Origin of the sequence: Mesorhizobium sp. M7A.F.Ca.CA.001.04.2.1, assembly GCF_003998485.1 — a bacterium.
Classification (GTDB): Bacteria; Pseudomonadota; Alphaproteobacteria; order Rhizobiales; family Rhizobiaceae; genus Mesorhizobium; species Mesorhizobium ciceri.
Window position 1 is genome coordinate 1 of record NZ_RZQT01000027.1, and the last position, 53,958, is coordinate 53,958.

64 protein-coding genes (1 of these 64 only partly in view) are annotated in these 53,958 nt (G+C 61.1%); 27 read left to right on the forward strand and 37 right to left on the reverse strand.

The features are described from left to right. Both EN955_RS11175 and EN955_RS11180 read left to right on the forward strand, forming a co-directional pair. Window positions 1–212, forward strand: a 212-nt coding sequence (locus EN955_RS11175) for a plasmid stabilization protein (RefSeq protein ID WP_127223417.1), incomplete at its 5' end; no start/stop codon positions are given. A 44-nt stretch (window positions 213–256) separates the two neighbouring features. Further along, complete coding sequence (locus tag EN955_RS11180) at window positions 257–700, forward strand: PPC domain-containing DNA-binding protein (protein ID WP_024505528.1); 444 nt, start codon at window positions 257–259, stop codon at window positions 698–700. Between the two features lie 23 nt (window positions 701–723). On the opposite strand, the gene EN955_RS11185 is transcribed toward EN955_RS11180, so the two are convergent. Further along, entirely contained in the window at window positions 724–1,998 is a 1,275-nt protein-coding gene (locus EN955_RS11185; RefSeq protein ID WP_024505529.1) for a DUF763 domain-containing protein, read from the reverse strand. Between the two features lie 100 nt (window positions 1,999–2,098). Next, window positions 2,099–2,707: a cysteine hydrolase gene (locus EN955_RS11190; protein WP_024505530.1), complete on the reverse strand. Its 609-nt coding sequence runs from the start codon at window positions 2,705–2,707 to the stop codon at window positions 2,099–2,101. A gap of 201 nt (window positions 2,708–2,908) precedes the next feature. On the opposite strand from EN955_RS11190, the gene EN955_RS11195 reads away from it, so the two are divergent. Next, the gene (locus tag EN955_RS11195) at window positions 2,909–3,304 is read left to right on the forward strand and encodes a GFA family protein (RefSeq protein WP_032899744.1); all 396 of its coding nucleotides are present in this window, start codon (window positions 2,909–2,911) and stop codon (window positions 3,302–3,304) included. A gap of 24 nt (window positions 3,305–3,328) precedes the next feature. After that, a complete protein-coding gene (locus EN955_RS11200) occupies window positions 3,329–3,748 on the forward strand; it encodes an HD domain-containing protein (protein ID WP_024505532.1) in 420 nt (139 codons plus the stop codon). A 43-nt stretch (window positions 3,749–3,791) separates the two neighbouring features. Here the strand turns inward: EN955_RS11200 and EN955_RS11205 are convergent, their stop codons facing one another. The 3 genes from EN955_RS11205 to EN955_RS11220 all read right to left on the reverse strand — a co-directional run bounded on the left by EN955_RS11205 (window position 3,792) and on the right by EN955_RS11220 (window position 5,679). Next, entirely contained in the window at window positions 3,792–4,202 is a 411-nt protein-coding gene (locus EN955_RS11205) for a DUF427 domain-containing protein (protein WP_013531554.1), read from the reverse strand. Window positions 4,203–4,325: 123 nt separating this feature from the next. Beyond that, window positions 4,326–5,222: an alpha/beta hydrolase gene (locus EN955_RS11210; protein ID WP_024505533.1), complete on the reverse strand. Its 897-nt coding sequence runs from the start codon at window positions 5,220–5,222 to the stop codon at window positions 4,326–4,328. Between the two features lie 262 nt (window positions 5,223–5,484). Beyond that, a complete protein-coding gene (locus tag EN955_RS11220; protein ID WP_013531551.1) occupies window positions 5,485–5,679 on the reverse strand; it encodes a DUF2934 domain-containing protein in 195 nt (64 codons plus the stop codon). Between the two features lie 294 nt (window positions 5,680–5,973). Between EN955_RS11220 and EN955_RS11225 the strand changes: the two genes are divergently transcribed. Continuing rightward, complete coding sequence (locus EN955_RS11225; protein WP_013531550.1) at window positions 5,974–6,231, forward strand: hypothetical protein; 258 nt, start codon at window positions 5,974–5,976, stop codon at window positions 6,229–6,231. Window positions 6,232–6,241: 10 nt separating this feature from the next. On the opposite strand, the gene EN955_RS11230 is transcribed toward EN955_RS11225, so the two are convergent. Continuing rightward, window positions 6,242–6,478 (reverse strand): hypothetical protein, encoded by a 237-nt coding sequence (locus tag EN955_RS11230; RefSeq protein WP_024505534.1) that lies wholly within the window; start codon window positions 6,476–6,478, stop codon window positions 6,242–6,244. Between the two features lie 91 nt (window positions 6,479–6,569). Next, the gene (locus tag EN955_RS11235; protein ID WP_024505535.1) at window positions 6,570–7,022 is read right to left on the reverse strand and encodes a hypothetical protein; all 453 of its coding nucleotides are present in this window, start codon (window positions 7,020–7,022) and stop codon (window positions 6,570–6,572) included. A gap of 193 nt (window positions 7,023–7,215) precedes the next feature. Here EN955_RS11235 and EN955_RS11240 point away from each other — a divergent pair, with 193 nt between their 5' ends. Then, window positions 7,216–7,962 (forward strand): DUF1236 domain-containing protein, encoded by a 747-nt coding sequence (locus EN955_RS11240; RefSeq protein WP_127223418.1) that lies wholly within the window; start codon window positions 7,216–7,218, stop codon window positions 7,960–7,962. Between the two features lie 129 nt (window positions 7,963–8,091). Here EN955_RS11240 and EN955_RS11245 read toward each other — a convergent pair whose 3' ends face one another. Then, window positions 8,092–8,256 (reverse strand): DUF3309 family protein, encoded by a 165-nt coding sequence (locus tag EN955_RS11245; RefSeq protein WP_013531546.1) that lies wholly within the window; start codon window positions 8,254–8,256, stop codon window positions 8,092–8,094. 156 nt (window positions 8,257–8,412) lie between these two features. After that, window positions 8,413–9,030, reverse strand: a complete 618-nt coding sequence (locus tag EN955_RS11250; protein ID WP_024505224.1) for an NAD(P)H-dependent oxidoreductase — start codon at window positions 9,028–9,030, stop codon at window positions 8,413–8,415. 307 nt (window positions 9,031–9,337) lie between these two features. Between EN955_RS11250 and EN955_RS11255 the strand changes: the two genes are divergently transcribed. Further along, window positions 9,338–10,174: an alpha/beta hydrolase gene (locus tag EN955_RS11255; protein WP_024505223.1), complete on the forward strand. Its 837-nt coding sequence runs from the start codon at window positions 9,338–9,340 to the stop codon at window positions 10,172–10,174. Window positions 10,175–10,200: 26 nt separating this feature from the next. Here EN955_RS11255 and EN955_RS11260 read toward each other — a convergent pair whose 3' ends face one another. The 4 genes from EN955_RS11260 to EN955_RS11275 form a co-directional block, all read right to left on the reverse strand. Further along, complete coding sequence (locus EN955_RS11260) at window positions 10,201–11,541, reverse strand: sorbosone dehydrogenase family protein (RefSeq protein ID WP_024505222.1); 1,341 nt, start codon at window positions 11,539–11,541, stop codon at window positions 10,201–10,203. After that, window positions 11,538–11,978: a DUF2231 domain-containing protein gene (locus EN955_RS11265; protein ID WP_050580528.1), complete on the reverse strand. Its 441-nt coding sequence runs from the start codon at window positions 11,976–11,978 to the stop codon at window positions 11,538–11,540. The genes EN955_RS11260 and EN955_RS11265 overlap by 4 nt, the downstream gene beginning before the upstream one ends. Window positions 11,979–12,110: 132 nt before the next feature. Next, window positions 12,111–12,728: an alpha-ketoglutarate-dependent dioxygenase AlkB gene (locus EN955_RS11270; RefSeq protein ID WP_024505220.1), complete on the reverse strand. Its 618-nt coding sequence runs from the start codon at window positions 12,726–12,728 to the stop codon at window positions 12,111–12,113. Window positions 12,729–13,118: 390 nt separating this feature from the next. Continuing rightward, window positions 13,119–13,868, reverse strand: coding sequence for a Crp/Fnr family transcriptional regulator (locus EN955_RS11275; protein ID WP_013531540.1), 750 nt, complete (start codon window positions 13,866–13,868; stop codon window positions 13,119–13,121). Window positions 13,869–14,439: 571 nt separating this feature from the next. Between EN955_RS11275 and EN955_RS11285 the strand changes: the two genes are divergently transcribed. The 4 genes from EN955_RS11285 to EN955_RS11300 all read left to right on the forward strand — a co-directional run bounded on the left by EN955_RS11285 (window position 14,440) and on the right by EN955_RS11300 (window position 15,857). Then, complete coding sequence (locus EN955_RS11285; protein WP_013531539.1) at window positions 14,440–14,739, forward strand: PRC-barrel domain-containing protein; 300 nt, start codon at window positions 14,440–14,442, stop codon at window positions 14,737–14,739. A 73-nt stretch (window positions 14,740–14,812) separates the two neighbouring features. Beyond that, complete coding sequence (locus EN955_RS11290; RefSeq protein WP_024505218.1) at window positions 14,813–15,247, forward strand: GFA family protein; 435 nt, start codon at window positions 14,813–14,815, stop codon at window positions 15,245–15,247. An 80-nt stretch (window positions 15,248–15,327) separates the two neighbouring features. Further along, complete coding sequence (locus EN955_RS11295) at window positions 15,328–15,528, forward strand: KTSC domain-containing protein (RefSeq protein WP_013531537.1); 201 nt, start codon at window positions 15,328–15,330, stop codon at window positions 15,526–15,528. A 164-nt stretch (window positions 15,529–15,692) separates the two neighbouring features. Further along, window positions 15,693–15,857 (forward strand): hypothetical protein, encoded by a 165-nt coding sequence (locus EN955_RS11300; protein WP_081714416.1) that lies wholly within the window; start codon window positions 15,693–15,695, stop codon window positions 15,855–15,857. 57 nt (window positions 15,858–15,914) lie between these two features. Here EN955_RS11300 and EN955_RS11305 read toward each other — a convergent pair whose 3' ends face one another. The 4 genes from EN955_RS11305 to EN955_RS11320 form a co-directional block, all read right to left on the reverse strand. Continuing rightward, complete coding sequence (locus EN955_RS11305; protein WP_063168031.1) at window positions 15,915–16,127, reverse strand: hypothetical protein; 213 nt, start codon at window positions 16,125–16,127, stop codon at window positions 15,915–15,917. 91 nt (window positions 16,128–16,218) lie between these two features. Then, window positions 16,219–16,458: a hypothetical protein gene (locus tag EN955_RS11310; protein ID WP_013531534.1), complete on the reverse strand. Its 240-nt coding sequence runs from the start codon at window positions 16,456–16,458 to the stop codon at window positions 16,219–16,221. 209 nt (window positions 16,459–16,667) lie between these two features. After that, window positions 16,668–17,843 (reverse strand): acetate/propionate family kinase, encoded by a 1,176-nt coding sequence (locus tag EN955_RS11315; RefSeq protein ID WP_024505217.1) that lies wholly within the window; start codon window positions 17,841–17,843, stop codon window positions 16,668–16,670. Continuing rightward, window positions 17,843–20,254, reverse strand: a complete 2,412-nt coding sequence (locus EN955_RS11320; RefSeq protein ID WP_024505216.1) for a phosphoketolase family protein — start codon at window positions 20,252–20,254, stop codon at window positions 17,843–17,845. The genes EN955_RS11315 and EN955_RS11320 overlap by 1 nt, the downstream gene beginning before the upstream one ends. Before the next feature lie 264 nt (window positions 20,255–20,518). Here EN955_RS11320 and EN955_RS11325 point away from each other — a divergent pair, with 264 nt between their 5' ends. The 4 genes from EN955_RS11325 to EN955_RS11340 all read left to right on the forward strand — a co-directional run bounded on the left by EN955_RS11325 (window position 20,519) and on the right by EN955_RS11340 (window position 23,575). Continuing rightward, window positions 20,519–22,510 carry a protein-L-isoaspartate(D-aspartate) O-methyltransferase gene (locus EN955_RS11325; RefSeq protein WP_024505215.1) on the forward strand — a complete coding sequence of 664 codons (1,992 nt, stop codon included), beginning with the start codon at window positions 20,519–20,521 and terminating at the stop codon, window positions 22,508–22,510. A 98-nt stretch (window positions 22,511–22,608) separates the two neighbouring features. After that, complete coding sequence (locus tag EN955_RS11330; protein WP_013531530.1) at window positions 22,609–22,815, forward strand: hypothetical protein; 207 nt, start codon at window positions 22,609–22,611, stop codon at window positions 22,813–22,815. Window positions 22,816–22,862: 47 nt separating this feature from the next. Continuing rightward, complete coding sequence (locus EN955_RS11335; protein WP_013531529.1) at window positions 22,863–23,333, forward strand: YbhB/YbcL family Raf kinase inhibitor-like protein; 471 nt, start codon at window positions 22,863–22,865, stop codon at window positions 23,331–23,333. Window positions 23,334–23,416: 83 nt separating this feature from the next. Then, on the forward strand, window positions 23,417–23,575 hold the full coding sequence (locus tag EN955_RS11340) for a hypothetical protein (protein ID WP_013531528.1): 159 nt from the start codon (window positions 23,417–23,419) through the stop codon (window positions 23,573–23,575). A gap of 122 nt (window positions 23,576–23,697) precedes the next feature. Here EN955_RS11340 and EN955_RS11345 read toward each other — a convergent pair whose 3' ends face one another. Next, window positions 23,698–24,126, reverse strand: a complete 429-nt coding sequence (locus tag EN955_RS11345) for a hypothetical protein (protein ID WP_013531527.1) — start codon at window positions 24,124–24,126, stop codon at window positions 23,698–23,700. Between the two features lie 192 nt (window positions 24,127–24,318). Between EN955_RS11345 and EN955_RS11350 the strand changes: the two genes are divergently transcribed. After that, window positions 24,319–26,226 carry a DUF4396 domain-containing protein gene (locus tag EN955_RS11350; protein ID WP_024505214.1) on the forward strand — a complete coding sequence of 636 codons (1,908 nt, stop codon included), beginning with the start codon at window positions 24,319–24,321 and terminating at the stop codon, window positions 26,224–26,226. 55 nt (window positions 26,227–26,281) lie between these two features. On the opposite strand, the gene EN955_RS34755 is transcribed toward EN955_RS11350, so the two are convergent. Together EN955_RS34755 and EN955_RS11360 are read right to left on the reverse strand one after the other, a co-directional pair. Continuing rightward, window positions 26,282–26,575, reverse strand: a complete 294-nt coding sequence (locus tag EN955_RS34755) for a hypothetical protein (protein WP_164745831.1) — start codon at window positions 26,573–26,575, stop codon at window positions 26,282–26,284. After that, complete coding sequence (locus EN955_RS11360; protein WP_013531524.1) at window positions 26,572–26,799, reverse strand: hypothetical protein; 228 nt, start codon at window positions 26,797–26,799, stop codon at window positions 26,572–26,574. The genes EN955_RS34755 and EN955_RS11360 overlap by 4 nt, the downstream gene beginning before the upstream one ends. Before the next feature lie 185 nt (window positions 26,800–26,984). On the opposite strand from EN955_RS11360, the gene EN955_RS11365 reads away from it, so the two are divergent. The 3 genes from EN955_RS11365 to EN955_RS11380 all read left to right on the forward strand — a co-directional run bounded on the left by EN955_RS11365 (window position 26,985) and on the right by EN955_RS11380 (window position 29,280). Then, a complete protein-coding gene (locus EN955_RS11365) occupies window positions 26,985–27,446 on the forward strand; it encodes a hypothetical protein (RefSeq protein WP_244514301.1) in 462 nt (153 codons plus the stop codon). Window positions 27,447–27,501: 55 nt separating this feature from the next. Next, window positions 27,502–28,692, forward strand: coding sequence for an NADH-quinone oxidoreductase subunit D (locus EN955_RS11370; RefSeq protein ID WP_024505213.1), 1,191 nt, complete (start codon window positions 27,502–27,504; stop codon window positions 28,690–28,692). Between the two features lie 402 nt (window positions 28,693–29,094). Then, complete coding sequence (locus EN955_RS11380; protein WP_013531520.1) at window positions 29,095–29,280, forward strand: hypothetical protein; 186 nt, start codon at window positions 29,095–29,097, stop codon at window positions 29,278–29,280. A 39-nt stretch (window positions 29,281–29,319) separates the two neighbouring features. Here EN955_RS11380 and EN955_RS11385 read toward each other — a convergent pair whose 3' ends face one another. Continuing rightward, the gene (locus tag EN955_RS11385) at window positions 29,320–30,069 is read right to left on the reverse strand and encodes a metallophosphoesterase (RefSeq protein ID WP_013531519.1); all 750 of its coding nucleotides are present in this window, start codon (window positions 30,067–30,069) and stop codon (window positions 29,320–29,322) included. Then, window positions 30,062–30,826: a nucleotidyltransferase family protein gene (locus EN955_RS11390; RefSeq protein WP_024505211.1), complete on the reverse strand. Its 765-nt coding sequence runs from the start codon at window positions 30,824–30,826 to the stop codon at window positions 30,062–30,064. Before EN955_RS11390 ends, EN955_RS11385 begins: the two co-directional genes overlap by 8 nt. A 254-nt stretch (window positions 30,827–31,080) precedes the next feature. On the opposite strand from EN955_RS11390, the gene EN955_RS11395 reads away from it, so the two are divergent. Then, entirely contained in the window at window positions 31,081–31,992 is a 912-nt protein-coding gene (locus EN955_RS11395) for an agmatinase (RefSeq protein WP_024505210.1), read from the forward strand. Window positions 31,993–31,994: 2 nt separating this feature from the next. Here the strand turns inward: EN955_RS11395 and EN955_RS11400 are convergent, their stop codons facing one another. The 10 genes from EN955_RS11400 to EN955_RS11445 form a co-directional block, all read right to left on the reverse strand. Next, window positions 31,995–32,651 (reverse strand): DUF1629 domain-containing protein, encoded by a 657-nt coding sequence (locus tag EN955_RS11400; protein ID WP_024505209.1) that lies wholly within the window; start codon window positions 32,649–32,651, stop codon window positions 31,995–31,997. A 64-nt stretch (window positions 32,652–32,715) separates the two neighbouring features. Then, window positions 32,716–33,378 (reverse strand): glutathione S-transferase family protein, encoded by a 663-nt coding sequence (locus EN955_RS11405; RefSeq protein ID WP_024505208.1) that lies wholly within the window; start codon window positions 33,376–33,378, stop codon window positions 32,716–32,718. A gap of 148 nt (window positions 33,379–33,526) precedes the next feature. Beyond that, a complete protein-coding gene (locus EN955_RS11410) occupies window positions 33,527–33,898 on the reverse strand; it encodes a hypothetical protein (protein ID WP_245265402.1) in 372 nt (123 codons plus the stop codon). Then, the gene (locus tag EN955_RS11415; protein WP_024505207.1) at window positions 33,888–34,793 is read right to left on the reverse strand and encodes an aldose 1-epimerase family protein; all 906 of its coding nucleotides are present in this window, start codon (window positions 34,791–34,793) and stop codon (window positions 33,888–33,890) included. The genes EN955_RS11410 and EN955_RS11415 overlap by 11 nt, the downstream gene beginning before the upstream one ends. A 175-nt stretch (window positions 34,794–34,968) precedes the next feature. After that, window positions 34,969–35,685: a Bax inhibitor-1/YccA family protein gene (locus EN955_RS11420; protein WP_023812012.1), complete on the reverse strand. Its 717-nt coding sequence runs from the start codon at window positions 35,683–35,685 to the stop codon at window positions 34,969–34,971. A 23-nt stretch (window positions 35,686–35,708) separates the two neighbouring features. Beyond that, window positions 35,709–36,482, reverse strand: a complete 774-nt coding sequence (locus EN955_RS11425) for an anti-sigma factor (RefSeq protein WP_013531511.1) — start codon at window positions 36,480–36,482, stop codon at window positions 35,709–35,711. Continuing rightward, window positions 36,479–36,994: a sigma-70 family RNA polymerase sigma factor gene (locus EN955_RS11430; RefSeq protein ID WP_224674198.1), complete on the reverse strand. Its 516-nt coding sequence runs from the start codon at window positions 36,992–36,994 to the stop codon at window positions 36,479–36,481. Before EN955_RS11430 ends, EN955_RS11425 begins: the two co-directional genes overlap by 4 nt. Before the next feature lie 157 nt (window positions 36,995–37,151). Then, entirely contained in the window at window positions 37,152–37,685 is a 534-nt protein-coding gene (locus tag EN955_RS11435; RefSeq protein ID WP_024505205.1) for a response regulator transcription factor, read from the reverse strand. Further along, window positions 37,675–38,997, reverse strand: a complete 1,323-nt coding sequence (locus tag EN955_RS11440; RefSeq protein WP_024505204.1) for an ATP-binding protein — start codon at window positions 38,995–38,997, stop codon at window positions 37,675–37,677. The genes EN955_RS11435 and EN955_RS11440 overlap by 11 nt, the downstream gene beginning before the upstream one ends. Beyond that, window positions 38,994–40,307: an MFS transporter gene (locus EN955_RS11445; RefSeq protein ID WP_024505203.1), complete on the reverse strand. Its 1,314-nt coding sequence runs from the start codon at window positions 40,305–40,307 to the stop codon at window positions 38,994–38,996. Before EN955_RS11445 ends, EN955_RS11440 begins: the two co-directional genes overlap by 4 nt. Window positions 40,308–40,473: 166 nt before the next feature. Between EN955_RS11445 and cyoA the strand changes: the two genes are divergently transcribed. The 7 genes from cyoA to mazG all read left to right on the forward strand — a co-directional run bounded on the left by cyoA (window position 40,474) and on the right by mazG (window position 47,826). Further along, a complete protein-coding gene (gene cyoA / locus EN955_RS11450) occupies window positions 40,474–41,643 on the forward strand; it encodes a ubiquinol oxidase subunit II (protein ID WP_024505202.1) in 1,170 nt (389 codons plus the stop codon). Between the two features lie 15 nt (window positions 41,644–41,658). Next, window positions 41,659–43,671, forward strand: a complete 2,013-nt coding sequence (gene cyoB, locus EN955_RS11455; protein WP_024505201.1) for a cytochrome o ubiquinol oxidase subunit I — start codon at window positions 41,659–41,661, stop codon at window positions 43,669–43,671. A 5-nt stretch (window positions 43,672–43,676) separates the two neighbouring features. Further along, entirely contained in the window at window positions 43,677–44,303 is a 627-nt protein-coding gene (gene cyoC, locus EN955_RS11460; RefSeq protein WP_013531504.1) for a cytochrome o ubiquinol oxidase subunit III, read from the forward strand. Next, a complete protein-coding gene (cyoD, locus tag EN955_RS11465; protein WP_013531503.1) occupies window positions 44,300–44,680 on the forward strand; it encodes a cytochrome o ubiquinol oxidase subunit IV in 381 nt (126 codons plus the stop codon). Before cyoC ends, cyoD begins: the two co-directional genes overlap by 4 nt. Before the next feature lie 96 nt (window positions 44,681–44,776). Beyond that, complete coding sequence (locus EN955_RS11470) at window positions 44,777–45,484, forward strand: SURF1 family protein (protein WP_032899651.1); 708 nt, start codon at window positions 44,777–44,779, stop codon at window positions 45,482–45,484. Between the two features lie 252 nt (window positions 45,485–45,736). Further along, window positions 45,737–46,921 carry an amino acid aminotransferase gene (locus EN955_RS11475; RefSeq protein WP_024505198.1) on the forward strand — a complete coding sequence of 395 codons (1,185 nt, stop codon included), beginning with the start codon at window positions 45,737–45,739 and terminating at the stop codon, window positions 46,919–46,921. 80 nt (window positions 46,922–47,001) lie between these two features. Continuing rightward, window positions 47,002–47,826, forward strand: coding sequence for a nucleoside triphosphate pyrophosphohydrolase (gene mazG / locus EN955_RS11480; protein WP_013531500.1), 825 nt, complete (start codon window positions 47,002–47,004; stop codon window positions 47,824–47,826). Window positions 47,827–47,888: 62 nt separating this feature from the next. On the opposite strand, the gene hflX is transcribed toward mazG, so the two are convergent. The 5 genes from hflX to EN955_RS11505 all read right to left on the reverse strand — a co-directional run. Next, entirely contained in the window at window positions 47,889–49,280 is a 1,392-nt protein-coding gene (gene hflX / locus EN955_RS11485; protein WP_024505197.1) for a GTPase HflX, read from the reverse strand. Beyond that, window positions 49,281–49,526, reverse strand: a complete 246-nt coding sequence (gene hfq, locus EN955_RS11490) for an RNA chaperone Hfq (protein WP_006202172.1) — start codon at window positions 49,524–49,526, stop codon at window positions 49,281–49,283. A 145-nt stretch (window positions 49,527–49,671) separates the two neighbouring features. After that, complete coding sequence (locus EN955_RS11495; protein ID WP_013531497.1) at window positions 49,672–50,535, reverse strand: D-amino-acid transaminase; 864 nt, start codon at window positions 50,533–50,535, stop codon at window positions 49,672–49,674. Window positions 50,536–50,629: 94 nt separating this feature from the next. Next, entirely contained in the window at window positions 50,630–51,991 is a 1,362-nt protein-coding gene (locus EN955_RS11500; protein WP_013531496.1) for a sigma-54 dependent transcriptional regulator, read from the reverse strand. Further along, window positions 51,981–53,958, reverse strand: partial view of a PAS domain-containing sensor histidine kinase gene (locus EN955_RS11505; RefSeq protein WP_024505196.1) — the 3' portion only. 308 nt of this gene lie beyond the right edge of the window; 1,978 of the gene's 2,286 nt are visible here — the last part of the coding sequence; the start codon falls outside the window, past its right edge; its stop codon occupies window positions 51,981–51,983. The genes EN955_RS11500 and EN955_RS11505 overlap by 11 nt, the downstream gene beginning before the upstream one ends.

Genomic DNA, 53,958 nt, shown 5'->3' on the forward strand with positions numbered 1-53,958 from the left:
GGCGCGCATGGGCAACCGTCAACAAGGACGATGGCGGCGGCAAGAAGGAAGGCGGTTCGGGCCGCGGCAAACACACGGGCCATCCGGCGGCGCACAAAGGCGGCAAAAGCGGCGGCAAGGCATCGGCATCACGATCTGCCGCAAGCCGATCGGAATCGGCAAAGAAAGCTGCAGCGACCCGCAAGCGCAATGCGGAACACCGTGCCCACTGATCTGACGGCGGCGCTCAATGGGGCCGAACGATGGAAGGACAGGGATGAAATCGCAGCTCGTCAATGAGATCGGCGGACAAAGGACATTTGTCCTGGTGCTCGACCCGCGCGAAGAAGCGTTCGCGGCACTGACCGCCTTCGCGGTCGACCAGAAGATCGGCAGCGCGTCCCTGACCGCCATAGGGGCTTTCGAAAAAGCCACCGTGGGCTGGTTTGATCCGGACGCGAAGACCTACCGCAAAATCCCTATCGACGAACAGTGCGAGGTTCTGAGCGCGATCGGCGATGTCGCACTGGGTGATGACGATAAGCCCAGCCTGCACGTCCATGCGGTGCTGGGATTGAGCGATGGCACCACCCGGGGTGGACATCTGCTTGACGGCATCGTTCGACCAACGCTCGAAATCACCCTGGTGGAAGCGCCCGGCCATCTGCGCCGCAGCAAGCGCCCGGATCTCGGTGTCGCGCTCATCGATCTGGACGATTGATCTCCAGCCGCTCTGGCTCGTTCTCAGGCCTTCTTGCTCCGCTCAGCAGGTGCTGTGTCCGGCGCCGCTTCCCACCCGAACACGCTGCGCCCGCCAAGCAGATGCGACTGGTCGAATTCTCCCGCGACAATTTCCTTCAGGCTGGGGCCGGTTGCGTATCGTTCGACTTGCCGCGACTGATCGTCGAGCCGCCTCAAGGCACCGATTTCCTCATCGCGACCGAGCTTTGCCTTTTGCACGGCCGACTTCAGAACCCCGATCGTCTCATCATAGACCTTCAGCGGCACTGGAAATGGATGCCTGTCCTTGCCGCCATGCGCCAGCGAGAAGCGGCCGGGATCGGAAAAGCGGCAAGGCGCGCCATGCACCACCTCGGCAACGAGGGCCAGCGCGCGCACCGTGCGCGCGCCGACGCCGGGGACCAGAAGGAGCTCGGCGAAATCGGTGGGACCGCGGTCCGCGGCGGCGGCGATATTGCCGTGAAGACGATGCATGACGACATCGCTTTCGCGAACGTCATGATGGGCCGGCATGACCAAATGCGGCAGCAGCGGCTGCTCCGGTTCCTGCCGGCGCCTCGGCTCCGCGCAACGCTCCAATGCCGCAAGCTCGCCCAGGATGCGATCGGGTCCGAGCTCCTGCAAAAGGTTCAGTTGCCCTTGGCGCGACGCGTCGGCGCGCCTGTCGGTCAGGTTGACGATCTCGCCTTGATTGATGCCCTCGATGGCGGCATGCGGCTGGTCGACAAAACTCTTGAGCCCCTCGGAGAGCCAATGGTAGCGGCGCGCCACCTTGCTGTCACCGTTCATGCCTTGCTGCACCACGACCCAGCGACCGTCATCGGTGACGATGAAACCATGCAGGTAAAGATCGAAACCGTCCTGGACTGCGGCGCTGTCGACCTTGGCGACAAGGCGGCTGACGGTGGCCAGGCCCGCTCCATCAAAGCCGACGCGTTGGCCGATGGCTTCGAGTTCATGCGGGGTTTTTCGCGAATGCGCGCCGCGACCACCGCAGACATGAATGCCGAGCTCGCCGGAAAGCGGCGTGAGGCCACGCTTCAAAGCGCCCACGACGCTGGTCGTGATCCCCGACGAATGCCAATCCATGCCCATGACAGCACCAAAGGACTGGAACCAGAACGGATGCGCCAGCCGTCGCAGCAGTTCGTCTCGACCATAGTGATGAATGATCGCTTCGCACGTCACGGCGCCAAGACGCGTCATGCGGTCGCCGAGCCATTTTGGCACGCGCCCGCCATGGAGTGGAAGATCAGCACTTCCCGATCGTTGCGTCACGTCTGCTATCCGTTCTGGTGTCCGTTATTCTCTTAACAGATAGGCAGCCAAACCGCGCAAGGAAGCATGGACACTTTCCGCCGAGCCGAGTTAGCGAACGTCAAGTCCAGTTCGAGAGAACCGTTTCCATCTCAACCGTCTCGACCTGCTGCGCGAAACGTTGGTGGTAAACGGTCAGCAGTGCGTCGTGGGTTGCATCGGAAGAACTGCATAGCGCGTCCGTCACGAGAACCACGCGATAGCCGAAATCGATGGCTCCGAGCACCGTGGCCAGAACGCAAACATCCGTTTCGCCACCGGTGATGACGAGCGTATCGATGCCGCGCTCCACCAGGAAGGCTCTGAGGCGCCCTTCGAACCAGGGCGAGTAGATGTGCTTGTCGATGATCGCCGCTGGCGGGCAGTAGCCGGCTAAAGACGGCAACAGTTCGGTCATTTCAGGCCCGATCGTCTCGATCGTCTGTGAAGCCCAGCGCTCATAATAGCGCTTCCATGTGCCGACGCCCTGCCCCGGCTTCTTGGCTGGCATGAAGCGTGTAAAGACCGTCTGCGGCGCGCGTCTTTCGACCAGCGTCTCGATCTGCGGGAGAACCCGGGTGATCCAGGGTGTTGCCCATTGAGACGGCTCGGCAAACAGCCGCTGCATATCCACGCAGACATGCATGCATCGATCGCCCAAGGGACCGTATGCCAGCCCCGGCATCGACATCAGTGCGTCTCCGACCGGCCAAGCATTCCCTGACTCCTCATTTTGCCAGCAAAGACACGCAACGCCGCGCGCAAGCACTGGTTCCTGAGATAGCCAACAGGAACCGACGCAAATGACCGGCGTTTTCGCTGTGATGAATGGAGGTGCTCGCATGAGACCGCGCGAGAGGCGTTGGAGCCGCAAGTCAACCGGGGCGCCAAAATGGAACTGAGCGGAGGATGTCTCTGCGGCACGATCCGCTTCCGCGTTGGAAGCGAACCGAGAGTGCATTACTGCCATTGTGATATGTGCCGGCGAGCGACCGGCAGTGCGTTCGCGGTTCTGGCCTGGGTACCTTCCCAAAGCGTGACCTGGGTCGATGCGACGCCGACCTATCGCAGGTCTTCGCCGATTGCCTGCAGGGGGTTTTGCTCCGCCTGCGGATCGCCGCTCAGCCTCGCCTATGACGCATCGCCGGGAGAGATCGCGCTTCATGTCGGAACGTTCGACGATCCGGCTCGCCTGGAGCCGCGCTACAATTATGGATCGAGGCAGCGACTTGGCTGGGTTTGCTGCGGAATGGACCTGCCGCACCACGACACCGAGGAGCGATGGTGAAACCATGTCTGAAGGGGAAGCCTGATGAGCATGTTTTACCGGGCGGCCAAGATTGCCGAAGAGGTCCACCAGGCACAGCGCGACAAGACCGGGCGACCTTATATCGAGCACTGTCGCCGTGTCGTTGACGCGGTCGAAACCAAGGATCAGAAGGTCGTCGCCTATCTCCATGACGTCCTGGAAAAGGGCGAAGGCTGGGACCGGACCAGGTTGGAAGAGGCCGGTTTTGGCCCGACGATCACGTCGGCCGTCGACGCCATGTCGCGCAGGGACGGCGAGGATTACTTCGCGTTCGTGCGACGAGCGGCATCGAATCCATTGGCGCTGCCGGTGAAGCGCGCGGATCTGGCGGACAATATCTGGCAGGCACGACAGGCTGGGGCATCAACCGTCAGATACGAGGAGGCACTACGCATCCTTGATGAAGAGTTTCCACGCGGTTAGCAGCTGCCTTGAATTTCAGCTCGCGCCGATGAGAACGGGCAATCTACTCCGTGACGTGGGGCGTATGCCTTCTGTCCTCCGCGGGCTCGACATCGATGCGCGCCTTTTCCGGATCGAATGCACCATGACGTGCAATGGCCCGCGCCGCGGTTTCAGGCGTCTCGTACGCCCACATGAAATCGTCAGCCGAGCTGCCCACGGCATGGACGCGCCAGTAGCTCGCGGTACCTTTCAAAGGGGAGCGGCTGGTGGTGTTCGTTTTTTCGAAAAGGTCAAAATAGATGTCTTCGAAAGGGATATAGAACACGGGCTCATGTCCTTCTTCCTGAAGCACTTTCGCCCGTTCCGTGGCAGCGACTATGGCGTCGGAAAATCGTACCGTCACCGTGCCCGCAAACGGTTCTATGGCCAACTGGCCAGCATGGTGTCTTGAGATTGCGCCTGAAGCTTGCATCCAAATTCTCCCTGGCTGCCGATTGATTGCGAGACCGCATTTCGGCTCGTCATGCATGGAGACGAAATGCGCGGCGATGCGTCAGGTTCCGGTCTTTACTATGGGGTCGATGGCGCCCCTCCTTCAGCGCGTGCCATGGCTATCGAGAAACGCAGCCAACATTCGCGAAACCTGATCAGAAGCCTCACGCGTCGGGAAGTGTCCGATGCCATCCAGCACCACCCGCCTGTAGAACGCGGTGAAATGCCCTTCGAGCCCCTCTGAAGACTGGGCAAACACAACGCGGTCGTCACCACCGTGAAGCGTCAAGATCGGCACCGTGATGATCTTGACCGTTGCTTGCCGGCGGGCGAGTTCGGCATAACGCGGATCGGGCTCGGCCTCTTCCCACCGGGCCCGATAGGAATGCAACGTCACATCCGCCCAGTCAGGATTTTCGAACGAGCTCGCAACGCCATCGAAAATGGCGTCGTCGAACCAGCCTGATGGACCCCAGCTGTCCCACTGATACCTGGCGAATTCCTTGCCGTTCTTTCGTACGAACTCGGCGCCCCGTGCGGTCGCCATGAACCATTGATACCAAAATGCTTTCGCCTGTTCGGGCGTCGGCGTTGCTGGTTTGCCTGGTTGCCAGCCGAGGGACAGCGCAGCGCAGCACTTGATGCGGTCCGGAAAAACCGACGCGAGCAGATAGGATATCCGAGCGCCCCAATCATGTCCGACAACTGCAAAGCGGCTGATGCCAAGCGCATCTGCAAAATCCAGCACATCCTGCGCCATCGCGGCAATCTCGCCCGAGCGCATGGTTTCTTTCGACAGGAACGATGTCGGCCCAAAGCCTCGCAACCAAGGGGAAAACGTCCGGAAGCCAGCTTCATGAAGGACCGGCGAAATACGAGCGTATGTCGTCGCGTCGTCGGGCCAGCCATGCAGCAGGACAACCGGGGCGCCGTCCTGCGGTCCACCATCGAGATAGGCGACGCGCAGCAGAGGTGTGTCGCAATGTGAGACGGAGTTCATTTGCTCTGAGGCCCCGTAGCTGGCTGGTCGCCGCCAGTCGTGGGGCCTGGTCTGGCGGCCTGATCAACCTGTGGGTTCTTGTTGCTGGTGGCTTTCATCGGCTCGGTGTTGTTGTCGCAGGCGCCGAGCGCAAGGGCAGCGGCCAAGACCAGGAATGAAAAGAACCTCTTCATCGAAACCTCCTCTGGTTGATGCCCGGCAAACGAGGTTCCGCCAATTTGGTTGCCCGACCGGGGTCCTCAAGACGCCATGGGATTGCCGATCAACGCTTCGAGCTATTGGAATCGGCCGCAACTGTCGGGTCAGGCAGAACCGGGCCACGTTCAGTCTCCGAACCCTCAGCTTCGATCTCCTGCACGGCCCGATCCCAGTGCTCCTGCTCGCGGCCTACCGGCCGGCCCTCTTGTTCCCAGATTTCATAGGCCCGTCGTTTGATCTTTTCTTCCCTGCTGTCCATGGCTAGATCCTCCAATTCGTCAGTCTCAATTCCGGGCCATATTTTTTGTTCCTCCTCTGTCGGCAACAGCCGCTGCCGGATTTCGGGAAGGCCCTTGTGGATTGCATGGGATGACCGGCTTGGTAAATTTCGTACCGATATTTTTTCGTGACACACCTATGCTCGCAGTTTTATGAATCAGGATATCGGCCAGCGCCGAGCACGTCCCTCTCCGATCCCACTGCCCGGCGCTCAAAGCCGGATCGCCCGTCGCATCGACATGGCGGGCTGTTGCTTCGATTGGAGGTGACGCTCATGCGGGAATTGCCGAAAGACATCGACGCCGATGTGGTCATCGAAATCAGCAAGCTGCTGGACGACAGCCCGCTTTTCGTCCCGGTGCGGGTTCATGAACTTGCGGCCAGGGTGAGGCAGAGGGTGAAGACCGGCCTGCCAGACCTTTCGATTGAAGAACTGATCGTGGAGATGGCCTCCGTACGTCAGCTGGCCATGGCCTTTGATCTGCCTGGATCGGAGAATGTCGTGCAAATCCCGGTGCGGTATCGCCGCTAGCACTGCGACGTCAAACGCTCCATCCGGAGGTCAGAACAAGCGACGCCTCAAACATCTGCCCACCGATCTCATCGCGTACCTTGACGGTTATCTTGACGAAATCGCAGTCGGGCATTTCGTCTTGGGCGACATCCTGCAAAATACGAATTGCTTCCGCTCTGGCTTGTTCCCGGGATTCGAACAGCTGCCCGTCATCGTCGGGTACCGCGCCGTCACCGTTTTGAAGATCAAAGTAGTACCGTTTCATTTTTCCTGCCGCGCTGGAACATCTGGCGTTTCAATGATTCCGCTTCATGGCGGTTCCTGCCCGCTGGCCGTGCTGGTGACGACGTGGTCGTTCAACGCACCGCAGGGCGAAGCGCCGATATGAAAAGCACCAGCAACGCCAAGGCGTTGAGGCCTGCGGCGATGGCATGCGAATACTCCCATTGGCGCCGCAGCAGCTCCCAGTTTTCAGGGAGGACAGTCCAGTTCCGGGTCGCCTGATTGATTGGATAGGTCAGCGTCCAGAAGGCAAACTGCGTGGCGCCGATGCTTAGAAAGGCGACAACAACCAAGCCGAAAGATGCACTCGCTCGGTAGAGCAGGATCGCCAGGGCGGCCGTGGAGAGCAATGCTCCCAGCACCACGATGCCGAACAGGTTCCATCCATCATAGGCGCGCTGCGCAGCCAGATAGTTTGGCCCGTCGAGCTTCATCTTGTTGAACATGGCGAAGAAATGCGCGGCGGCCGGAACGAAAGCCAGTGCAACGAAAATGAAGCTGACCACTCTCAGACTATAGATTGCCATGTCGGTCTCCTCTCAGGAGACAGCTAGGGCAATCGCCAAGGTTGAAAAGGTCGCTTTAACGGCGGCTTCCGCCCGCGATCGTATGATCTCAAGCGGGGTCGTTTTTTAGCACTCACGCATCTATCTCGGAACATTTTTTTTGGGTGCTGGTTCTACCCAGTGAAGGGACGAACCTTACCCAGGGAGATTTCCCATGAAACGTGTTCTCATTACCAGCATGCTGGCCATCGGGCTCGGCTGTGGAACGGCGGTGGCTCAGACACAACAGACCGAAAGCCAATCTGGCGCAGACGCCAACTGCGCTTCCGGGCAGGCTGACTGCCAGAACGGCTCCAAGATGGGCGAGCAGGCCCAGGGCAAAGCCAAGCTGAAGACCGACGAGCAGGCTCAGGGCAAGGCCGGCACCACCACCGACCAGCAGGCCCAGGGCAAGGCCAAGCTGAAGACCGATGAGCAGGCTCAGGGCAAGGCCAGCACCACCGACCAGCAGGCCCAGGGCAAAGCCAAGCTGAAGACTGACGAGCAGGCTCAGGGCAAGGCCGGCACCACCACCGACCAGCAGGCCCAGGGCAAGACCAAGATGAAGACCGACGAGCAGGCTCAGGGCAAGGCCGGCACCACCACCGACCAGCAGGCCCAGGGCAAGGCCTCGACACAGGATACGACGTCGACCGGTTCCATCAACAACGTGACGGTGGAGCAGAAAACCCAAGTCACTCAGATTATCCGGGAGACGAAGGTCGAGCCTGTGTCCAATGTCAATTTTGACATCAGCGTCGGCGTCGAAGTTCCGCGGCACAAGGTCAGGCTGCATCGGCTGCCGGCTCGTATCGTCAAGATCGTTCCCGCTTACGAAAGCTACGAGTATTTCGTGCTTGCGGACGGTCGGATCGTCATCGTTGATCCGGATACGTTCAAGATCGTGCTGATTTTGACCTGATATGTCCGACGAGTGGTCCGCCCTCCAGAGGGCGGACCGTCATTGCCGGACTGCTATGGATTCAAAGCAACTCCGGAGAGAACCGCAAGCGGCAGGTGATACAATCCTGCCACCGCATGGCGGACTCGGCTAGAGACGGCCGAGCACAACCAGGATTATGACTATAAGCAGCAGAAGACCGAGGCCGCCGCCCCCGTAATAGCCGGTGCCGTAGAATGGCCCGCCGCCAAGTCCACTAAAGCCGCCAAGCAATGCGATAATCAGAATGATGATAAGAATTGTGCCGAGACCCATGACTTGCTCTCCTGTTTGCGGCTTCGCGCCGTGTAGACGGAGCGGCGGTCGCCGGCTGATGAGAATATGAACTCGCTACAAGCCTTCCTGTTCCCGATTGAGACCTCATCGACGCTGCAAGGTCTGGCCGCTCAAAGTTGTTTAGGCGAACAAAGGTCATCCCGAGACGCCCGAGTAGCCCCGGTCTTTCAGCAATCCAGCGAGATGGGCGGCGTTTGAGGCTGCCATTTCGATCGCACCCGAGACTTTTTCCGGAGTTGCCGGCAGGTCGACATAGTTGACGTCCTCCATCGCCTCGCCAACCCAGTAGACCCCGCCATTGGCCGGGATGGTGAAGCCGACATCGTTCAATGCCTGAAAGCATTCCGCGTGGCAGTGATGCGCACCGTCCTCATTACCGACGATGGCCACCAGGGCCACCTTTCCTGCTGCCGGCATTCGCCCTCTGTCATCCGTCTCCTCGAGAAAGGCATCCATCCGCTCCAGGACGCGCTTGGCCACACTCGAGGGCTGGCCAAGCCAGATCGGAAGCCCGAGCACGAAGATGTCGGCCGCCAGTATCTTCTTTCTGAGTTTCGGCCAATCGTCGCCCTCGCCCATGTCGGAGAGCACGCCGGGCTTGATATCGTGGCTGAGCGCACGCACGATCTCGCCCTTCACATCGTATTGCATCAACGCGGCCAGGACATCGGCGAGCAACCGATCGGTGGAGGATTTTTCCCTGTCGTTCGAAGCTTTGAGCGAGCAATTGAGTGCGAAGGCCGTAAGCGGCATGTGAATCTCCCTGCATTGTCCTAATTGCAAACCGCCGCGACGACTTCGCGACTGCCCATTCGCCCGTTGCGGGATCGCCCGGCATTCTAACGCCAGGGTTAAATGCTTGTTCCGCAGGCGGACCAACAGGGCCGGTGGATGGCCCCCTCCTCCTACTTGGTGACGGTCGAGCCGGCTCAGAAAGCGGGCTGGTCCTTGAGCACAGACGTTGGAGAACGGACAGCGGCGAGCGACGCAGACTGAACTGGTGCGGCAACCTATTCGTTCGCTCTTCGTTTTCTTCTGAGTTCCCGAAAATGGATAGACGATGCTCGTCCAGACCCTCGAAGCAGGCGATATGCAGCTGGCGGTATCCACGGCCGGCGATCCGCGCCGACCGGCCTTGATCCTTCTGCACGGCTGGCCCCATTCCCGGAAAATCTATGATGGTGTGCTCGATGAACTCGGCACGCGATACTTTACGCTGGCTTTCGATCTTCCGGAGATCGGTGAATCGCGTGGCACTCCGCCGTCGGCGGAAAAGAAGGTTCTTGCCGATATTGTGATTTCAGCCGCCGAGGCGCTTGGGGCCAAATCCATCGTCGTTGCAGGCTTCGATGTGGGCGGCATGATTGCCTTCGCTGCTGCTCGCCATCATGGCGGTCGCATCGTCGGCGCGGTGCCGATGAATACGGTTATCCCCGGCCTTCATCCATGGACGAAGGTAGTCGCAAACCCGAGCATCTGGCACTTTGCGTTTCATGCGGTGCCTGAGTTGCCGGAGTTGCTGGTGACGGGCCATCAACGCGCCTACTTCGATTTTTTCTTCGATCTGCTCGCCGGCCGTCCCGAAGCATTGACCAATGAAATGCGGGAGACGTTGACGCAGGCCTATGCGAGGCCGGAGGCACTTAAGGCCGGCTTTGATTGGTATCGCGCGTTCAAGCAGGATGCCGAGGCCAATGCCCCGGCGCGCATCGAAGTTCCGATCCTTTATATCCGCGGCGACGCGGATTTTGGATCGATCGACGATTACCTCGAAGGTCTAAGGATGTCTGGCGCAAAGAACCTGCAAGGTCACATGATCGCCAACTGCGGCGAATTCCTGCCGATCGAGGCACCGGCAGAATTCGTCAAGGCGCTGGTGGAATTCGCACCGAGATAGTGAAGCGATCAGCGTTATGCAGGTGCCTACTGGCTCGTGGAAGTTACGCGCCAGACCGTGTTCCCGACATCGTCGGCGATCAGCAGCGCGCCGGATTTGTCGACGGCAACGCCGACGGGCCGCCCGTGCGCCTTGTTGTCCTTGCCGAGGAAACCGGTGACGACGTCCTGCGGCTTGCCATCTGGATGACCGTCTTTGAACGGCACGAAAACGACCTTGTAGCCGTTGAAGCTCTTGCGGTTCCAGCTACCATGCTCGCCAACAAAGGCGCCGTTGCGATAGAGCTCCGGCAGATTGGTTCCAGTGTAGAACGTCAAGCCCAGAGGTGCGACGTGGGAACTCAAGGCATAGTCGGGAGGGATCGCCTTGGCGACGAGGTCCGGCCGCTGCGGCATCACGCGCGGGTCGACATGCTGACCATAGTAGCTGTACGGCCAACCATAGAACGCGCCGTCCTTGACCGAGGTCATGTAGTCGGGAACCAGGTTAGGACCGAGCTCGTCGCGCTCGTTGATCACAGCCCACAGCGCGCCGCTCTGCGGCTCCCAACTCAGCCCGTTGGGATTGCGCAGGCCGCTCGCGAAAATACGATAGCGGCCAGTGGCCCTGTCGACTTCCCAGATGGCGGCCCGGTCCTTTTCCGCCTGGATGCCGTTCTCGGTGATGTTGCTGTTGGATCCGATGCCGACATACAGCCGAGACCCGTCGGGGCTGGCCACGAGAGACTTTGTCCAGTGGTGATCGATAGGTCCGCCGGGCAATGGCGTCAGCACGGCGCCCGGCGCGGTGATCTTGGTGTCGCCCGACGTGTAGGGATAACGCACGATGGCGTCGGTGTTGGCGACGTAGAGATCGTTGCCGACCAGGGCCACGCCAAAGGGCGAATTGAGATGATCGAGGAAGACCTCCTGGACATCGGGCAGACCATCGCCGTTCGTATCCCGCAGCAGGGTGATACGGTTGCTTCCTTCGGTGCCGCCGCCCGAGGTCGCCATCGACTCGATCCAGCCCATGATCAGGTCTTTCGGCCGCTTGATCGCGGCACCGGGCGGCGCCACGGATTCGACCACCAGGACGTCACCATTCGGCAATGTGTAAAGCGAGCGCGGATGCCTCAAGCCCTTGGCAAAGGCCTGGATTTGCAAACCCTTGGCGACGGTCGGCTCCTCGTCTTGTTTCCAACCGACGACCGACGCGACATGCATGGGCGGCACCAGATACTGAATAGGTTCAGGCAGCGTCGGGTTTGCTCCGACCTGATCGGTGGGATCCGGTTCGTTATCGCTGCATGCGGGCAGCGCCAAAATCGATCCGAACAGCAGACCGAGGCTCGCGATACGCCGGATATGTCTGGCGGAGACATTCATTCGACCACCTCCACTTGAGTGTGGCCGGAACTCCATCCCAGCAGTCCCAGCAAGAGGATAACGATCACGGCGACGGCGGACAGGATGAGCCCCGTCGGCACGACCGAGGTCCAGGCATCACGGCTGTGCACCAGTGCGTTGAAGAGCGATATGACGAGCACGACGAGGCTGCCAAGGAGATATGGCCATGCAGGCCCGGCTTGACGGGCAAGTCGGCCGGTAGACAAATCGACAAGTGCTGCAAGGACCGCGAGCACGCCTACAACCAGGCCGGCAAGGAGCAGCCAGGCGGAAAAATCTGCCCACATCATTTCAGCGCTTCGCCAATAGGCAACGTCGGTCAGCAATGTGCCGACGAAACATGCGTTTGCGACCGCCATCGGCGTTTTATGGAACGGACGCCTGGCTGCCACCAACACGGATCGGGCACGGGCCATGGACATTCTCCACCTTTGAAGCTGTACCTGTCCTCCAAACCAACTTGTGGTTGGGAGGTTCCCGGAACCGTTTTGCGTTCAAGAACTCGTGATGGCGCTGGCAATGGCACAGAACGGCTCGGCGCGCGATGCTCATGCGGAGTTGACGCGCAATGTCCTCAAGGTGATCGAGTAGCGGTGCAGGTCAACCGCCGGAATGCTGTGCTCCCATTCCATGCGCGATGGTCCGGTCATGAGATACGCCGACCTTGGTTCGACGACGATGGTCCGGCGGTCCCATTTGGTGCCATTCTTCCGCCGGAGCCGGAAGCTGCAAGGCGCCAGCAACGAAACACCCGCAACGTCTTCGAAATGAGGCTTGTCTCGATGCCAGCCGATGCCGGCGCCGGGCCGGTATTCGTTGATCAACACTTGCGCGAAGGCGTTGGCGGGCCGGCCTGCCAACGCTGCGATCTTGTCGCGCAGGGACAGCAGGAAGTCAGGGATCGGCGGCGCCTCGACGACCTGGCGTCTGTCGTAGTCGTAACGCAGGCCAAAACCGACGACGCGCCGGTTTGCCAGATGGCCATGGAAATCGAACGCCTCGAACGGCAGGCCTTCCAGATGCCGGGCGAGTTCCGTTTCTTCTTGCGCCGTGATCAACTCGGGCTGATAGAAGAAACCTTCCGGCAGGTCGTCAGCAGCACCAAAGAGATCGTGCTGAAGCCCGGATGAGCCGGAGTCGAGTGTTTTCGATTTGGGTGTCGCCATCCCAGCTAAGATGGTGAAGGCCAGCCCGCCTGGCAATATCGGAACCTGGCCAGCCAATCTGCACCCACCCTGCGGACGTCACCCCAACGACGGACAGGGCCTGCCAATCCGGACTTTATCGAGGGACTGTATTCAACTCAGGATTTCGCGAGCATGCCTTGAACGCGACCGAGGGAGTTGCGTGCATGTACGTACGGTTCTTACCAAACCGTGAGCCTTCGTTGCCAGTTGCCTGTCGGCAACTAGATTGGCAACGCGGCATCCCCAAAACATGCCGCAGTGGCCGGCGCGGGTTTAGGCAACGGTGTCTCACCGGCATCATCGCGCCGGCCACTCGAAATGTCCTGTTGTCGGCTCAGTGGCGGAGAAGCCTCCGTTGGCCCGGCGCGCTCAAACGAGAGGCCGCTCCTGCCTCGCGGGATGCTTCGAGCCCAAATCTCCGACCAGCCGGCGGTACTGGGTTTCGGGTGGACCGTAAGAATCTCGCGCCAACGTCATGAGACCGTCTCGATCGCGGATCGTAATCTCTCCGCGGCGCGCTCGGATATAACCATAACTTTCGATCATCTGGAGGCCGACGGTAACCCCCGGACGCCTCACACCAAGCATGATGGACAGAAATTCATGGGTTATCATAAGCCTGTCGCCGACAGTGCGGTCGCTGCACATCAAAAGCCATCTCGCCAGTCGAACTTCCAGGCTCTGCCGCGCGTTGATCGATGCCGTATAGCTTGTCTGAACATGGAAATATTGGACATAGCGCAACAGGAACGACCGCAATGTAGGGCTGTCCTCCAGGGCTTCGACGAAGGGGGCAGCCTCTATCCGGAGAGCCTCGCATGTCGACTGGACGTAACAATCAAAGTTGGCCTGGTCGTCCCCCATGACCAGGGCCGAACCGGTCATTCCTTCGAACCCGATGATTCCGACTTCGGCTTCGGTCGCAGGCGAAGTCCTCGCCACTACCGAGGCCAGCCCGCTTTCCAGAAAATAGACGGCTTCGATCTTCTGCCCCGCGGTCTCCAGCGGCGCGCGCAACTCAAGAAAAACACTCGCCAGATGCGGACGTAGCCGCGCGAAATCGTCCGCGCTCATCCGGCGAAGCAATTCGCTCTTGGCTTGCAGTGTCTGGTAATCCACGAGACTCTTTTCCCTTGGGCAAGAGCACTGGGATCTCTTAGCCGGCCGCGCCCGTCGAACGAGCGGACGGTAACGAACCATAGACTTCGTCTCGCGCAGCACTAGACGGGCGGGCGCGTTGGTATGAAACCGACAGTTACTGCTGAAGACTCGAAGGCCTTGTTGGCTGACTATCTTTCGCCAGCAAACGAGCCTCCCGCAGGATAGAGGCGCGATCGAACCCGAGGAGCGATATGATTTCGCGTATCTGTTGTTCAGTGGCGCCTGTATCCCGCGCCAGCGCGGTCATCGCGCCCACTGGCAGACCGGGGTGCTCGGGCTCTTTCGCCGTGCAACACCATGCCTCGTGATGGGCAAGAGCGATGGTCACTCCCAAGCGTCAGCGCCCCAACTGTGCTGCTGACGATTTCCTTTTGTACGCTTCCGTACGGAGCTTTGCGAGTCAATTCGGACGGAGGCTGAGTTGAGGCTTCTAGAGTCCTTGCGTCGTCCGTCCGTCGCCCCCGGAATTGTTCGGAACGATTGCTCGGCTGAGAGGTTCAAATATTCCACCCAACAGGAGTCTCGAAAGATGGATCACACCAACCACGTACGCCTCACAAGCACCGAACTGACGCCAGACATTCTCGAAGACGCCACGATTTACGACGCAGACGACAACAAAGTCGGCAGCGTTTCGCATGTGCACGGCTCAGGAGCCGCCAGTCAGGTCGTCATCGATGTCGGCGGCTTTCTCGGCATTGGCGCCAAGCCGGTGGCCGTTCCCGCAAGCCAGTTGGAATTCATGCGCGATGAAGACGGCGACGTTCACGCGGTGACGAACTGGACCAAGGATCAGCTCAAGAGCATGCCCGAGCATCACGATGCATGATTTCAAGGACTTCACCTTGAACGGGAGCGGCCACTCGGCCGCTCTCTCTTAGGCGCAACAGGGTGGACAGACGATGCGGCGCGAAACCGGAGCCTGCTTCTGCGGAGGGATCGCCGCAGCCCTGGACGGAGAGCCTTTCTGGATATGCTACGATCACGACGACGATTGCCGCCGGGCCATCGGAAGTCCGCTGACGATCTGGGTTGGTTACCGGCCGAAGCAATTTCAGCTCCTTAGAGGGACGCCGAAGGCCTTTTCCCAAACGCCAGGCGTCACCCGCACGTTCTGCCCAGACTGTGGAAGCTCGATATGCTATAGCGACGAAGGCCTGCCGGACGAGTTCTATGTGACGATCGGCTTCTTTGACAACCCTGAAGGGTTTCGGCCGCAAGCCCATGCCTATTGGGACCTGAGGCTGCCGTGGATCGAGTTTGATGACAGCCTGCCACGCATCGACCGATATTCAAGGAAGCGCGACCCGAAGTTCGGCAACCCGCGCGACCGGTAGTCGGGGTGCGTGACGCCAGGATATCGGCGGAACCTGACGATCGCTAACGGGTTATTCGGGCAGACCTGTCGGGTGCGACCATGCCATCGACCGTGATCCGAAATGCGCAATACGATCCCGCCACCAGGATCCTGTCGGTCTGGTTTGTGCCGAGCGGCAGACGCTACGAATATGAGGATGTTGCACCGGCAACTTATGCCGCTTTCACCAAAGCTTCCTCAAAAGGCCGCTTCTTCAATGAGTTCATCCGCGACCGCCATCGGTACCGCCGCGTGGCGTGACAAGTTTGGACATGAGCAGGCGATGCACGGAACCTGACCGACATCGTCTCGTTGACGTCTCGTCATCGAAGCAAGCCAGGCAACGACAGTGTTCATCTGGACATGCTCAGGTGTTCGCACCGGCAAAGATCGATCGGAAAAGGCTTCAAGGGAGTTCAAGAGCCATGACGGCCAAGAAGCAGAAGACCGAAAGCAAGGACAAGAAGGCATTGCGCTTGGCAGAGACCACCGACGTCTCACCCAAGCAAGCCAAGGAGCTCATGCAAAAGCATGGCAAGGACAACTCCAAGGTCGAGAAGGAAGCCAGAAACTTCAAGGCGGAAGGATAGGATCCGCATGAGGCGACCTGTATGGCCCCTGCAGGTGATCGGCCAGGAAATTCGGGATTAAGGGGGTGCCCCGGCCTTTTCGGCCGCGAGCGCAAAAGGAAAGCGCAGCACCAGGTTGCGGTTCTCGTCAAAAATCTCGAAGGTCAATCCGGTACGCAGCGGCCTGCCATGCAGCAGCTCTTCGGCAAGGATTTCCTTCGCCGACGCCATCGCGTTTTCCTCAGCGCTCGCGAGATCAGAAAATTCCTGGCCCTCGGGATCCTCCTGCAAGCTTCCGCTCTCATCTCGAAGGTCGAAAAAGTACCTGGACATGCCGACTGAACTCCTGCTCATCGCGACGGTGGCATCGGAAGCGCCAGCCTCAGACTTCAGTGCCTGATGTCCCCGGATTGTCGAATAGCACAGCGAGGCCATGCTCGATGGCGCAGGCCGCTATCAGATCATCGAAGGCCTTTCCGGAAAGCGGGCAACTTGGCATCACCTCTCGAATTGCGGTCCCGGCCTTGGCGGTAGAGATCACATCGTGGCGTTTCTTGCGTGTCTCGACATATTGCTCGACCAGGATTTTCAGGCGCCTCACCGCAACGTCGTCCGTAAACATGGATTCCTCAGCCAATGCCTGAAGTAAGGCTGTCGGCCTGATCATCGGCCGACGATCTCGGGTTAGCCGGGATTGCTCGCACAATATTTCTATGGGCAGTTGGTTCCCCCGACCGCTTGCTTGGTAATTTTCGTACAGGGAATACCCCCCTTGCCCGCGCTTTCATCGGGCCGAACCGACAGCCGATTTTCCGATGCCGAGGCGAGCGTTCAGGCTTGCATCACCATGCGGCTGTGACGTGCAACGACACTTTCCTCATCGGTCGCAATCACCCGTACTTCCACCTTGCTCTCGGGACGACTGAGGATCTCGGCGTGGGTGTTGTTGGCGCGATCTTCAAGCACCACGCCAAGCCAGGTCAATTTTTCGCATATGGCCTTGCGGATGGTCGCGGACCGTTCGCCGATGCCGGCGGTGAACACCAGGCATTCAAGGCCACCCATCGTGTTTGCAAGCGCCGCGGCCTCTCTCGCGGCGCGAAAGGCGAAAAGCGCCATCGCCTCTTGCGCGCGAGGATCATTGCTCGCTTCGAGCGTCCTCATGTCGCCGGAGATACCGGATACGCCGAGCAGGCCCGACTTCTCGTAGAGCATCGCCTGCAGTTCTTCCGCCGCGATGCCTCTTTCCAGCAGGAAATACAACAGCACGCCGGGATCGATGGCGCCGCACCGCGTGCCCATGACGAGGCCATCCAGGGCCGAAAAACCCATCGTGGTATCGATGCTTTTGCCCCCGTGCAGGGCGCAAAGACTTGCCCCATTGCCGAGATGGGCGACGATCGTGTGTTTCGCCGCGAAAATTGGCGATATCTCGCTGAGCCGCCCGGCGATGTATTCATAGGAGAGACCGTGGAACCCGTAGCGGCGCAAGCCTTGCTCTTCATACTGGCGCGGAAGGGCAAAGCGCCGCACGAGCGGATCGATCGTCTGGTGGAAAGCGGTGTCGAAACAGCCAACCTGTGGCAGGTCCGGTTGCAAGGCGGCTATTGCACGGACGGGCGCGAGACTGCGAGGCTGATGCAGCGGAGCAAGCGGCGTAAGTTTGTCGATGGCGTCGATGATGTCTGGGGTCAGACGGACAGGTTCGATGAACTCGCTTCCGCCATGCACGATGCGATGGCCGGCGCAGATCAGGTTTCTTTCCCCAATTTCGCCCTGCACCCAATTCAGCATCTCGCCTATGGCCGCGTCACGCCGCTTGTCGGCGGTGAGCGGCCGATCGCACTGCACCGTTCCGTCGGCCGCTTTTGCGCGCAGTGTGGGTTTGTCGCCCAGGTCCAGCGTGCCGCGTGAAACGAGTTGCATATCCCGTGATGAGACAAGATCGTAAAGCGCGAACTTGATGCTGGACGAGCCGGCATTCAGCGCCAGGATCGACCGACGCATCATTGGCGCCCCTTTGTCGCGGCTTTGTCGGGCCAGCTCCATTTCTGGATTTCGGGCATGTCTTCGCCGTGCTCGCGCACATAGGCCTTGTGCTTCGCCAACCTGCCGTGGAGTTCGCCGGCAAGCCCTTCGGCCCTTTCGGCCAGTCCCGGCACGCGTTCGATGGCGGCGAGCGCGAGATGGTAGCGGTCGAGTTCATTGAGCACCACCATGTCGAATGGCGTCGTCGTGGTGCCCTCCTCGCGGAAGCCATGCACATGCATGTTGTCATGGTTGGCGCGGCGGTATGTCAGGCGATGAATGAGATAGGGATAGCCGTGATAGGCGAAGATGACGGGCCGTGTTTTCGTGAACAACGCGTCGAAGTCCCCGTCGGGCAGGCCGTGCGGATGCTCCGTGTTCGACTGCAATGTCATCAGGTCGACAACATTGACGACGCGGATTTTCAGGTCGGGGATCGCGGAGCGCAGAATGTCTGTCGCGGCCAGTGTTTCCAGGGTCGGCACATCGCCGGCGCAGGCCATGACCACATCGGGCTCCTCGTGCTGAGCAACCGTGCCGGCCCATTCCCAGATGCCCGCTCCAGCTTTGCAATGCGCTCCGGCTTCTTCAATGGACAGCCATTGCGGTCCCGGCTGCTTGCCGGCGGTGATGACATTGATGCGGTTATAGGTTCTCAGGCAATGATCGGTGATCCACAACAGGGTGTTGGCGTCCGGCGGGAAATAGAGCCTTACCGTGTCGGCCTTCTTGTTGGCGACCAGATCGGCAAAGCCCGGATCCTGATGGCTGAAACCATTGTGATCCTGCCGCCAGACATGCGAGGTCAAAAGGTAATTGAGCGAGGCGATCGGCTTGCGCCAAGCGAGCTCGCCGGAGGTCTTCAGCCATTTGGCATGCTGGTTGACCATCGAATCGACGATATGAATGAAGGCCTCATAGCATGAAAACAGGCCATGGCGGCCGGTGAGCAGATAGCCTTCAAGCCAGCCCTGGCAGAGATGCTCGCTCAGCACTTCCATGACGCGACCATCACGGGAAAGATGGACGTCATAGGGCTCGATGCGCTCCATCCAGATCCGATCGGTGACCTCGAACACGTCGTCGAGGCGGTTGGAGGATGTCTCGTCCGGCCCCATCAGGCGGAAGTTTCGCGCCTCGGCATTGAGGCGGAACACCTCGCGAAGATAGCTTCCGCAAATCCGCGTCGCCTCGGCAATGACGCCACCTGGACGCGGCACTTCCAGCGCCAGGCTTTTCCAATCTGGAAGCATCAGATCGCGCTTCAGCAGGCCGCCATTTGCGTACGGGCTTGCGCCCATGCGCCTTGTCCCTGTCGGGGCAAGTGCCGCAAGCTCCGGCAACAGGTGCCCGCTTTCGTCGAACAGCTCTCCCGGCTCGTAGCTTCGCATCCAGTTTTCGAGGATCTTGCGGTGCTCCTCATTCCCTCGAGCGTTCGATACCGGCACTTGATGCGAGCGCCAGAAACCCTCGACTTTTTCGCCATCGACCTCCTTCGGCCCGGTCCATCCCTTGGGGCTGCGCAGCACGATCATCGGCCATTTCGGGCGTTGACCATGCCATCCCGGAGCCCGTGCCTGCTCCTGAATGGAACGGATGCGATCGAGCACCGTGTCGAGCGTCGCGGCCATGGACCGGTGCATGGCAAGCGGCTCGTGGCCTTCGACGAAGAACGGTTCGTAGCCATAGCCGGCGAAAAGGTCTCGCAATTCCTGATCGTCCATGCGGCCGAGGATCGTCGGATTGGCGATCTTGTAGCCGTTTAGATGCAGGATCGGCAGGACGGCGCCGTCCGACGCTGGGTTCAGGAACTTGTTGGAATGCCATGCCGCCGCCAGCGGACCGGTCTCGGCTTCGCCGTCACCAACGACGCAGGCAACCACCAGACCCGGATTGTCGAAGGCCGCACCGAAGGCATGAACCAATGCATATCCCAATTCGCCGCCCTCATGGATGGAGCCTGGCGTCTCGGGCGCGGCATGGCTTGGCACGCCACCGGGAAAGGAAAACTGCCGGAACAGTTTCCTGAGGCCGTCTTCGCCCTGCCCGATATCGGGATAGATCTCGCTATAGGTGCCCTCGAGCCATGTGTTGGCGACCATTGCGGGACCGCCATGGCCCGGGCCGCAGATAAACAGAACATCGAGGTCGCGTTCGCGGATAACGCGGTTCAGATGCAGGTAGAGAAAATTCAGGCCCGGCGTCGTGCCCCAATGGCCAAGTAACCGAGGCTTGACGTGCTCGGCCTTCAACGGTTCGCGCAACAGCGGATTGTCGAGCAGATAGATCTGGCCGACCGAGATGTAATTCGCGGCGCGCCAGTAACGGTCCATGAGGTCGATCCGTTCGTGGCCGATAGCCTGCGGCGTCGCGGCAGCCTTGTCGTTCATCGACATCTCCAGCTTTCGGTTCGCTGGTGATAACTGGGGCATCTTTGCGCTTGAGCAACCCCCGACTGCCGCCGTCCGGGACAGTGTCGCGATCCGAGCGGCCAAGAGACCGGTCGCTATCCCGCTGGAGCGAGCGGCTCTGTCCGCAAATAGGCGGGAACCTTGAAGTCCTCCAGCGGTTAGAAACTGGAATCGCGAAGGCCAGGTTCAAGGCAGCTACCGCGAAGGACAACCTCGAAGCGTTGCACCAAAGGGAGCTAAAAAATGCTCGATCTTCCTCGTGCCCGTGATCGAATGGTCAATATCCACGTCGGCCGGCGTGGCATCCATGACCGTGAAATTCTGCAGGCGATGCGCGAAGTTCCACGCGAGGCCTTCGTAGAACCCGGTTTCGAGGAATTTGCTTATGAAGACACGCCGCTGCCGATCGCCGACGGCCAGACCATATCGCAACCCTATATCGTCGCATTCATGATCGAAATGGCGGACGTCAAACCGGGTGACCACGTGCTCGAAATCGGCACCGGCTCGGGTTACGCCGCCGCGGTGATGAGCCGGATCGTCGAACAGGTCTACACCATAGAGCGTCATCCCGGTTTGGCAGAAACGGCGAAACGGCGGTTTGAAAAACTCGGCTATCGAAACATCGAGGTCCGGACAGGCGATGGCACCAAGGGCTGGCCGCAGGCGGCGCCGTTCGATGCCATCGTGGTGACAGCCAGCGGTCCCGGCGCACCGCTCGCCCTTCAGGAGCAACTCGATGTCGGCGGCAGGCTCGTCATTCCGGTCGGCAACGACCCCGATTTGCAACGCCTGCTCAAAGTCACCCGGACAGGTGCCGCAACCTACAGCGAGGAGGATTTCGGCGGCGTGCGCTTCGTCCCTCTCATCGGCGAGCAGGGTTGGTCGGAAAACGGCACCGTCACCAAGGTCGGTCGTCCACTTCGACATCCGCATCCAATCAGCCTGCCCGATATGATCGCGGCCGCGGCTGAACCGCTGCCCGATTTCGACGATCCGGCCTTCGGCGCATTGTTCGATCGGTTCGCCGACCGGCGCGTCGTTCTGCTTGGCGAGGCAAGCCATGGCACGTCCGAGTTCTACAGGGCGCGCGCGGCGATCACCCGCAGGCTTATCGAACGGCACGGCTTCACCATCGTCGCGGTCGAGGCGGACTGGCCCGATGCGGCGGCGATCGACCGCTACGTTCGCCATCGTCGGCCGCGAACAGGCGCCGGTGCGCCATTCCAGCGGTTTCCGACGTGGATGTGGCGCAACACCGATGTCGCGGCCTTCTCCGACTGGATGCGCCGTCGCAACGAGAAGCTAGAACCTTCGGAGCAAGCAGGGTTCTACGGCCTGGACATCTACAATATGAGCGGGTCCATAGGCGCGGTCCTCGACTATCTCGACCGGGTCGATCCCCAGGCAGCCAAGATTGCACGCGAACGGTATGGTTGCCTGACGCCCTGGCAACACGAACCGTCTACCTACGGCCGTGCGGTGCTCACCGCCGGCTATAAAAAATGCGAGAAAGCCGTGCTGGAACAATGCCGGGACTTGCTCGCCAGACAACTCGATTATGCAAAACAGGACGGAACCGACTTTCTCGACGCCAGTCAGAATGCTCGGCTGATCGCGTCCGCCGAACACTACTACCGGATCATGTACTATGGCGGTGCGGAGTCCTGGAACCTGCGCGACACCCACATGTTCGAGACCTTGGAACATTTGTTGGACGCCGGCGGCCCCAACTCCAAGGCGGTGGTGTGGGCGCACAATTCCCATATCGGCGATGCCCGCTTTACCGAGATGGGTGTCGTCAGGGACGAACTGAACATCGGTCAGCTCTGCCGGCAGCGTTTCGGCGATGAGGCAGCGCTAATCGGTATGGGCACGCATTCCGGCACTGTAGCGGCCGCAAGCGACTGGGATGGCGAAATGGAGGTGAAGCAGGTTCGCGCGTCGCACGCCGACAGCTACGAACGGCTTTGCCACGATTCTCTCGTGTCGCGGTTCCTGCTCGACCTCGGGCGCGACAAGACGCTGCGTGAGCGGCTGCTGGAACGCAGGCTGGAGCGATTCATCGGGGTAATCTACCGGCCGGAAACCGAGCTGGGCAGCCACTATGCGGACGCTTCCCTGCCCCAGCAGTTCGACGCGTTCCTATGGTTCGACAAAACCGCGGCAGTGACGCCGCTTGGCCCGGAGCATGCAAGAACCGGCGTTCCCGACACCTATCCATTCGGGCTCTAACCGGCGCGCGCGGCGAGCCGATGAAGCAGAGCCCTGGAACCGGAACGGCCCATCTGGCTTGCATTTTTAAACTGAAATCCCGTCGAAGGAGTTTTCTCATGACCGGAACCAAACATCCGAAATGGAAAAAACCGAGCGATGCCGACTTGGCGAACAATCCTGGTATCGGGACTTCCAAGGGAACGATCAAGGAAGGCGAAGAGTTCGAGCTTGAAGGCGAGAACACGGTCGAAGGCGATGTCGAGAACGACACGACCGCCGCTGGCGGGATCGATCCAAGACAAAAGATGCGGACCAACAAATAGCATGCCGTTGGCATCGCTGCGATCAACTTCCCCGGAAGGAGTGAACCATGCCACTTGCCCTCAGCAGCGCCGCCTTTGCCGAAGGCGGACCAATTCCCGAAAGATATACACGAGACGGCAAAAACGTATCGCCGCCGCTGAAATGGTCTGGAGTACCGGACGACGCCAAAAGCCTCGTTCTCGTCGTTCAGGATCCTGATGCGCCGAGCGGAACGTTTGGTCATTGGGCGGTATTCAACATCTCCGCGGAGACAAGGGAACTTCCCGAGGCGGAAAGCGGCAAGCCAGGTCCCGGTGCCCTTAGGCAAGCAACAAATGATTTTGGCAACGCCTATTACGACGGACCTGAACCCCCGGTCGGACATGGCGTCCACCATTACCATTTCCGGCTGGCCGCGCTCGACACGCCGAGCCTTGCCATTCCGGCCAGCGCAGGCGTCGAGCGCATCTGGCGGGAGGCGCAGAAACACTCGCTCGAGCAGGCAGAACTCATCGGAACCTACGAACGCAATCCGTAAGTTGATGACCGAGGTGGCATTACCCTGCTGCTGCGCGGAACGGTTCTCCTCCTTGCCGGTTGTCTGGGAAAGGAGATGCCGCCATGTTTGGAGATATCATGTGGTTGGTCGTCGTTGCCGGCGGCCCATTGTTGCTGATCGTGCTGTTGGCCTATGCCGTTATCGCACGCCGCCGGCGTGGGCCCGCTGAACGAAGGGAAAGCGACCGGGCGACCGACCGGCTATACCAGGACAAGCGTTGATCCGCATCGCAAGATATCCGATCGGAAGACATCCAATCGGCAAGACATCCAATCGGCAAGACATCCAATCGGCAAGACAGGGGATCGTAAGCCGCAGCGGGCGACGACGATCCCCAACTGGGTCAGCGCATTATCCTTTGCCGCAACCACGCAAAGAACCTGCCGCTGACGGCTGAGCGGACTCGCGTCGCAGCCCAGCGCGCTTTCATGGTTGAGCCGACGTGGCAATCGCAGACGATGTCGTGCAACTGCCAGTCGTTCAGCTCGAAAAAGCGCTTTGCCTCGCCGTATGTATCGTCTTTCAAACCCGATGCGCGCAGCACTGGATCTTCGAAAGCAACCGAAATTGCGGTTCCCTCGCCCCGCATCATTGCACGTGCTTCGGGGTGCAGATGTTCGGTGCCTGCAAACGCGCCAAGGCATCGCTCGGGATTACGCTCCAGCAGTTCAGCCCAGCGCTCTATGCGCTGATTTCGTGTCATTGCGGAATATGCAGCCGACGATTCAATCTTGGCGACGGCATGCAGTTGGTCGAGTGTTTGATGTTTCATGGCCAGCTCCTGTTGAGGCAGCGAAGCGCCCACGCCTTCAAGGGAATTACCGCGCCGTAATGCTTCGACAAGAGCGCCAGGCTGGAGAATTCGACACAACCGGATTGGGCCGGCGGGATCATAAACACACGTGCTGCGTTCATCGGCGGGGGCTGCTTGTGACAAACCGCTGATCCGCGACGGGATGCATCCATGTTCATCCAGCCAATCGACTATTTCCTTGCTGTCTGGTTCGCTCTTGCCGCCGCCTCGACGCTCTATGTCGGCTTCGATCAATACCGCAACAATCCCGAACCGCTGGTGATGAAATGGGGTTTCATCCTGGTGACCCTCTATATGGGTCCATTGGGGCTGCTGCTTTATGTGCTTGCAGACAAGGAGCCACGACCGGGCGAGCATGAAGACTTCACCAGGCCGCTGTGGAAGCAAGGCGTCGGTTCGACCATCCACTGCGTTGCCGGCGATGCGACCGGCATCATTCTCGCGGCAGTCATCACGGCAACGCTTGGCCTGCCGATGTGGCTCGACCTCATCGTCGAATATCTGGCGGGTTTCGCCTTCGGCCTGTTCATCTTCCAGTCGCTGTTCATGAAATCGATGATGGGCGGCACCTACTGGGAGAATGTGCGCAAGAGCTTCCTGCCCGAGTTCATCTCGATGAATTTCATGATGGCCGGCATGGCGCCCGTCATGAGCTTCCTGATGATGGGGCGCGACATGCGCGCGATGGAGCCGACCGAGCTCTTGTTCTGGGGCGTGATGTCGATCGGCGTCATTGCCGGCTTCACGCTTGCCTATCCCGCCAATGTCTGGCTGGTCGCTCGCGGACTGAAGCACGGGTTGATGACGCAGCGCCCGCAGGCGGCCGAAATGAGCAGTCGAGAGCCGACCGCCCAGCAACAGCACGCTACGCATCATGCCCGCGCCGGCGATGATCGACGACAAGGCCACGCCAACACATCCCACAAACCCAAACGCAGCGGCCATCAGATGGAGACGGACGCCACGACGCCGCAGATAGCAGCCCTCGGCATGGTCTCGGTGCTGGCGCTGGCGATTGGCATGGCCGCACCGGCGAACTGGCTGAACCTGACGCTTTCAGCACGTGACGTCGGCGGGGCGATCATGCCGCAAGGCATGATCATGGGCCGCGACACGCCGGCGGAAGCCATGCGTGACATGGCTGCAACCGATCCGCATCGCGTCACGGCATCCTATGGCCTTGCCGCCAAAGGCGACCAGGAACTGCCATTCCGCCTGGAGAACGGCGTCAAGGTGTTCGACCTCAGGCCCTCAGTGGTCCGCTGGCAGATCCTGCCCAATGTCGCGGTCGACGCCTATGCCTACAACGGCCAGATCCCCGGTCCGCGCATCCACATTCGCCAGGGCGATAAGGTTCGCATCGACGTCACCAACGACCTGCCTGAGGAGACCACGGTGCATTGGCACGGCATGATCCTGCCGAACCAGATGGATGGGCCCGCCGAGATCACCCAGCCGCCGATCGAGCCTGGGCAATCCTATTCCTACGAATTCACCGCGACCCAGCACGGGACCTATTTCTATCATCCGCATGCCAAGCCGGACCGTACCCAGGCGCTGGGGCTCTATGGGGCGCTGATCATCGACCCTGCCAATCCCGCCGACGAGGTTCAGGCTGACCACGACTATGTGATCGAACTTCAGGAATGGCTGGTGCGCGATGGACTGACCTATCCTTCGATGCCGATGGAAGGCGGTATGCCGAACTTCTTCACCATCAACGGCAAGGCCTATCCCGCAACCGACGCCATCCCCATGAAGGTGGGCGAGACGCTGAAGGTGCGTTTCATCGGCACCAATAATGGCTTCGTCCATCCCATGCATATCCATGGCGGACCCTTCGAGGTCGTCGCTCGTGACGGTGAGACGCTTCCTCCCTCGGCGCGCTTTCTGGCCGATACGATCAATGTCGGGCCAGGACAGCGCTATGACGTCGTCTGGAAGGCACGGCGTCCCGGCAAGTGGCTCATCCATTGCCACATCCCGCATCACACGACGAACAACAATGTCGAGGAAAAGGGCGGCGGCGGGCTGATGGTCGTGATCGACGTCGGTTAGATCTGCCACCCCCCTGTGGATTTACCTGTGTCATCCGGGGGCGCATTGTTGCGCGCTACTTCTTGATAATGGTTCCGTTGCGCAAGTCGAATGCTTCGGTACCGCGAGCCTGGCGGTAGAAATCATCCTGCAATTCACCCCATTCGCCGAGAAAGGCGCCGCAATTGCTGCAATGAATTGGCGTCGACTCGTTGGCGTCGTCGGGAATGTCCATTTGGATGGTCCCACAAGCCTTGCAATCGAGTTTGTCGTCCAGCCGTCGTCCCATTTCCCAATGATTGCGCATTTTCGACCATGAGCCAATTGTCGATTTCGTACCAAATCGCATCGACCATGGCTCATCGGTCAATCGCGAGAGTCAAAAAGGACGGCCAGACCCAGTTCCCGTGCCAGCTCGATGATCGTCTCCATCAATTCATCATCTGTATCCTGCAAATAAGGCGCGTCCCTGCGAGCGGCCTCTATCGCCGCTTTGACCGAAACGATGTCGCCGTATCGCGCACTTCGAAGCTCTTCTGCCAGAAACGCCTTGGCGGTACCGACAGGTCTTATTGCCCATCTGGCGATGCTCATGCGGCTCCCTCCCATGGTCACCTCAGCTTCATTTTGATCCTGTCCAAGGTGCAGATCAATCGATGGTACGATTCCGTACGGAGCTGCCCAACCGGTTGGAGACAGCCGTGTGACGAACGCCTTGGCCAGGGTTTTCGGCGTCTCTCTGGGGTGAGTTGGGGCGAAATCGCCCGGTGGGACCGGCCTTGCGGAACCATCGCTCAGCATGGGGGTTTCTTCAAAATCTCCCTCGAAGAATGCAAGGAGCGACCATGCGCATGTTGACGATAGCTGTCGCGCTTTCCGGGGCGGTCACCATTCAGCCCGTCTACGCCCAAACTATCGGACCGCAGCTTCCCCAGGTGACGCCACCGCAGGGCGAAGCGCAGCCGGAGCTGGCGCCGCCCGATCCAGGCTCTGCCGGTTTGAATTTCACCGGCGTCGCCATTGTCGCCGTCGAGGATTTGCCGGACGAAATCAAGGCGCAGGCCGATGCCGTGATTAACCAGACCAGCGCCGAAGATTTGCTTCGCCTGCAAAGCTCCGTCGACGCCTCACCTCAGGCGACGTCGGCTTTGAGAGCGAATGGGCTCAATTCCTCGCAGGTTGTCGCTGCAAACATAGATGGCGATGGCACGCTGACGCTGATCATTCAGACGACGACTTGAGGCATCGAACCATACGCATCACTGAATCGGCGAAATGCAGTCGCGGAGAGCAGCAATGGTCGAAGCCGCCGTTCGCAACTTCACCATCAATTTCGGGCCACAGCACCCCTCCGCCCATGGTGTTCTTCGGTTGGTGCTCGAACTGGACGGCGAGATCGTCGAGCGTGCCGATCCGCATATTGGCTTGCTCCATCGAGGCACCGAAAAACTCATAGAGCACAAGAACTATTTGCAAGCGCTGCCCTATTTCGATCGGCTCGACTATGTCGCGCCGATGAACCAGGAGCATGCGTTCTGCCTCGCCGCCGAAAAACTGCTCGACATAACAGTTCCAAAGCGTGGGCAGCTTGTCCGTGTTCTTTTTTGCGAAATTGGCCGGCTTCTGTCGCATCTCCTCAATGTCACGACCCAGGCCATGGATATCGGCGCCCTGACGCCGCCGCTTTGGGGATTTGCGGAGCGCGAGAAGCTGATGGTCTTTTACGAGCGCGCCTCCGGCGCTCGCATGCATGCGAATTACTTCAGAATCGGCGGCGTGCATCAGGATTTGCCTGCGAAGCTTCTCGACGACATCTGGGCTTTCTGCGGTCCGTTCCTCAAAGTCTGTGACAACCTCGACGATCTGCTCACCGGCAGCCGCATCTTCAAGCAGCGCAATGTCGATGTTGGTGTGATCGGGCTGGATGATGCCTGGCGCTGGGGGTTTTCCGGCGTGATGGTACGCGGATCGGGCGCGGCATGGGATTTGCGCAAGGCACAGCCATACGAATGTTACCCTGACATGGATTTCGACATCCCCGTCGGCAAGAACGGAGACTGCTATGACCGTTATCTCGTCCGTATGGAGGAGATGCGCCAGTCGGTGCGGATCATGAAGCAATGCCTGGAAAAACTGCGGTCACCCGAAGGCCAGGGGCCGGTCGCGATTCCGAACCAGAAGATCACGCCGCCGCGGCGCGCCACGATGAAACGCTCTATGGAAGCGACCATCCAGCATTTCAAACTTTATACCGAGGGGCATCGCGTGCCGGCGGGAGAAGTCTACGCCGCGGTTGAAGCGCCAAAGGGAGAATTCGGCGTTTATCTGGTTTCTGACGGGGGCAACGTCCCTTACCGGTGCAAAATACGTGCGCCATCTTTCGCCCATCTGCAGGCGATGGATTTCCTGTCTCGAGGGCACATGATCGCCGACGTTGCCGCGATCATCGGGTCGCTCGACATCGTGTTTGGCGAGATAGATCGTTAGTCCTCGGGAGGTTGCGCGCTTGCCCCGCGATGCAGAAACTCCCGTCTCATGCGTGGACGGGAGGCTCTTCATTCTCGTCGGGGTTGGGCAGCGGAGTCTCGTCCGGAAGCGTTTCCGGTTCGGGTTCCTCGATCGGCTCCGGCTTCCATGTTGGAGGCGGCACGGGCATATCGCGATTTGGGTCTGGCTGTCTTGGCTGTGGCATCTAACTATCTCCGTTCAGTCGGAACAACTCGTCCGCCGTGGCATGGTTCCTGGCAGAATCCAGCCATCGAGATCGTTGCGCCCTCAAGGCAGGCGCACGTTGGTCCGCCCACGGATGCCGGCGCAAAAGTTGCAGATCGTTCGGAACCGGTCGGATTTTCGAGCCGTTGTCGTCGAAATCGACCAAGGAGAAGCGTGATGAAGGACAAGTCAGGAGATATCGACCATACATTGCCGCAGGTCGCCATCGACGATCAGCAGGTGCGACAGCTGGCCGCCACGACCGATTTGCCGTCAAGGCAGGCACGCGAACTGGTGCGCCGTCACGGCAACGATCCCCGCAAGCTGGAAGAGTTGGCGAGGTCGATCAACGCCACCAACTGAGTCCAGGCCAATGGGCATCGACGGCGCAAGCCGTTGGCATCAGATTTCCAGCAAGGCGTAGGGGCGGCCGCCAGGCTTGGCCACATGCATGGCGACGTTGTAGACCTTGGCTCCGCCAGGCGTTTGGCCTTCGTAAGAACCGCGATGTGCATGACCGTGCACGACAGCACTGACCTGAAATCGATCGATCGTTTCGGCCAGACGTGAAGAGCCCAGAAACGGAAATATTTCCAGCGGTTCTCCCGCGACGGTGTCGGCAATCGGCGCGTAGTGAAGGATCACCAGCGTGCGCTTGGCCCGCACCTGGCGCATCGCATTTTCAAGTCGCATTGCCTCGTTCACGCTTTCCGCGACCATCGTCTTGATCGCCGGTTCCCCGAATGAGCCGAGCATGCGTGACCCGAAGCCGCCTATGAATCCCTTCACGCCGACAAAACCGACCTCCTCGATTTCGACTGTCTGCCCGTCGAGGAGGTGAACATGCGCCTGCCGCAGGATCTTCGTGACGTCTTCCACCGCACCGGACTCGTAGTCATGATTGCCGAGGACTGCCACAACCGGGATCGAGCAGTTGCGCAGATCCTCGGCCAGCATCTCCGCTTCACGAGGCTTGCCGAGATTGGTCAGATCTCCCGTGAGAACGAGAATGTCCGCTTCGCTCGATATCTCGCCGAAGAGGTCTCGATACGAGTTTTGCGCATCTTCCCGCACATGGAGATCCCCGACCGCGGCAACTTTGAGCGCGCGTGCGCCGTCCTTGGGCGCGCTGCTCTTGACGGGATCAGCCATCACGGAATTCTCCCACACCACCGACGCCGGCGAAGCCCCATTCCTTGACGTCGATCTCGTAGTCGGTTTGCGAAAGCAGCCGCCCACGGCAGATCTTCATCCTTGGAGACGGCAATTGCCGTTGCTTGGCGAGGCGGTCGAGCAATTCATCGAGCAACCAGGCCGGGATATGATCCCGCTCGCTCGGATAGATCCATCTGAAATTGATAAGCTGCATCAACAGAACCTCCCAATGAACCTCCAGATAAGAAAGCAGCCGGTGCCAATCGATCTGATCGCCCGCCTTGAGAATCGTATGAGCGATATCGGCGCCGTCGTGTCGCCCTCTGTCCTGGATAAAGCATTTGGACCAGATGAGTTCGGTCGGGCCGATGATCCGCACCCTGCTGCCCAACAGCTCGGTTTGGCGGGCGTGTTCCAGCCACAGGTCGCCAACAGGCACCGTGCCGTTGGCCGAGCCGAAGATGACGTCGAAGAAATGCGTGCCCTTGAACACCTTGCCGAGCCACCGGTCGTCCTCGATTTCGACGGCATATCCAAGCTGCTTGAAATGGGCGAGGATCCGCGCGTAGTCGCCTGCCTTGCAGAAGATATCGAGGTCCTTGGTCTGGCGGGTGACACCCGTATAGGCGCTTACCGCGTAGGTCCCGGCGACCAGAAAGGGAATGTCGGTGGCGGCAAGCTCGCGGATTGCTTCGGTATAAAATACCTCCGCCTCGGCATTTTTGAGCGTCGGCGCCGCCTTTGCGTCAATCATGGGAAGCGCGCCTGCCGATCCAAGCCCGGCCCAACGTCATCGCCGGCGCGCAAGTCTCTATGTCGCCTCGGAATCGGCCCATGCCGCCGCCAATGTCCCATTGGCCCAAATTTGAAACACCCCGTGGGTGCTCGATCTCGATCGTTTTAGAGTTTATTGGGCTTACCCAATCGGGTACAAAGCTGAAGCCGAGGCGCTTGATCTAACCGCACCCCGATCGGCGTGCGCCAAGCCATCATCAGGACCATCAAGGCATGACCCCCTCGCCTCCCTTTCTCGGCTTTCCCGACCGTCTTGCAGATAGCCGCGTGCCTCGTGCGGTGATCTTCGGGGCCGGTCACGGCAGCACCTATCCCGGCAAGGACAGCAGCGGCTATGCCTTGGCCGCCAACGCCATCCGTGCTGCCAGCCAGGACGATGCCGCGTTCGTCGAGCACTGGGATTTCGATCTTGGCGGCCCGCTGTTCGACGGCAAGCCGGACTCTTGCGTCGACGCCGGCGATATCTTGACCACCATGCATGACAATGCCGGCAACCGGGCCAGGATCGAGGCAAAAACGCGCGAGATCCTGACGTTGCCGGCTGTGCCGATCCTGATCGGCGGCGACTGTTCCATGACCATTCCCTTCCTCGCCGGCTTTGCAGAGCACGGGCCGGTCTGGGTCCTGCAGGTCGACGCCCATATAGCCTGGCGCGACGAGGTTCATGGCGAACGCCACGGCTATTCGAGCCCGATGCGCAGGGCGAGCGAGATGCCGCATGTCGCCGGCATGGTGCAGGTCGGTCTGCGCAGCGTCGGCAGCGCGCGCATCACCGAAATCGAAGCAGCCCGGCGCCATGGCAGCCGCTTCGTGACCGCCCGCGAGGTTCATGCCCAGGGCGTCGAAGCCGCGCTCCGGCATATTCCGGAAGCCGCGCGGGTCGTCGTCACCCTCGACTGCGACAGCCTTGATCCAAGCATCATGCCGGGCGTGGCGGCGCGTACACCCGGCGGCCTCACCTACACGCAGGTAATCGACCTGATCGCCGGCCTCGGCAAACGGGCCAGGATCGCAGGATTCGACCTTGTCGAGTTCTATCCTCCGGCCGATATTGACGGCCTGTCAGCGCTGACCGCCGCGCGCCTTCTCGTCAATGTGGTCGGCACCGTCGTCCGGCAGGTTTGATGTCAAAATCCCGCTCTTCGCCGCAGAGCGGCCCAAAAGCGCGTGAGCGAGCTTGCGGTTGAAATGCCTTTTTTGGCACCTGGGTATTCGATCCTGCCTCGTCCGACCGGCTCGTCGCTCCAGACCAGGTTGAAAGCAATGCCCTTGAGCCCAAGCTCCCCGATCCGGCGTACGATCGTCTCCTGCAGATAAATATCGGATATTCGCACCCCGTCGGCACGCTCGGGCAGCTTGAATATCTCGGTACCGCCGATTGCGTCCGCTCGAAGGACGAGGCTTTCGATCACCATGATGCCGCCATCGTCAAAGCGAACGATCTTTGAACGTTCCTCGTCCAGCGCATCGATCACGGTGGTGACATTGAAGAGCGATATTGGCTCGTCAGCAGGAAGCGGCAGGAATTCACCGTACGGTTCGAGGGTTGGCCGAAGCAATTTCGACGCCCTCGCCCGCAGGATGAGCACATGCTCGCCAAGCCATGGAAAATCTGAATATTGCCGGAGCGTACCGTCTTCGTGTTCGCGCAGGATCTCCATCCTGGGCGGATGCCATTGTGTCTGCTTCCGGCCGCAGAGCGTCGAAAACAGCTGGTAGTCGTCCGCCTGCCGAGGAAGGACCCATTCCTGTCCTTCGATCACGCTCAGGACATAGATATTCATCCGGTCCCCCGCACATCATCGCCTTGGTAGGCTCGGCCTGCTGCGCTGCTCTTCGCGCGCGTTCTCACCGCTGATCCGCGACGGCCATTTGCGGCACCGGCGGCAATTCGGGTGCATCCATCCCTTTGAAAGGGTCACGCCAGGCGTCGATGTCTTCAAGTCGACGGTACCAGCGGCTGACAGAGGGATAATCGTCGAGCGGCAGTCTGGCGGCGTCGTTGAACGGTAGGAAGGTCGCCATTCGAAAATCGGCATAGGAAACCGAATTGCCGACCAGCCACTGCCGCTCGGCAAGCACGGCGTCGAGTATTGCCGCAGCCGTATGGAATTGGTTCAGGCCCTCCTCCACCCGCTTCTGATCGATCGGGCCGATGCCGTACCGCTGTTTCGTCCCACGTTCGAAATGCACCGTGTCGCAAGCGAGTGCGAAGTGCTCCTTGCCCCAGCTGAGCCACCGGATCATCTCGGGTTCGTCATCGCCGGTGCGCCAGAAATCCGAATGCGCGTGGCGCGACAGCCTGCAGGCTATGGCGTCTGCCTCCCAGAGGCTCTTTCCCTCATCATCCACAAGGATGGGCAGTGAGAGGTTGGGATTTAACCGGCGAAATTTCTCCATTTGCCCGGCAGCGAATGGCGAGGCGAATTCGAAGTCCAGTTTCGTTTCGAGATAGCGTGCGACCGCGACCGCCAATCGAGGGTTGGGATTGCGGCTGAAGTACAGCTTCATTGGGCACCGACGATCTGGGCGACCACGCAATAGTCGATCATGAGCAGCCTCTATGCAGCTTCGAAGTCAGCCCAAGCGCCCATGTATCCCAATGGATTGGACTCGCCTTTCATCATCGTTTTTCGCCAAGCTTCCTGCTCGGCATTCATCAGAGCCAATTCCCAAACACAGGCAATAACAGGTCTCTTAACCGTGTCCATCGGTTCGGTTGCGGAATACAGCTTCCGATAGATGTGCTGACAAAGCACCGAACCTGGATCCACCAGTGAGCTAAGATGGACACACCGAGCTCACCAGGATGAATGATCACAAAGCCCATGCCATTCTCGTCACCCTCGTCCGCCACACGCGGCAGAACCTCCTGTCGCACGAATGACTGCGCCAGAGTCGCCATGGGTTCGTCGATCTTTTTGTTGTCTGCGACGAGACCATAGACTTTGAGCTTGAGACCACCAATGTCCCATTGGCCCAAATTTGAAACACCACGTGGATGGTAGATCTCGATCGTTTCAGAATTCACTGAGCGCACTCCAATTGGCTATTGGCAGCAGACGTACCCGATAGCTCATCACGCGACTTGCACCCGGCGCGATCAGCATCAGGCCTGGTTTGTCGACAAAATCACCATCGAAATCCACCGGGCTTGCAAAGCCGTGCCAGGGTTCGATGCACAGGAACGGCGCGCCGCCCGGCTTTGACCAGACGCCCAACTCCCGAACCCCTTGCCAGGACATCTCGATCGCCGGGCCACGCTCGGCGGCATAACGCACGCTGGAGCTGGCGGGCTGGTCTATGATCACCGCGTCCTCGTCGAACAACCGCTCGGAGAGCGGGAGTATGTTGCCTTCGACAGGCGTCGGCTGCGGCGTTTTCAGCAGCAATCCGTCCTTGAGGCGGCGGATCGGCGCCGGTTCATCATCGGCAAAGATCAGCCGGTAGTCCGTCTTGGCCTGATCCGGCTGCAAGGGCCAATTGAATGCCGGGTGCGCCCCGATCGATGCCGGCAGGAGCTCATCACCAGTGTTGGTGATGTCGAAAGTCACATCAAGCTGCTGGCGGACCAGCGTGTAGGTCACTTCAAGCCGAAAGGCGAACGGATAGCGCGCCCGGGTGTCGACATCGTCGGTGAGCACCAGCGTGCAGGATCGCGGCCCCTTCCGCGCCCAGGCAAACGGCTTGTCGCGCGCGAACCCGTGCTGCGTCATTGGATAGGTCCGGCCGCGATGGCGCAGATGATCGCCCGCCAGCCGCCCTACGATCGGGAACAGCACCGGCGAGTGACGCCGCCATTCCGGCCCCGCCTGCCACAGGAATTCGAATCCGTGCGCATCTTGCAGCGAAATCAGTTCGGCGCCCTGCGCAACGATGGTCGCCGAGATACCGTCGCCATGAAGCGTTTGGCTGTCCTGTGCCACATTTCCTCGCGGGTCGTTGTTGAAGGCCGGCGCGGTGGGCAGACTAGCAAAAGCGCTTCGGGACTCAAGGTGCAGCCTGGTTCTGCAGGAACGAATTGTGGCCGGAGGATCTCCCTCCGGCCACCTCTCCGCATCAAGAGCAATAATCCTCGCTCTTGCCCACAGCGGATAGTCGTTATTCGCGTTCGCCGGTGAAATTCAGCAGCAGCTGGAAGATGTTGATGAAGTTCAGATAGAGCGAGAAGGCGCCGAAGACGGCAAGTTTCTGGCGCGATTCCGCGTCGAAATTCTCGGCATACTGTTCCTTGATCGTCTGCGTGTCCCAGGCGGTCAGGCCGATGAACACGGCGATGCCGATCACCGAGATGGCGAACTGCAGCGCGGTCGAGCCGAGGAAGATGTTGACGATGCTGGCGATCACCACGCCGATCAGGCCCATGATCAGGAACGACGAGAACTGGGTCAGGTCGCGCTTTGTCGTGTAGCCGTACAGGCTGGTGGCGCCGAACATGGTGGCTGCGATGAAGAAGGTGCGCGCGATGCTGGTTCCGGTGAACACCAGGAACACGGAGGCGAGCGAGAGGCCCATGACCGCGCAGAAGGCCCAGAACATCGCCTGGGCACTCGCCGCGGACATGGTCTGCATCTTGAACGAGAACAGCATGACGAAGGCGAGCGGTGCCAGCATCACCACCCATTTCAGCGGGCTGGAGAAGATCGGCACGTAGAGCGCCGGCGTCGACGAGATCATGAAGGCGACAAGGCCGGTGACCACCAGGCCGACACCCATGTAGTTGTAGACGCGCAGCATATGCTGGCGCAGGCCCTCGTCGAAGATGGCTCCGGTTTGGGCGCCGGCGCCGACGCGATATCCCAGATTGGGGGTGTTCATTTGCGTTCTCCTTTGTGGATCGATCAGTAGAGCGTCTTGGCGAGCGTCTCTGCGGCGCGGTCGAGGTCGTGGACCTCGCTTCGTCCGACCACCGCATAAGCCACATCGCCGATCTGGAAATAGGCCGATGAAATGTCGCCCGAGGGCGCGATCGTCGGCTTGACGACGTCGAAGGTTCCGGGCCGGATCGCAAACAGCGACACCAGCCCCATGTCTTTCGTCTCGACCGCCATCTCGACGCTCGGACCAAAGCGGGACGGATAGATCTGCACGTCGCGGACCTTCCAATCCTTGGGCAGCGACGGCATGACGATGGCGGTCGCGGCGCGAATCTCGCCGGCGTTGTAATTGGGCGCCTCGGGCTGCGACGGCATGCTCTCGCGCACCAGCGTGGTCCTGTGGGCCCGCACTGCGTCGTCGACATAGGCGGGCGGCTGCGGCGAGGCGACGACCTTGGTCACCGACATTGGCCCGATGATACCGTTCGCCAGCCACCCGGCGGCGACGAAGACAGCAACCACCGCGGCGCGCTGCAGCACACCGAAGATGCGGCCGCGGGCAAGCCCCCTCTCCAGCCGCCGCGCGGCATCGGCGGTCGCGGGCCGTGCCATGCCTTTGGAGCCGGCAAGCGCCACGCGCAGTTCATCGCGGGTCCTGAGATCCGACATCACGCGCGCCGCCGCCTCCGGGCGAGCGGACAAGAATGCCTCCACCTCGATGCGGCGGGTGACGTCGATCTGGTCGTCGACATAGGCGTCGAGGTCGATATCCGTCACGGGATCGACAGTTGCGGTCATGAAGGGCCTCCAACGATCCTGAGGTGGTTTTTTGCCTTCGCCGGCTCCTCCATCTCGCGCAGTGCGGCGCGCGCCCTGCCGATGCGCGACATCAGCGTGCCGAGCGGCACGCCGCTGGCGTCGGCGGCCTGCTGGTAGGAGAGGCCTTCGATAGCGACGAGGTGCAGCGCTGAACGCTGTTCTTCCGGCAGGCTGAAAAAAGCCTGGCGCACCTGCGCCAGGCGCACCGAATGTTCCTGTGGTGCCGGCGTGCTGCCGTCGGCCAGGTATCCAGCCTGTTCGACGCGCGACGCCTCGGACTTGCGGGACCGCATCCTGTCGATGAAGGTGTTGTGGACGATCGACAGCAGCCACGCGCGCAGGTTTCCGCCGGAGCGGAAGGTGCTGCGCCGCTCATAAGCGCGCACCAGCGCGTCATGGACAAGGTCCTCGGCGTCGGTGCTGTCGCGCGTCAGCGAGCGCGCATAGCGGCGCAGCGAACCGAGCTGTCCTATGATGTCAAAGCGTGGCATCGGCGGTTTCATGTCCTGTTTACGGAGCATGTGGGGATTTTATTCCCTGCCCTGCCAATTTTTTCCTTTGGAGGACATCGTTCGAATGCAACGATTGTTGCCGGCATCAATCTTATCATCGGCATCGCCACGATGTGCCATGCCCGGTGGATCGTGCCTACTTCACACGCCTCTTCTCCAGCTTCCGCGCCAGTGTCCGGCGGTGCATGCCGAGCCGTCGTGCCGTCTCGGAAATGTTGAAGTCGGCTTCCACCAGCGTCTCGTGGATGCGCTCCCATTCGAGGTTCTTTATCGAGGTTGGCCGCTCGGCGAGCGGTACCGAAGCATTGCCCTCGACCTGGCCGAAAGCCGCTTCAATGTCGTCTGTATTGGCGGGCTTGGCGAGATACTGGCAGGCGCCGAGCTTGATCGCCTCGACAGCGGTGGCGATGCTGGCAAAGCCGGTCAACACGACGATCCGCATTTCAGGATCGTGTTCGTGCAGCGCCCTGACGCACTCAAGGCCCGAGCCGCTGGCAAGCTTGAGATCGACGACGGCATATTGGAAGGCAACGGTGCCGATCAGCGCCTGCACGCCGTCGACGCTCCGGCAGCTATGCGTTTCGTAATCACGCCGTTCGAAAGACCGGCGCAGTGCGTTGGCAAAGGCGATGTCGTCCTCGACGATCAGCAGCGTGCGTTTAGTCGGCATTGTGCCCTCGCGGAGACAGAGCAGCCAGCGGCAGATGCAACGTAACCGAAGCTCCCCCTTCGGTTCTGTTTCTTACGGTGACGCTACCCCCCAGCTTGCGGATGACATTGACGACCAGAAACAGGCCGAGCCCGCTACCTGGCCGGTTCTTGGTCGACGTGTAGGGCTTGCCGAATTCAGCAAGCATGGTTTCTTCAAATCCCCGTCCCGCGTCGACAACTTCGATGATGAGATCGTTCGCGTGGCGGCTGACGATCAAACCGACCCATAGAGGCGACGCTTCAAGTGCGTTGTCCAGCACATTGAACATCACCTGTTTGAGCGCGGGATCGGAGACGATCTCCTGGTTGGCGCCGAAACGCCTGGTGTATTCGAAACCTTGCGGCAGCCGTGTCGACTTCCATTCGGCCACCAGCTCCGCCAGAAAGGCATCGACGGAGGTGCGAACCGTGCCTTCGCCGCGCAATTCGCCCGACGACATCAGGATTCCCGAAACGATCTTCTTGCAACGGTCCAACTGGCCCTGCATCTCCCGGATTTCCTGCGCCAGATCCGGATCGGCCTCGAGAACCGGCATGCGCTGCCAGTCGTTGAGGATGACGGAAAGCGTAGCCAGCGGCGTGCCGAGCTCATGCGCGGCGCCAGAGGCGAGCAGGCCCATCCTGACGATGTGAGCCTCCTCCGCCGATTGCTGGCGCAAATCCGCAAGATGAGCGTCGCGGGTGCGAATGTTGTTCTGGACCCTGGTGATGAACAGCACCAGAAGCGTTGCCGCCAGGACGAAACAGATGAACATGCCCTGAATGTGCAGGCTGAACAGCCCGGCACCGTGTGCGGCGGGCAGGCTGATCTCACGGTAGAAGGTGGTCAGCGCGATGAAGCACGTGCTTGCAATGAGGACAAGCGCCCAGACCGACCATGTCTCCAGCAGTACCGCGCCCAGGATGACCTGGAGCAGGTAAAGCGAAATGAAGGGATTGGACGCGCCGCCGCTCAGGTAAAGCTGGACCGTCAACGCGGTGACGTCGAGCAGCAGTCCAAGAAACAGCTCGGTGTTGGTGATCGCGTCCTGGCTGCTGTGCCGGCGCAGGCTGGCGACGTTGAGAGCGATCAGCAGCAGGATCACCACTGCCATCGGCACCAGCGGCAGGCCGATGCCAAGCGCGTAGCGGACGAACAGGATCGTCACGATCTGACCGCCGACGGCGATCCAGCGCAGTTGGATCAGAAGCAGGAAATTCTGCTTGTTAGTCTTGTCGTGCAGCGTCATTGGGCCGGGAGGTCCCCAGCCCTGGCCAAGCAGGTCACTCAAGCGGGAGTCCGATCCAGGCGCTGGTTGAGCCGCAGCGCCAGCAGCGTGCATAGCGCTCCCGACAGCAGATAGGCGCCTGACGAGATCAGCCCGAAATGGGCGGACAGGAACAGGGCGACAATGGGGGCGAAGCCGGCGCCGAACAGCCAGGCGAGATCCGAGGTCAGCGCAGCACCTGTATAGCGGTAGTTCTTTGAAAAGTTCGAGGCGAGTGCTCCCGAAGACTGGCCGAACGACAGGCCGAGCAGGACGAAGCCCAACACCATGAAGACGGACTCTCCGACGAAGCCGCCATCGAGCAGCTGTGGCGCGAAACCGCTGAACACGGCAATGGCCACCGCCGAGCCTCCAAGCAAGGGCCAGCGCCCGACCCGGTCGGCAACGACGCCCGAGATCGCGATTGCCGCCAGGCCGAAGAAGGCTCCGATCGTCTCGATGACCAGGAACCGTGCCGGTCCCTCGCGCGTGAACAGGAAGATCCAGGACAGAGGAAACACCGTCACCATGTGGAACAGGGCGAAGCTCGCCAGCGGCGCGAAAGCGCCGAGCACGACAGTGCGCCCTTCGGCGCGCAACGTCTCGCGGACGGAAGTCGGCTCCAGTTCCTGGCCTTCGAACAGTTTGGTGTATTCCGGCGTCACCACGATGCGCAGCCGCGCGAACAGGGCGACAACGTTGATGGCGAAGGCGACGAAGAACGGGTAGCGCCAACCCCAGCTGAAGAAGTCTTCAGCCGACAGGTTGCCGACGAAATATGCAAACAGGGCACTGGCGACGATGAGCCCGAGTGGCGCGCCCAGCTGCGGGATCATCGCATACCAGCCGCGACGCTTTTCGGGGGCATTCAACGCCAGCAGCGAGGCAAGTCCGTCCCATGTCCCGCCCAGCGCCAGTCCCTGACCGATCCGGAACATGGCCAGCAGCCAGGCCGAAGCCGGGCCGATCTGGTCGTAACCGGGCACGAAGGCGATCGACACGGTCGAGGTCCCCAGCAGGAACAGCGCGATGGTGAGCTTGGCGCTGCGTCCGTAGGCGCGGTCGAGCGCGGTGAAGATCGCCGTCCCGATCGGCCGCGCGATGAAGGCAAGCGCGAAGATGGCGAAGGAGTAGAGCGTGCCGGTCAACGGGTCGGCATAAGGAAATACGAGCTTGGGGAAAACGATGACGGAAGCGATCGCATAGACGAAGAAGTCGAAGAATTCCGACGTCCTGCCGATGATGACGCCAACGGCGATTTCGCCGGGCTTCACCTCATGATGCCGCGCATTGATCCGTCTTGCGTCGGCTTCGATCTTCGAAGTTGGGCTCACAGCATTCTCCGTCGACCCGCCGCGGTCTCATACGATCGCTTGCCATGTGCGCGGGCCAGATGCTTTGATGACGCCTGCCGCGTCATTGCGGCATTGGACAAATTGTCCAATGCCTTCATCGCCGCGGTACGGTTAGCACTGGGGGGAACAACCGACAGGTCATACATTGAGCCGTCTCCGTACCCTTTTCCTGCTGCCCCTGCTGGCATCGCTCGGCTCCTGCAGCATGGTCGTCCTGAACCCTGCCGGCGACGTCGCCGAGCAGCAGCGCGACCTGCTGATGGTGTCCACGGCACTGATGCTGATTGTCATCATACCGGTGATGGCTCTCACCATATTCTTTGCCTGGCGATACCGCCAGTCCAACCGCGAGGCGCGCTACGAGCCGGATTGGGACCACTCGACCCATCTCGAACTCGTCATTTGGGCTGTGCCGCTTCTGATCATCATCTGCCTGGGCGCGGTGACCTGGATGGGCACCCATCTGCTCGACCCCTATCGTCCGATCGGACGTGTAGCGGCCGGCAAGCCGCTGCCGCCGGACGTGCGCCCGCTTGAGGTCGAAGTCGTCGCGCTCGACTGGAAATGGCTGTTCATCTATCCGGAGTACGGCGTCGCCGTGGTCAACGAACTGGCTGCGCCGGTCGACCGGCCGATCAGCTTTCGCATCACCTCCGCATCGGTGATGAACTCCTTCTACATTCCAGCACTGGCCGGCCAGATCTATGCGATGCCGGGTATGGAAACCAGGCTGCACGCCGTCATCAACAAGTCCGGCGACTATGAAGGGTTCTCTGCCAATTACAGCGGCGCCGGCTTCTCGGGAATGCGCTTCGCGTTCCACGGCCTCGAGGATGCCGGTTTCCAGGCATGGATCGCGAAGGCAAAGGACAGCGGCGGCAAGCTCGACCGAAACGGCTACCTGGAGCTCGAACAGCCCAGTGAGAACCAACCCGTGCGCCACTATGCGGCGGTGGATAGCGATCTCTACAAGGCGATCCTCAATATGTGCGTCGAGCCCGGCAAGATGTGCATGAGCGAGATGTCGCAGATCGATGCCAAGGGCGGTCTGGGGATGGCCGGCATCCGCAACACCCTTCCGCTGCTGTATGACAAGTTCGCCCGGCGCGGCACGATATTCGGCCCTGCCCCATCCTATGTCGCCAGCATATGCACGACCGAAGAAGCACTGGCCCCTTCGAAGGCTGATCAATCCGCCACGCCGATGACCTCGACGCCGATAGTCGGCGCTGGTCTGCAACGGCCACTGCCCCTGTCGATCCGACTGCCGTCACCTTCCGCAACCGGCACGCTTCGGTCGCCCTTCAACTCCTGAGGCGCCACGCAAGACATGTTCGACAATCCTGCTCTTCTCAAGGCGATCTTCGGCCGGCTTACGCTCGAGTCGCTGCCGCTGCACGAGCCCATCGTGGTCGCGACCTTCATAGTCGTCGCGCTGGGCGGCATCGCCCTCGTCGGCGCGCTGACCTATTTCAAGCTCTGGGGCTATCTGTGGCGCGAATGGTTCACCAGCGTCGACCACAAGCGCATCGGTGTGATGTACATGGTGCTCGGCATCGTCATGCTGCTGCGCGGCTTCAGCGACGCCATCATGATGCGGCTCCAGCAGGCGATGGCCTTCGGCGGTTCGGAAGGCTATCTCAATTCGCATCATTATGACCAGATCTTCACCGCGCACGGCGTCATCATGATCTTCTTCGTGGCGATGCCGCTGGTGACGGGCCTGATGAATTTCGTCGTCCCGCTGCAGATCGGCGCGCGCGACGTGTCGTTTCCGTTCCTCAACAATTTCAGCTTCTGGATGACGGTCGGCGGCGCGGTCATCGTCATGATGTCGCTGTTCGTCGGCGAATTCGCGCGCACCGGCTGGCTCGCCTACCCGCCGCTGTCGGGTATCGGCTACAGTCCCGATGTCGGTGTCGATTATTATATCTGGGCGCTGCAAGTGGCGGGCGTAGGCACGCTGTTGTCGGGCGTGAACCTGGTCTGCACCATCGTCAAGATGCGCGCGCCTGGCATGACCATGATGAGAATGCCGATCTTCACCTGGACCGCGCTCTGCACAAATGTGCTCATCGTCGCCGCCTTCCCGGTGCTGACGGCGGTGCTGGCCCTGCTGGCTCTCGACCGCTATGTCGGCACCAACTTCTTCACGAACGACTTCGGCGGCAATCCGATGATGTACGTGAACCTGATCTGGATCTGGGGCCACCCCGAGGTCTACATCCTGATCCTGCCGGCCTTCGGCATATTTTCCGAAGTGACCTCGGCCTTCTGCGGCAAGCGGCTCTTTGGCTACACCTCGATGGTCTACGCAACCATCGTCATCACCATCCTGTCCTATCTCGTCTGGCTGCATCACTTTTTCACCATGGGGTCGGGAGCGAGCGTCAACTCCTTCTTCGGCATCACCACGATGATCATTTCGATCCCGACAGGCGCCAAGATATTCAACTGGTTGTTCACCATGTACCGCGGCCGCATCCGCTTCGAACTGCCGATGATGTGGACAGTCGCCTTCATGCTGACCTTCACTGTCGGCGGCATGACCGGCGTGCTGCTCGCGGTTCCGCCGGCCGACTTCGTGCTCCACAACAGCCTGTTCCTGGTCGCGCATTTCCACAACGTCATCATCGGCGGCGTGCTGTTCGGCCTGTTTGCCGGTATCAGCTACTGGTTCCCCAAGGCATTCGGCTTCCGGCTCGATCCGTTCTGGGGAAAGATGTCCTTCTGGTTCTGGGTGGTCGGCTTCTGGTTCGCCTTCATGCCGCTGTACATCCTCGGCCTGATGGGCGTAACGCGCCGGCTACGCACCTTCGAGGATCCCTCGCTGCAGATCTGGTTCATCATCGCCGCTTTTGGCGCCTTCCTGATCCTGCTTGGTATCCTGTCCTTCCTCATCCAGATCTTCGTCAGCGTGCGCCGGCGCGAGCAGCTTCGCGACGACACCGGTGATCCGTGGGACGGGCGTACACTCGAATGGGCAACCTCGTCGCCGCCCCCGGCCTACAATTTCGCCTTTACGCCGGTTGTCCACGATCTCGACACCTGGGCGGACATGAAGAATCGCGGTTACCAGCGTCCGTTGACGGGCTTCCACGACATCCACATGCCGCGCAACACCGGAGCCGGCGTCATTCTGGCTGGGTTGAGCGTGGTGCTTGCCGTGGCGCTCATCTGGTACATCTGGTGGCTGGCGATCGTCAGCTTCGTTGCTCTGATCGGCTACGCCATCGCGCATACCTTCAATTACGACCGGGACTTCCACATTCCGTCCAGCGACGTCACCCGCGTCGAGGACGAGCGGACACGCCTGCTCGCAGCCACCAGCCAGGCGGGATGAGCACCATGGCACACGCCGACACGGTGATCGACGACACGATCTTCCACCTGGAAGACGACCACGGCCATGCCGAGAGCGGCAGCAGCACCATGCTCGGCTTCTGGATCTACCTGATGAGCGACTGCCTCATCTTTGCGATGCTGTTTGCAGTCTACGGCGTGCTCGGTGGCAACTACGCCGCCGGGCCTGCGCCGAAGGACCTGTTCGATCTTCCGCTGGTCGCGCTCAACACCACCATGCTGCTCCTGTCCTCCATCACCTACGGCTTCGCGATGCTGGAGATGGCGAAAGGGCGAGTGAGGCCGATGCAGGTGTGGCTGGTGATCACGGGCCTGTTCGGCCTCGCCTTTCTCGGCATCGAACTCTACGAATTCGCCCATTTCATCCACGAGGGGGCGACGCCGCAGCGCAGCGGCTTTCTTTCGTCGTTCTTCACGCTGGTCGGAACGCACGGCCTGCACGTCACCTTCGGCCTGGTCTGGCTGGTGGTGCTGATGGTGCAGGTCTCCAGGCATGGGCTGATCGCCGCGAACCAGCGGCGCCTGATGTGCCTGAGCATGTTCTGGCACTTCCTCGACGTCATCTGGATCGGCGTCTTCACCTTCGTTTATCTGATGGGAATGTTGCGATGAGCGCCGGGCACCAAACAGACACCAGCAACCACAGCCACGCGCATCACGGCGTCAATCACGGCTCGCTGGCCGGCTATCTGACAGGCTTCGGCCTGTCCGTCGTGCTGACCGCCGTTCCCTTCTGGCTGGTCATGACCAACGCGCTCGGCAATCAGATGGCGTCGGCGATTGCCATCATGGCCTTCGCCGTCGTGCAAATCATCGTCCACATGGTGTTCTTCCTGCATATGAACACCAGGTCGGAGAGCGGCTGGACCATGATGGCGCTGATCTTCACCCTCATCCTGGTGATGATCGCGCTGACGGGCTCGCTCTGGGTCATGTACCATCTGAACGTCAACATGATGCCCGGCCATGACATGAGTCAGATACCCTGAGAGAGGGACCTGGCTTTGGACGAACAGGCGCGGACGACACCGCATCCGACTACAGGCGACGGCCAAAGGGTTACGCGTTCGAGATGGACGCTATTGATGCTTTGCCTTTGCGGAGCCATCGGCATCGCAGGGTTCTCGGCGCTCGGTATCTGGCAGCTGGAGCGCCGCGTCTGGAAGCTCGACCTGATCGAGCGTGTCGACCAGCGTCTCAAGGCAGTACCCGTGGCCGCCCCGGCGCCTTCGGCCTGGCCAGCGATCAACGCCAGGGATGACGAGTATCGCCGCCTCGTCGTCACGGGCCGGTTTCTCGGTGATCGCGAGACCCTGGTCCAGGCGGTCACCGATCTCGGCGGTGGCTTCTGGGTAATGGCGCCGTTCCGAGCGGATGATGGCTTCACGATTCTGGTGAACAGGGGCTTCGTGCCGACGGACAAGCGCGATCCGGCAACCCGCTTCGCAGGCAAGCCCTCGGGCGATCACACCGGAATTCATGGCCTGTTGCGCATCAGCGAACCGAAAGGCGGCTTCCTGCGCACCAACGATCCGGCTGCCAACCGCTGGTATTCGCGCGATGTACAGGCGATCGCCGCCAAGCAAGGCGTCGGGCAGGTCGCTCCTTATTTCATCGATGCCGATGCCACGCCCAATCCGGGAGGGTGGCCGGTCGGCGGCCTGACGGTCGTTTCGTTCCACAACAACCATCTGGTCTATGCCCTGACATGGTTCGGGCTGGCCTTGATGGTGCTGGGCGCGGTCGCCTGTCTGTTGCGGCAGGCTGTGAAAGACAGGCCCGGCGGGGGCTGACCGCTGACCGCTGGCCGAGGCAAAGCCGAAATTACGCACGGAAGCGCTCATGCCGGCGCAGAGGATGGCGTGATCGCTCTGCTCGTGCCGGCTGGTCATTTCCGACGCGCATCAATAGGTTTCCCTTCAAACCCTCATCCATGAGCGCGCAGGGCAGGCTTCCCAGCCGTCTCGGGCTGGAGCACCTAGCTAAAACCGCTGGCGAAACGCGACCGATTTGCGTATCACTCCGCCGCCATTGGAGCCCTATCGATGTTTGAGACCCTGCAGCCCGCCCCCGCCGACAAGATCCTGGCCCTGATCGGCCTTTATCGCGCCGATCCGCGCCCCGACAAAGTCGATCTCGGCGTCGGCGTCTACAAGGATCGCGACGGCAAGACGCCGGTTATGCGCGCCGTGCGCGAGGCGGAAAAGCGCCTGCTGCAGGCCCAGGACACCAAGACCTATCTCGGCCTTGCCGGCGATACCGGCTTCAACACGGTGATGGCCAAGCTCGCCTTCGGTCCGGGCGCCGACATGACGCGCATCCGCGCCGCACAGGCGCCTGGCGGCTCCGGCGCGCTGCGGCTGGTGGCGGAATTGCTGAAGCGGACGCGTTCGGACGCAACCATCTGGCTGTCGGACCCGACCTGGCCGAACCACATGCCGGTGATGCGCGCCGCCGGCCTGCAGATCCGTGAATACCCGTATTTCGACGCCGCGTCGGGTGCTGTTCGCTTCGACGACATGCTGGCGGCCCTGCGGACCGCAAAGAGCGGCGACGTCGTGCTGCTGCATGGCTGCTGCCACAACCCAACCGGCGCCAATCTGGATGCGGCACAGTGGGCAGCCGTTACCGATCTGGTCGTCGAGCGCGCGCTGCTGCCGTTCGTCGACATCGCTTATCAGGGCTTTGGCGATGGCCTTGAGGCCGACGCCCTCGGCTTGCGCCTGCTGGCGGCGAAAGTTCCGGAAATGGTCGTCGCGTCGAGCTGCTCGAAGAATTTCGCCGTCTACCGCGACCGCGTCGGCGCAGCAATGATCCTGGCCAAGGACGGCGCACAGGCAGATGTGGCGATGAGCCAGATGCTGTCGGCGGCGCGCGCCATGTATTCGATGCCGCCGGACCACGGGGCAGCAGCCGTACGCATCGTGCTGGAGGACGCCGCCTTGCGTGCAGACTGGGAAGCCGAGCTTGAAGAGATGCGGCTGCGCATGCTGAGACTCCGTGTCCAGTTCGCCGAAGCCCTGCGCCGGCAATCCAATTCCGACCGCTTCGATTTCGTCGCCAGCCATCGCGGCATGTTCTCCCGCCTTGGCCTCACCGAAGCGCAAGTCGAACGGCTGCGCGCCGAGCACGGCGTCTACATGGTCGGCGACAGCCGCATCAATGTCGCCGGCCTGCCCGAGGACGGCATGGACGAGCTCGCCAAGGCGATCGTTTCTGTGCTCGACTGACGTGGCTCGCCTGTGGACAAGGCACTCTCGCCGGCTGACAGCGTTGGCCGCGCGGCCGGCCGCGCGATAGCATCAGCCCTATGACGCCATCGAAAGACATTTCGCGCCTGATCGAGATCATGGCGGCGCTGCGGGCGCCGAAGACCGGCTGTCCCTGGGATATCGAACAGGATTTCTCGACCATCGCGCCCTACACGATCGAAGAGGCCTATGAGGTCGCGGATGCCATCGCGCGCGGCGACCTCGACGATCTGCGCGACGAACTCGGCGATCTGCTGCTGCAGGTCGTCTACCACGCGCAAATGGCCGAGGAGGCCGGCGAGTTTGCCTTCCCCGATGTGGTGCAAGCCATCACGACGAAAATGATCCGACGCCATCCGCATGTCTTCGGCGACGAAAAGGCCCGCAGCGCCGGCATGGCCAAGGGCATGTGGGAAAAGATCAAGGCAGAAGAGAAGGCAGAGAAACGAAGCGCCCGCCTCGCGCGCGGTCTCGATCCCGAAGACAATGGCAAGGGGTTTCTGGACAGCGTGCCGGTCGCCCTGCCCGCGCTGACCCGGGCGCTGAAACTTCAGGAGAAGGCCGCCCGCGTCGGCTTCGACTGGAGCGAGGCAGCGCCCATCCTCGACAAGATCGAGGAAGAGATCGGCGAATTGCGCGAGGCGCTGGCCAAGGGCGACACCGCCTCGATCAAGGACGAGTTCGGCGACATGCTGTTTGCCGTCGTCAATCTCGGTCGCCACCTCAAGCTCGATTCGGAAGCAGCGCTGAGCGGCACCAACGAGAAATTCCGCTCACGTTTCCATTATGTCGAGCAGGCTTTGGAGAAAGCCGGCAACACGCTGGACAAGGCTGATCTGGCCGAGATGGAAGCGCTCTGGCAGGAAGCAAAGACCGCGAAGTAGTCTCTCTTTTCGGGCAACTCCCGACGGAAACCGCTATACACTTTTCCTGGAACTGCTCCGGATTATCCGTTGTTTTTACGACGCAATCTGTTTTCGATCTCTTCGCGCGCGCTTTGCGTGGCCTTCAGCGAGATGGTGGCGCTGCCGTCGTCATTGTCGCTTCGCGAAACCACATCGCCATTGCGGTAAAGCCAGTCGACAAGGCCGAACTGTGCCGGCTCGATCGTCACGGTGAGGTCTTCGAGTTCGCCCGCCATCCGCGTTTCGATGATCGCCTTCAGCCCATCGATGCCCTCGCCGGTTACCGCCGACACCGCAATCGGCGGCGCCTTGTTGGCATCGGCGCCGTCTGCAAGCAGCCGGGTCCGGTTGCCTTCGTCGAGCCGGTCGATCTTGTTCCACACTTCGATCACCCGCTTGGCATCACCAGCGTCAACGCCAAGATCTGCAAGGATACGCTCGACATCCTCGGCCTGGGCGGCCGTGTCCGGATCGGAAATGTCGCGCAGATGAAGCACGAGGTCGGCCTCGACCACCTCTTCCAGGGTGGCGCGGAAAGCCGCGATCAGATGTGTCGGCAGGTCCGAAATGAAGCCGACCGTGTCGGAGAGGATGATCGGCGTGCCATGTGGCAGGCGCACGCGGCGCAGCGTCGGGTCGAGCGTGGCGAACAGCATGTCCTGTGCCAGCACATCCGCCCCGGTCAGCCGGTTGAACAGCGTCGACTTCCCGGCATTGGTGTAGCCGACGATCGCCACCACCGGGAACGGCACCTTCCTGCGCTTGGCGCGGTGCAGGTCGCGCGTGCGCCGCACCGTTTCCAGCTCTTGCTTCAGCTTGATGATCTTTTCCTGCAACTGCCGCCGGTCGGATTCGATCTGTGTTTCGCCGGGGCCCCCAAGGAATCCGGCGCCGCCGCGCTGACGCTCCAAATGGGTCCAGCTACGCACGAGGCGGCCCTTCTGGTAGTTGAGATGGGCGAGCTCGACCTGCAGCGTGCCTTCCTTGGTGCGCGCGCGCTCGCCAAAGATTTCGAGGATCAGCCCGGTGCGGTCCAGCACCTTGGCGTTCAGCTCTTTCTCGAGATTGCGCTGCTGCACCGGGGTCAGCGGATGGTCGACGACGACCACTTCCGCATGTCCCTCTTTGACGATTTCCGCGAACTCGGCGACCTTGCCGCTGCCGAGCAGCGTCGCCGGGCGCGGATCGTTGACGGTCACCACCGCGGTGTGAATCAGATCAAGGTTGATGGCGCGGGCAAGGCCAACGGCCTCGTCGTGACGCGCATCAGCCGAACGCATCAGCCGCGGGCGGTTGGTCTCGTCGTCGTTGCGCTGGTGGCGGGTAAGGACGGGCACAATGACCACGGCCCGGGTCGGGCCCTTGGCCTCAGTCCCGGGGTGATGCGCTGGTTTCCCGCGAACGGTGGCGTCCGCGTCTTTCTCACGTGCCAATCAGGCGCCCTGGCTTTCCTCGCCATCGAACATCTGAACCGGCTGGCTCGGCATGATCGTGGAAATGGCGTGCTTGTAGACGAGCTGGGAGTGACCATCGCGGCGCAGCAGGACACAGAAATTGTCGAACGAAGTGACCACGCCGGTCAGCTTCACGCCGTTGATGAGGAAGATGGTGAGCGGGTTCTTGCTCTTGCGAACTGAATTCAGGAACAGGTCCTGAAGGTTTTGCGATCGTTCCGCCATTGTTCTTGTCTTTCGCCGATCCCCTTCGGTTTGCAAGCCAATGCGCCAAATTAACGGGCGCATGTCAAGCTCGCAAACACCGTCTTGTCGTCAGTAACGACAAGCAGAACGAGATATATTGATGTTCATTCCACCTGTGCGGTTATCAGGCTGGACTTTTTTCCGCAATGTCAAAAAAGGCTTGCCGCAACGAAAGTGTTATTGAGCCGGGGTGCCCATTGGCGACCGTGTCGCCATCGATGGTCACCACCGGCATGGCGATCGTCGTTGCGGAACTGATGAACGCCTCGCGTGCCGTCTTGGCCTCGGCGACGGAAAAGCCGCGCTCCTCGATCTTCAGGCCAAGCTTGGCCGCCACTTCGAACATGGTCGTGCGGGTGATGCCGCGCAGGATGCCATGCTCGGCCGGCCTGGTAACCAGGACGCCGTCCCGGGTGACGATCCAGGCATTGGACGAGCCGCCTTCTTTTACGTTGCCTTCATCGTCGACGAACCAGGCTTCCTGCGCACCGGCTTCCTTGGCCTTCTGCTTGGCCAATACATTGGGCAGCAGCCCGACGGTCTTGATGTCGACGCGATCCCAGCGGTTCTCCGGCACGGTGATGACGGCGATGCCGGTCTCGGCTCGCTTCGCTCCGGCGGCAGGGTCAGCCTTCCTGGCGGTGACCACCAGCGAAGGCTTGGTGTCGGCGGAAGGGAAGACGAAGTCGCGGCTGGCCACGCCGCGCGTCACCTGCACGTAGACCAGACCATTGGCGACGTGGTTGCGATTGACCACCTCACGCAGAATGAGCGGCAGCACGTGAGAGGTGACCGGCCAGGCGATCGACAATTCGGTCAGCGAACGGTTCAGCCGGGCCAGGTGGCGCGGCATGTCGACGATGAAGCCACGCGCTACTTCGCAGACCTCATAGACACCGTCGGCGAACTGATAGCCGCGATCCTCGATATGCACGGCAGCGTCGGCGTGCGTGACATAGCGCCCGTTGACATAGGCAATGCGCGGCATTGGCGACCCCTCAGAAATTCTCGGGCTTTCTTATGCGATTCCACCGCGGGCGTAACCGGCAAATGGTTGGACCACGCGCGGCGGCTGGACGCGCTCAGACGCCCAGCGACTTCAGCTTGCGGTGCAGTGCGGAGCGCTCCATGCCGATGAACTCGGCGGTTTTCGAGATGTTGCCGCCGAACCGGTTGATCTGGGCGATCAGGTAGTCCTTCTCGAACTGCTCACGCGCTTCGCGCAACGGCAGCGCCATGATGTGCTGGTCGGATTGATTCGGCGTGCGCGGCATGACATCGCCGATCTCGGCCGGCAACAGATCGGCGGTGATCGGCGCATCGACGTCGTCGCCGCGCGCCAGGATCATCAGGCGCTCGACATTGTTGCGCAGCTGGCGAACGTTGCCCGGCCAGTTGTGCGCCTGCAGCACGGCCAGCGCGTCGTCGCCGATGCGGCGCGGCTTGATGCCGGCCTGGCGGGCGATCTGCTTCATGAAGTTGTCGACGAGGTAGGGAATATCCTCTCGCCGCTCGGCCAGTCCCGGGACGATGACCGGAACCACCGCCAGGCGGTGGTAAAGATCCTCGCGGAAACGACCGTCGGCGATCATCGCTTCGAGGTTCTGCGAGGTCGAGGAGATAATGCGGACATCGACCTTGACCCGCTTGGTTCCCCCTACCCGCTCGAACTGTTGTTCGACCAGCACGCGCAGGATCTTATTCTGCGTCTCGCGCGGCATGTCGGCCACCTCGTCGATGTAGAGGATGCCGCGATGGGCCTCCTCGAGCGCGCCGACCTTGCGTTCGACGCCATTCGATTCGGTGCCGAACAGTTCGATCTCCATACGCTCGGGCGTGATGTTGGCGGCGCTCAGCGTCACGAAAGGCGCGCCCTTGCGCGCCGACAGCGTGTGGATGGCGCGCGCGGCCAGTTCTTTGCCCGAGCCAGACGGGCCGATGATCATCACGCGGCTGTTGGTCGGCGCGACGCGTTCGATGGTCTGACGCAACTGGCTCATCGCCGACGACATGCCGATCAGATCGAAGGTTTCGCCGCTGCGCAGCTTGAGGTCGGAAACCTCGCGCCGCAACTTCGAGGTCTCGAGCGCACGTTCGGCAATAAGGATCAGCCTGTCGGCCTTGAACGGTTTTTCGATGAAGTCATAGGCGCCGCGACGGATGGCGGAGACCGCCGTTTCGATGTTGCCGTGGCCGGAAATCATCACCACCGGCAAGGTCGGATGCATCGTCTTGATCTCGTCGAGCAGCGCCAGCCCGTCGAGACGCGAGCCCTGCAGCCAGATGTCGAGGAAAATCAGCCGCGGCGCGCGATCAGCTATAGCAGCGAGCGCGCTGTCGGCATCGAATGCCGTGCGGGTTTCGTGACCTTCGTCGCTCAGTATGCCCGCGACGAGTTCACGGATGTCTTCCTCGTCATCGACGATGAGAATATCAGACGCCATTACCGACCTTTTCAGTTTCTCTTTCGTTTTCCGCCCTGCTTTCGCCGCGCGGAGCCGTTGCGGCCGCAGGCGGCAGGATGATGCTGATCATCGCGCCGCGCCCATCGTGGAAGTCCGCAGGAGCATCGTGTAGTTCCAGCCTGCCACCATGGTCCTCCACGATCTTCTTGACGATAGCGAGGCCAAGTCCGGTGCCCTTCTCGCGTGTGGTCATGTAGGGCTCGAGCAGCCGTTGGCGATTCTCGCGCGGCAGGCCTTTGCCATTGTCGATGACGTCGATTCGAATCACACCATTCTGGCGCCCGGCCTGAATCCGGATTATGCCGTGCGAACCATCCTTCTGTTCCAATCCGTCGATTGCCTCGGCGGCGTTCTTGATCACATTGCCGAAAGCCTGCGCCATCAGCCGGCTGTCGAACGTGCCCTTCAGCGGCTCGCTGCCGAAGATCCGCTCGAAGGTGATGTCGGCGCGGCTGACCTCGACCAGGAACGAGGCCTCGCGCAGCGATTCGCGCAGATCTATGGCCTTCATCTCGGGCTTCGGCATGCGCGCGAAAGCCGAGAATTCGTCGACCATGCGGCCGATATCCTCGACCTGCCGGATGATGGTGTCGGTGCACTGGTCGAAAACCTCGCGGTCCTCGGTAATCACCTTGCCATAGCGGCGCTTGATGCGTTCGGCCGAGAGCTGGATCGGCGTCAGCGGGTTCTTGATCTCGTGGGCGATACGCCGCGCCACATCCGCCCAAGCCGACGAGCGCTGCGCCTGGACCAGGTCGGTGATGTCGTCAACCGTCACGACATAGGACTTTTCCTCCGAGCCGTCATCGCCGGCCTCGATGGTGATCTGAACGTTGAAGGTCCGCTCGGCGCCGGCGCGGTAGAAGGTCACCTGCTCGCGATAGACGGGTTTGCCGGACTTGCGGCCGATTTCGAAGACGCGGCCGACATGCGGCAGCACGGCGGAAAGGTTCTGCCCAAGGGCTGCGCTGGCGGATATGGCCAGCATCGCTTCGGCCGAGCGGTTGACGATGGTGACGATGCCGTAGGGATCGACGCCGATGACGCCGGCAGTAACGCCGGCAAGCACGGCTTCGGAGAAGCGTCGCCTCTCGTCGATCAGGTCCTTGGCCGACAGGATCTCGTTGCGCTGCGATTTCAGTTCGAGAAGCATCTTGTTGAACGTATCGCCGAGCGAGGCGACATCGCCGTCCGAGGGCCTGACCGGAACCGCGACGTCGAGATTGCCGGTCGCCACTTCGTCGGCGGCGCCGATGAGCTGGCGAATGGGCCGCACCAGACGGTCGGCGACCGCAATGCCGGTCCAGATCGCGGACAGGATGATGATCAGCGTCAGCGACAGATAGGGCAGCGCGAAGGCCACCTGCGAGGTGCGGCGGTTGTCTTCCAGCCCCCGATATTCATCGGTGTTGGACCTGACGATCTGGCGTGCCTTGATGACCTCGGGATCGACGAGGCGAATGGTATAGAGATAGAGCCCTTCGATCTCGCGCAGCTTGACGATGGCGCCCATGATGTTGCGCGTTTTCGGCTCGATCAGCACCGGCTTGCCGTCGGCAGCGCTGGCCACGGCGCCTTCCGGCGGCTCAGGCATGGCAAAATCCGTGTCGGTCTTGGCGCTCATGACGAAAGAGCCGTCAGGTTTGATCAGCGCCGCATGAGCCAGCGAACGGCCCACGGCTTCCTTGTTCATCAGGTCGAGAAAGCCGGTACGATCAAGGCCGTAGAGTGTGCGTGACGCATCGAGATCATAGGCCATGGACAGTGTCGTACCCTGCAGGTTGCGGGCATTTTCCTGAACATAGGCGTCGGCGATCGACAGCGACGAATTGACGATCGTCTTGGTGCGGATCTCGAACCAGCGGTCGAGGCCGATGTCGAGCGTGATCGACGCGATGATGGCCACCATGATGGCCGGAATGGCGGCAACCAGGGCGAACATGGCG

What these genes read in the sequence shown, in the direction of transcription:
- EN955_RS11225 (WP_013531550.1), top strand. Translation starts at nt 5,974, where the DNA reads ATGCGGGAATTGCCGAAAGACATCGACGCCGATGTGGTCATCGAAATC.
- EN955_RS11330 (WP_013531530.1), top strand. Translation starts at nt 22,609, where the DNA reads ATGACCGGAACCAAACATCCGAAATGGAAAAAACCGAGCGATGCCGAC.
- cyoC (WP_013531504.1), top strand. Translation starts at nt 43,677, where the DNA reads ATGGCACACGCCGACACGGTGATCGACGACACGATCTTCCACCTGGAA.
- EN955_RS11335 (WP_013531529.1), top strand. Translation starts at nt 22,863, where the DNA reads ATGCCACTTGCCCTCAGCAGCGCCGCCTTTGCCGAAGGCGGACCAATT.
- EN955_RS11425 (WP_013531511.1), bottom strand. Translation starts at nt 36,482, where the DNA reads ATGACCGCAACTGTCGATCCCGTGACGGATATCGACCTCGACGCCTAT.
- EN955_RS11255 (WP_024505223.1), top strand. Translation starts at nt 9,338, where the DNA reads ATGCTCGTCCAGACCCTCGAAGCAGGCGATATGCAGCTGGCGGTATCC.
- EN955_RS11470 (WP_032899651.1), top strand. Translation starts at nt 44,777, where the DNA reads ATGCTTTGCCTTTGCGGAGCCATCGGCATCGCAGGGTTCTCGGCGCTC.
- EN955_RS11270 (WP_024505220.1), bottom strand. Translation starts at nt 12,728, where the DNA reads ATGGCGACACCCAAATCGAAAACACTCGACTCCGGCTCATCCGGGCTT.
- cyoD (WP_013531503.1), top strand. Translation starts at nt 44,300, where the DNA reads ATGAGCGCCGGGCACCAAACAGACACCAGCAACCACAGCCACGCGCAT.
- mazG (WP_013531500.1), top strand. Translation starts at nt 47,002, where the DNA reads ATGACGCCATCGAAAGACATTTCGCGCCTGATCGAGATCATGGCGGCG.
- EN955_RS11310 (WP_013531534.1), bottom strand. Translation starts at nt 16,458, where the DNA reads ATGTTTACGGACGACGTTGCGGTGAGGCGCCTGAAAATCCTGGTCGAG.
- EN955_RS11200 (WP_024505532.1), top strand. Translation starts at nt 3,329, where the DNA reads ATGAGCATGTTTTACCGGGCGGCCAAGATTGCCGAAGAGGTCCACCAG.
- EN955_RS11290 (WP_024505218.1), top strand. Translation starts at nt 14,813, where the DNA reads ATGCGGCGCGAAACCGGAGCCTGCTTCTGCGGAGGGATCGCCGCAGCC.
- EN955_RS11435 (WP_024505205.1), bottom strand. Translation starts at nt 37,685, where the DNA reads ATGCCGACTAAACGCACGCTGCTGATCGTCGAGGACGACATCGCCTTT.
- EN955_RS11240 (WP_127223418.1), top strand. Translation starts at nt 7,216, where the DNA reads ATGAAACGTGTTCTCATTACCAGCATGCTGGCCATCGGGCTCGGCTGT.
- EN955_RS11230 (WP_024505534.1), bottom strand. Translation starts at nt 6,478, where the DNA reads ATGAAACGGTACTACTTTGATCTTCAAAACGGTGACGGCGCGGTACCC.
- EN955_RS11300 (WP_081714416.1), top strand. Translation starts at nt 15,693, where the DNA reads ATGACGGCCAAGAAGCAGAAGACCGAAAGCAAGGACAAGAAGGCATTG.
- hfq (WP_006202172.1), bottom strand. Translation starts at nt 49,526, where the DNA reads ATGGCGGAACGATCGCAAAACCTTCAGGACCTGTTCCTGAATTCAGTT.
- EN955_RS11380 (WP_013531520.1), top strand. Translation starts at nt 29,095, where the DNA reads ATGAAGGACAAGTCAGGAGATATCGACCATACATTGCCGCAGGTCGCC.
- EN955_RS11320 (WP_024505216.1), bottom strand. Translation starts at nt 20,254, where the DNA reads ATGAACGACAAGGCTGCCGCGACGCCGCAGGCTATCGGCCACGAACGG.
- EN955_RS11190 (WP_024505530.1), bottom strand. Translation starts at nt 2,707, where the DNA reads ATGTCGATGCCGGGGCTGGCATACGGTCCCTTGGGCGATCGATGCATG.
- EN955_RS11350 (WP_024505214.1), top strand. Translation starts at nt 24,319, where the DNA reads ATGTTCATCCAGCCAATCGACTATTTCCTTGCTGTCTGGTTCGCTCTT.
- EN955_RS11195 (WP_032899744.1), top strand. Translation starts at nt 2,909, where the DNA reads ATGGAACTGAGCGGAGGATGTCTCTGCGGCACGATCCGCTTCCGCGTT.
- EN955_RS11390 (WP_024505211.1), bottom strand. Translation starts at nt 30,826, where the DNA reads ATGATTGACGCAAAGGCGGCGCCGACGCTCAAAAATGCCGAGGCGGAG.
- cyoB (WP_024505201.1), top strand. Translation starts at nt 41,659, where the DNA reads ATGTTCGACAATCCTGCTCTTCTCAAGGCGATCTTCGGCCGGCTTACG.
- EN955_RS11420 (WP_023812012.1), bottom strand. Translation starts at nt 35,685, where the DNA reads ATGAACACCCCCAATCTGGGATATCGCGTCGGCGCCGGCGCCCAAACC.
- EN955_RS11220 (WP_013531551.1), bottom strand. Translation starts at nt 5,679, where the DNA reads ATGGACAGCAGGGAAGAAAAGATCAAACGACGGGCCTATGAAATCTGG.
- EN955_RS11250 (WP_024505224.1), bottom strand. Translation starts at nt 9,030, where the DNA reads ATGCCGCTTACGGCCTTCGCACTCAATTGCTCGCTCAAAGCTTCGAAC.
- EN955_RS11370 (WP_024505213.1), top strand. Translation starts at nt 27,502, where the DNA reads ATGGTCGAAGCCGCCGTTCGCAACTTCACCATCAATTTCGGGCCACAG.
- EN955_RS11360 (WP_013531524.1), bottom strand. Translation starts at nt 26,799, where the DNA reads ATGAGCATCGCCAGATGGGCAATAAGACCTGTCGGTACCGCCAAGGCG.
- EN955_RS11260 (WP_024505222.1), bottom strand. Translation starts at nt 11,541, where the DNA reads ATGAATGTCTCCGCCAGACATATCCGGCGTATCGCGAGCCTCGGTCTG.
- EN955_RS11180 (WP_024505528.1), top strand. Translation starts at nt 257, where the DNA reads ATGAAATCGCAGCTCGTCAATGAGATCGGCGGACAAAGGACATTTGTC.
- EN955_RS11400 (WP_024505209.1), bottom strand. Translation starts at nt 32,651, where the DNA reads ATGAATATCTATGTCCTGAGCGTGATCGAAGGACAGGAATGGGTCCTT.
- EN955_RS11495 (WP_013531497.1), bottom strand. Translation starts at nt 50,535, where the DNA reads ATGCCGCGCATTGCCTATGTCAACGGGCGCTATGTCACGCACGCCGAC.
- EN955_RS11500 (WP_013531496.1), bottom strand. Translation starts at nt 51,991, where the DNA reads ATGGCGTCTGATATTCTCATCGTCGATGACGAGGAAGACATCCGTGAA.
- EN955_RS11235 (WP_024505535.1), bottom strand. Translation starts at nt 7,022, where the DNA reads ATGGCAATCTATAGTCTGAGAGTGGTCAGCTTCATTTTCGTTGCACTG.
- EN955_RS11395 (WP_024505210.1), top strand. Translation starts at nt 31,081, where the DNA reads ATGACCCCCTCGCCTCCCTTTCTCGGCTTTCCCGACCGTCTTGCAGAT.
- EN955_RS11315 (WP_024505217.1), bottom strand. Translation starts at nt 17,843, where the DNA reads ATGCGTCGGTCGATCCTGGCGCTGAATGCCGGCTCGTCCAGCATCAAG.
- EN955_RS11285 (WP_013531539.1), top strand. Translation starts at nt 14,440, where the DNA reads ATGGATCACACCAACCACGTACGCCTCACAAGCACCGAACTGACGCCA.
- EN955_RS11430 (WP_224674198.1), bottom strand. Translation starts at nt 36,994, where the DNA reads ATGCCACGCTTTGACATCATAGGACAGCTCGGTTCGCTGCGCCGCTAT.
- EN955_RS11245 (WP_013531546.1), bottom strand. Translation starts at nt 8,256, where the DNA reads ATGGGTCTCGGCACAATTCTTATCATCATTCTGATTATCGCATTGCTT.
- EN955_RS11385 (WP_013531519.1), bottom strand. Translation starts at nt 30,069, where the DNA reads ATGGCTGATCCCGTCAAGAGCAGCGCGCCCAAGGACGGCGCACGCGCG.
- EN955_RS11265 (WP_050580528.1), bottom strand. Translation starts at nt 11,978, where the DNA reads ATGGCCCGTGCCCGATCCGTGTTGGTGGCAGCCAGGCGTCCGTTCCAT.
- EN955_RS11340 (WP_013531528.1), top strand. Translation starts at nt 23,417, where the DNA reads ATGTTTGGAGATATCATGTGGTTGGTCGTCGTTGCCGGCGGCCCATTG.
- EN955_RS11325 (WP_024505215.1), top strand. Translation starts at nt 20,519, where the DNA reads ATGCTCGATCTTCCTCGTGCCCGTGATCGAATGGTCAATATCCACGTC.
- EN955_RS11295 (WP_013531537.1), top strand. Translation starts at nt 15,328, where the DNA reads ATGCCATCGACCGTGATCCGAAATGCGCAATACGATCCCGCCACCAGG.
- EN955_RS11210 (WP_024505533.1), bottom strand. Translation starts at nt 5,222, where the DNA reads ATGAACTCCGTCTCACATTGCGACACACCTCTGCTGCGCGTCGCCTAT.
- EN955_RS11345 (WP_013531527.1), bottom strand. Translation starts at nt 24,126, where the DNA reads ATGAAACATCAAACACTCGACCAACTGCATGCCGTCGCCAAGATTGAA.
- EN955_RS11205 (WP_013531554.1), bottom strand. Translation starts at nt 4,202, where the DNA reads ATGCAAGCTTCAGGCGCAATCTCAAGACACCATGCTGGCCAGTTGGCC.
- EN955_RS11475 (WP_024505198.1), top strand. Translation starts at nt 45,737, where the DNA reads ATGTTTGAGACCCTGCAGCCCGCCCCCGCCGACAAGATCCTGGCCCTG.
- EN955_RS11405 (WP_024505208.1), bottom strand. Translation starts at nt 33,378, where the DNA reads ATGAAGCTGTACTTCAGCCGCAATCCCAACCCTCGATTGGCGGTCGCG.